The organism is Allocoprococcus comes, assembly GCF_013300725.1.
GTDB lineage: Bacteria > Bacillota > Clostridia > Lachnospirales > Lachnospiraceae > Allocoprococcus > Allocoprococcus comes_A.
On sequence record NZ_JAAIMM010000027.1, the window covers coordinates 1 to 49,103 of the forward strand.

At 42.8% G+C, this 49,103-nt stretch carries 41 protein-coding genes and 2 riboswitches; of the genes, 30 read left to right on the top strand and 11 right to left on the bottom strand.

The window, feature by feature from the left end:
• The first annotated feature begins 158 nt into the window (after positions 1–158).
• The 11 genes from G4407_RS13090 (at position 159) to G4407_RS13140 (ending at position 12,434) form a co-directional block, all read left to right on the top strand.
• Complete coding sequence (locus G4407_RS13090) at positions 159–1,133, top strand: calcium/sodium antiporter (RefSeq protein ID WP_173689219.1); 975 nt, start codon at positions 159–161, stop codon at positions 1,131–1,133.
• 287 nt (positions 1,134–1,420) lie between these two features.
• Positions 1,421–2,611: a MalY/PatB family protein gene (locus G4407_RS13095; protein ID WP_173689220.1), complete on the top strand. Its 1,191-nt coding sequence runs from the start codon at positions 1,421–1,423 to the stop codon at positions 2,609–2,611.
• A 29-nt stretch (positions 2,612–2,640) separates the two neighbouring features.
• The gene (locus G4407_RS13100) at positions 2,641–3,948 is read left to right on the top strand and encodes a Na+/H+ antiporter NhaC family protein (protein WP_173689221.1); all 1,308 of its coding nucleotides are present in this window, start codon (positions 2,641–2,643) and stop codon (positions 3,946–3,948) included.
• A gap of 19 nt (positions 3,949–3,967) precedes the next feature.
• Positions 3,968–5,302 (top strand): MATE family efflux transporter, encoded by a 1,335-nt coding sequence (locus tag G4407_RS13105; RefSeq protein WP_173689222.1) that lies wholly within the window; start codon positions 3,968–3,970, stop codon positions 5,300–5,302.
• Positions 5,303–5,380: 78 nt separating this feature from the next.
• Positions 5,381–5,575: riboswitch (cobalamin riboswitch) on the top strand.
• Between the two features lie 207 nt (positions 5,576–5,782).
• Positions 5,783–6,982, top strand: coding sequence for a sirohydrochlorin cobaltochelatase (locus G4407_RS13110; protein WP_173689223.1), 1,200 nt, complete (start codon positions 5,783–5,785; stop codon positions 6,980–6,982).
• 21 nt (positions 6,983–7,003) lie between these two features.
• Positions 7,004–7,534, top strand: a complete 531-nt coding sequence (locus tag G4407_RS13115) for a hypothetical protein (RefSeq protein WP_173689224.1) — start codon at positions 7,004–7,006, stop codon at positions 7,532–7,534.
• A 245-nt stretch (positions 7,535–7,779) separates the two neighbouring features.
• Positions 7,780–8,049: an FmdB family zinc ribbon protein gene (locus G4407_RS13120; protein WP_173689225.1), complete on the top strand. Its 270-nt coding sequence runs from the start codon at positions 7,780–7,782 to the stop codon at positions 8,047–8,049.
• A gap of 60 nt (positions 8,050–8,109) precedes the next feature.
• A complete protein-coding gene (locus G4407_RS13125; protein WP_173689226.1) occupies positions 8,110–9,018 on the top strand; it encodes a LysR family transcriptional regulator in 909 nt (302 codons plus the stop codon).
• Positions 9,019–9,277: 259 nt separating this feature from the next.
• A complete protein-coding gene (locus G4407_RS13130; RefSeq protein WP_173689227.1) occupies positions 9,278–9,802 on the top strand; it encodes a C-GCAxxG-C-C family protein in 525 nt (174 codons plus the stop codon).
• Positions 9,803–9,849: 47 nt separating this feature from the next.
• Complete coding sequence (locus tag G4407_RS13135) at positions 9,850–10,770, top strand: TDT family transporter (protein WP_173689228.1); 921 nt, start codon at positions 9,850–9,852, stop codon at positions 10,768–10,770.
• 413 nt (positions 10,771–11,183) lie between these two features.
• Entirely contained in the window at positions 11,184–12,434 is a 1,251-nt protein-coding gene (locus G4407_RS13140; protein ID WP_173689229.1) for a saccharopine dehydrogenase family protein, read from the top strand.
• Between the two features lie 107 nt (positions 12,435–12,541).
• On the opposite strand, the gene G4407_RS13145 is transcribed toward G4407_RS13140, so the two are convergent.
• Entirely contained in the window at positions 12,542–13,417 is an 876-nt protein-coding gene (locus tag G4407_RS13145; protein ID WP_008368761.1) for a LysR family transcriptional regulator, read from the bottom strand.
• Between the two features lie 286 nt (positions 13,418–13,703).
• On the opposite strand from G4407_RS13145, the gene ilvD reads away from it, so the two are divergent.
• The 4 genes from ilvD to G4407_RS13165 all read left to right on the top strand — a co-directional run bounded on the left by ilvD (position 13,704) and on the right by G4407_RS13165 (position 19,266).
• Positions 13,704–15,386 carry a dihydroxy-acid dehydratase gene (ilvD, locus tag G4407_RS13150; RefSeq protein ID WP_173689230.1) on the top strand — a complete coding sequence of 561 codons (1,683 nt, stop codon included), beginning with the start codon at positions 13,704–13,706 and terminating at the stop codon, positions 15,384–15,386.
• Between the two features lie 31 nt (positions 15,387–15,417).
• Positions 15,418–16,404 (top strand): ornithine cyclodeaminase family protein, encoded by a 987-nt coding sequence (locus G4407_RS13155; protein WP_173689231.1) that lies wholly within the window; start codon positions 15,418–15,420, stop codon positions 16,402–16,404.
• Between the two features lie 119 nt (positions 16,405–16,523).
• Positions 16,524–17,936 (top strand): alanine/glycine:cation symporter family protein, encoded by a 1,413-nt coding sequence (locus G4407_RS13160; RefSeq protein WP_173689232.1) that lies wholly within the window; start codon positions 16,524–16,526, stop codon positions 17,934–17,936.
• A complete protein-coding gene (locus tag G4407_RS13165) occupies positions 17,923–19,266 on the top strand; it encodes an MATE family efflux transporter (RefSeq protein ID WP_173689233.1) in 1,344 nt (447 codons plus the stop codon). Before G4407_RS13160 ends, G4407_RS13165 begins: the two co-directional genes overlap by 14 nt.
• A 100-nt stretch (positions 19,267–19,366) precedes the next feature.
• On the opposite strand, the gene G4407_RS13170 is transcribed toward G4407_RS13165, so the two are convergent.
• Positions 19,367–20,287 (bottom strand): aldo/keto reductase, encoded by a 921-nt coding sequence (locus G4407_RS13170; RefSeq protein ID WP_173689234.1) that lies wholly within the window; start codon positions 20,285–20,287, stop codon positions 19,367–19,369.
• A 710-nt stretch (positions 20,288–20,997) separates the two neighbouring features.
• On the opposite strand from G4407_RS13170, the gene G4407_RS13175 reads away from it, so the two are divergent.
• The gene (locus tag G4407_RS13175; protein ID WP_173689235.1) at positions 20,998–21,138 is read left to right on the top strand and encodes a hypothetical protein; all 141 of its coding nucleotides are present in this window, start codon (positions 20,998–21,000) and stop codon (positions 21,136–21,138) included.
• Positions 21,139–21,223: 85 nt separating this feature from the next.
• On the opposite strand, the gene thrH is transcribed toward G4407_RS13175, so the two are convergent.
• The gene (thrH, locus tag G4407_RS13180) at positions 21,224–21,826 is read right to left on the bottom strand and encodes a bifunctional phosphoserine phosphatase/homoserine phosphotransferase ThrH (RefSeq protein WP_173689236.1); all 603 of its coding nucleotides are present in this window, start codon (positions 21,824–21,826) and stop codon (positions 21,224–21,226) included.
• 490 nt (positions 21,827–22,316) lie between these two features.
• Between thrH and G4407_RS13185 the strand changes: the two genes are divergently transcribed.
• Positions 22,317–23,486 (top strand): iron-containing alcohol dehydrogenase, encoded by a 1,170-nt coding sequence (locus G4407_RS13185; protein ID WP_173689237.1) that lies wholly within the window; start codon positions 22,317–22,319, stop codon positions 23,484–23,486.
• A 133-nt stretch (positions 23,487–23,619) separates the two neighbouring features.
• Here the strand turns inward: G4407_RS13185 and G4407_RS13190 are convergent, their stop codons facing one another.
• Positions 23,620–24,477, bottom strand: coding sequence for an Rpn family recombination-promoting nuclease/putative transposase (locus G4407_RS13190; RefSeq protein ID WP_173689238.1), 858 nt, complete (start codon positions 24,475–24,477; stop codon positions 23,620–23,622).
• 473 nt (positions 24,478–24,950) lie between these two features.
• Entirely contained in the window at positions 24,951–27,824 is a 2,874-nt protein-coding gene (locus G4407_RS13195; protein ID WP_243259247.1) for an HD domain-containing phosphohydrolase, read from the bottom strand.
• Positions 27,825–28,024: 200 nt separating this feature from the next.
• Here G4407_RS13195 and G4407_RS13200 point away from each other — a divergent pair, with 200 nt between their 5' ends.
• From G4407_RS13200 to G4407_RS13230, 7 genes are all read left to right on the top strand, one after another.
• Complete coding sequence (locus tag G4407_RS13200; RefSeq protein WP_173689239.1) at positions 28,025–28,195, top strand: hypothetical protein; 171 nt, start codon at positions 28,025–28,027, stop codon at positions 28,193–28,195.
• Between the two features lie 52 nt (positions 28,196–28,247).
• Complete coding sequence (locus G4407_RS13205) at positions 28,248–28,742, top strand: NUDIX hydrolase (RefSeq protein ID WP_173689240.1); 495 nt, start codon at positions 28,248–28,250, stop codon at positions 28,740–28,742.
• 122 nt (positions 28,743–28,864) lie between these two features.
• The gene (locus tag G4407_RS13210) at positions 28,865–29,317 is read left to right on the top strand and encodes a hypothetical protein (RefSeq protein WP_173689241.1); all 453 of its coding nucleotides are present in this window, start codon (positions 28,865–28,867) and stop codon (positions 29,315–29,317) included.
• 275 nt (positions 29,318–29,592) lie between these two features.
• The gene (locus G4407_RS13215; RefSeq protein WP_173689242.1) at positions 29,593–31,116 is read left to right on the top strand and encodes a SpaA isopeptide-forming pilin-related protein; all 1,524 of its coding nucleotides are present in this window, start codon (positions 29,593–29,595) and stop codon (positions 31,114–31,116) included.
• A complete protein-coding gene (locus tag G4407_RS13220; RefSeq protein ID WP_173689243.1) occupies positions 31,113–31,943 on the top strand; it encodes a class C sortase in 831 nt (276 codons plus the stop codon). Before G4407_RS13215 ends, G4407_RS13220 begins: the two co-directional genes overlap by 4 nt.
• 20 nt (positions 31,944–31,963) lie before the next feature.
• Positions 31,964–32,470 (top strand): hypothetical protein, encoded by a 507-nt coding sequence (locus G4407_RS13225; protein WP_173689244.1) that lies wholly within the window; start codon positions 31,964–31,966, stop codon positions 32,468–32,470.
• 121 nt (positions 32,471–32,591) lie between these two features.
• The gene (locus G4407_RS13230; protein ID WP_173689245.1) at positions 32,592–33,095 is read left to right on the top strand and encodes an NUDIX hydrolase; all 504 of its coding nucleotides are present in this window, start codon (positions 32,592–32,594) and stop codon (positions 33,093–33,095) included.
• Positions 33,096–33,208: 113 nt separating this feature from the next.
• On the opposite strand, the gene G4407_RS13235 is transcribed toward G4407_RS13230, so the two are convergent.
• Positions 33,209–35,743, bottom strand: coding sequence for an ATP-binding protein (locus tag G4407_RS13235; protein ID WP_173689246.1), 2,535 nt, complete (start codon positions 35,741–35,743; stop codon positions 33,209–33,211).
• A gap of 184 nt (positions 35,744–35,927) precedes the next feature.
• On the opposite strand from G4407_RS13235, the gene G4407_RS13240 reads away from it, so the two are divergent.
• From G4407_RS13240 to G4407_RS13260, 5 genes are all read left to right on the top strand, one after another.
• Positions 35,928–37,412 carry a C69 family dipeptidase gene (locus tag G4407_RS13240; protein WP_173689247.1) on the top strand — a complete coding sequence of 495 codons (1,485 nt, stop codon included), beginning with the start codon at positions 35,928–35,930 and terminating at the stop codon, positions 37,410–37,412.
• Between the two features lie 402 nt (positions 37,413–37,814).
• On the top strand, positions 37,815–39,224 hold the full coding sequence (mgtE, locus tag G4407_RS13245; RefSeq protein WP_173689248.1) for a magnesium transporter: 1,410 nt from the start codon (positions 37,815–37,817) through the stop codon (positions 39,222–39,224).
• Positions 39,225–39,475: 251 nt separating this feature from the next.
• Positions 39,476–40,549: an ABC transporter substrate-binding protein gene (locus G4407_RS13250; RefSeq protein WP_420315003.1), complete on the top strand. Its 1,074-nt coding sequence runs from the start codon at positions 39,476–39,478 to the stop codon at positions 40,547–40,549.
• Complete coding sequence (locus G4407_RS13255) at positions 40,539–42,236, top strand: ABC transporter permease (protein WP_173689250.1); 1,698 nt, start codon at positions 40,539–40,541, stop codon at positions 42,234–42,236. The genes G4407_RS13250 and G4407_RS13255 overlap by 11 nt, the downstream gene beginning before the upstream one ends.
• A complete protein-coding gene (locus tag G4407_RS13260) occupies positions 42,208–43,137 on the top strand; it encodes an ABC transporter ATP-binding protein (protein WP_173689251.1) in 930 nt (309 codons plus the stop codon). The genes G4407_RS13255 and G4407_RS13260 overlap by 29 nt, the downstream gene beginning before the upstream one ends.
• A gap of 80 nt (positions 43,138–43,217) precedes the next feature.
• On the opposite strand, the gene G4407_RS13265 is transcribed toward G4407_RS13260, so the two are convergent.
• From G4407_RS13265 to thiS, 5 genes are read right to left on the bottom strand one after another with little or no spacing between them, the layout of a single operon-like run.
• Positions 43,218–43,781: a thiamine phosphate synthase gene (locus G4407_RS13265; protein ID WP_173689252.1), complete on the bottom strand. Its 564-nt coding sequence runs from the start codon at positions 43,779–43,781 to the stop codon at positions 43,218–43,220.
• Entirely contained in the window at positions 43,774–44,988 is a 1,215-nt protein-coding gene (gene thiH / locus G4407_RS13270) for a 2-iminoacetate synthase ThiH (RefSeq protein WP_173689253.1), read from the bottom strand. Before thiH ends, G4407_RS13265 begins: the two co-directional genes overlap by 8 nt.
• Positions 44,989–45,000: 12 nt before the next feature.
• Positions 45,001–45,777: a thiazole synthase gene (locus G4407_RS13275; protein WP_173689254.1), complete on the bottom strand. Its 777-nt coding sequence runs from the start codon at positions 45,775–45,777 to the stop codon at positions 45,001–45,003.
• Between the two features lie 26 nt (positions 45,778–45,803).
• Complete coding sequence (gene thiF, locus G4407_RS13280) at positions 45,804–46,445, bottom strand: sulfur carrier protein ThiS adenylyltransferase ThiF (RefSeq protein WP_173689255.1); 642 nt, start codon at positions 46,443–46,445, stop codon at positions 45,804–45,806.
• 6 nt (positions 46,446–46,451) lie between these two features.
• Positions 46,452–46,649: a sulfur carrier protein ThiS gene (gene thiS / locus G4407_RS13285; protein ID WP_008368609.1), complete on the bottom strand. Its 198-nt coding sequence runs from the start codon at positions 46,647–46,649 to the stop codon at positions 46,452–46,454.
• A gap of 258 nt (positions 46,650–46,907) precedes the next feature.
• Positions 46,908–47,012, bottom strand: a riboswitch (TPP riboswitch).
• A 300-nt stretch (positions 47,013–47,312) separates the two neighbouring features.
• On the opposite strand from thiS, the gene G4407_RS13290 reads away from it, so the two are divergent.
• Positions 47,313–49,007, top strand: a complete 1,695-nt coding sequence (locus tag G4407_RS13290; protein WP_173689256.1) for a carbon starvation CstA family protein — start codon at positions 47,313–47,315, stop codon at positions 49,005–49,007.
• The last annotated feature ends 96 nt before the right edge of the window (positions 49,008–49,103 follow it).

Consider the following 49,103-nt stretch of genomic DNA (forward strand, 5'->3'; position numbering starts at 1 on the left):
GGATAATTCCTTACTGGCTGTAAGGGATATTAACCATAAATATATTGTAGTAGGAGGTAATAAAATAAATAGGAGGAGTTTGTTGACAGTCTGTCCTTCTTGTTCTATAGTGAAAGTTGCTATTTAAAACATGTTATTTAAAAGAGAGGACTTTTACTATGGAACTAATAAAATCAGTCATTATCCTTGTCATAGGATTTGTACTTTTGTTAAAAGGAGCGGACTACTTCGTAGAGGGCAGCTCTTCCGTTGCCAGGCAGCTTCGGATTCCATCGATGATCATCGGTATGACGATCGTTGCGATGGGAACCAGTCTTCCGGAATGTGCGGTCAGTGTAACGGCATCACTGACTGGCAATAATACTCTTGCGGTAAGTAATGTTGTCGGATCAAACATCTTTAACCTGATGGTTGTCTGTGGCGCCTGTGCTTTATTTGCACCGCTTACGATTGAAAAAGATACACTGAAAAAAGAATTTCCACTGTCTATTTTTTGTGCGGCACTGTTGATGGTACTTGGGTACATCGGAATGATTCTTGGACATGTAGATGGCTTTATCTTTTTGATTCTTTTTGTATGTTATCTTCTGTGGATGATCAATTCTGCAAAGAAGGCGAGAGCAGCACATAAAGAAGACAAACTGATGCAAGAAGAGGGAGAATTTGTTGACGAAGAGATCAAAATTCTTCCGATGTGGAAATGTGTAATCTTTATTGTTGGAGGAATGATCGCAATCAAATTTGGCGGCGATTTTGTTGTAGACAGTGCTTCAGCGATAGCGCTGGCATTTGGCTTCAGCCAGACACTGATCGGACTTACGATCGTTGCGATGGGAACAAGCCTTCCGGAGCTGATGACATCCATCGTTGCGGCAAGGAAGAACGAAGTGGATATGGCACTTGGAAATGTAATTGGTTCCAATATTTTCAATATTCTTCTGGTACTTGGTGTCGCAGGTGCAATCAGTCCGGTTGTGTTCCTTATGGACAACATCATTGATACGGTTGTATTGATCATGATGAGTCTGGTCGTTCTGGTATTTGCATGGACATCTAAGGTGATTAATCGCAAAGAAGGAATTGCAATGCTTTGCATGTATGCCGTGTATATGGTATATATCTGCATCCGATGACAGAGAATCGGCTGTTTGTTATGGGAGTCGGTTTTTTCACGCATTACGTGTTGGAGATGAGGTAAAAGAATATTTATAATGGAAAAATAACTGTGGATACTTTGTTCGCAGTTATTTTTATTATATAATAGAAGAAGCTGACTATTGTAATAAAGTGGAGAAACACTACTGCTCAAAGCGCGTTCTGTGAGCAGTGATGAACAGCATACTTTATAAGTAGGAAAATATTGACATACCATAGAAAATGCGGTATAAGAGACGGAGAAGGAATACAAAGGAGTACACAGATGGGAAAATACAATTTTGATGAAGTGATCGACAGACATGGAACGGACTGCCTGAAATATGATTTCGGAATGAAGAGAAAGGGAAGGGATGACCTGCTTCCGCTCTGGGTGGCAGACATGGATTTCCGTCTTCCGGATGAAATTCTGGATGAATTCCACAAGAGAATTGACCATGGGATTTTTGGTTATACAGATCCGCTTGATGAATATTTTGCGGCGATGAACCATTGGTTCTCAACACGCTATGGCTACACGATCGAACCGGAATGGGTAACGCTTGGCGCGGGAATCGTCTATGCGCTGGGAACCAGTGTAAGAGCATTTACCGAAGAGGGAGATGCCATGATGGTGATGCAGCCGGTATACTATCCGTTCAGTGAAGTTATCAAGAATGACGGAAGAAGACTGGTGAACTGCCAGCTGCGTTATGAGAACAATCATTATTCAATCGACTTTGAGAAGATGGAGAGAACGATCCTGGAAGAGGGCGTAAAAGCACTGATCTTCTGTAATCCGCACAATCCGGTCGGAAGAGTCTGGACAAGAGAAGAACTGGAAAGAGTTGCAGAGATTTGCCTGAAATACAACGTGACCTGGATGGTGGACGAGATGCACTGTGATTTCATTTTCCCGGGACATACCTTCACAAGCTGTATGAATCTGGATGAAAAATACCGTCAGATTCTTGCGCTCTACAGCTCACCGGGAAAGACATTCAACGTGGCAGGACTTCAGCCGGCAAATATCATCATTCCAAACGAAGAGCTGCGAAAAAAATACCAGTGGGCGAATACCCAGGCAGCTTACAGTCAGGGAAGCCTGATGGGACAGCTTGCTGTCAAGGTATGTTATACAAAAGGTGCCGAATGGGTAGATGAACTGGTACAGTATATTTACGAAAATGTACAGTATATGAGCAAGTTCGTGAAAGAGAATTTCCCGAAGGCGAAGATGGTAGAGCCGGAAGGAACCTATCTGGTATGGGTTGATTTCTCCGGGTACGGATTCAGCAATGAAGAGCTGGAACATCTGATGCTGGAGGAAGCGAAATTGTGGCTGGATTCCGGAATTATCTTCGGACCGGAGACTGCACAGTTTGAAAGATTTAATGTAGCGTGTCCGCGTGCAACGGTAGAGCAGGCACTGACACAGCTGAAAGACGCACTGGATAAGCATCTGGCAGCAAAATAATATAAAAAAAGGATTGAGAGGAAAAAAAGATGGACAGACAAAAGAAAAATATGGGGGCAGTGGCATTTCTCCCATTGATCGTATTTCTGGTATGTTATGTAGGGTGTGGGATTACATTTACACTGCTTGGAGCAGACGAACCGTTCGGAAAGTTTCCGCGTCACGTCGCACTTCTTGCAGGTTGTGCGGTAGCACTTCTCCTTAACCGTGGCATGGGTGTACAGGATAAGCTGAATATTATGACAACGAACATGGGAAATTCAGGAGTTATGATGATCGTTCTGATCTACCTGATGGCTGGTGGATTCCAGGGAGCAGCAGCGGCAATGGGCGGAAAAGATTCGGTTGTGAATCTCTGTCTGCATTTTATTCCGGTGAAGCTTTTAGTTCCGGGTGTATTTTTGATGTGCTGTTTTATTTCTACATCGATCGGAACATCCATGGGAACGATTGCAGCGATGGCTCCGATTGCGATCAATGTGGCACAGGGAGCGCATTTAAATGTTGCGGTAGTCGGTGCGGCAGTGATCGGAGGATCTTATTTTGGAGATAACCTTTCCATGATTTCAGATACAACCATTTCGGCAGCAGAAGGATGTGGTTCTGAGATGAAAGACAAATTTAAAATGAACTTTTTCATTGCTCTTCCGGCGGCAATTGTGGCAATAATCCTGTACTCGATTTTTGGCGGAGTCGGAAGCGGAGCAATCGAAGCAGGAAGCTATAGTATCATCGAAGTCCTTCCTTATTTCATTGTTCTGATTGCGGCACTTATGGGAGTTAATGTTGCGGTAGTCCTTTTTGTAGGAATACTTGCATCCGGTATCATTGGACTTTGTGTTGGAAGCTGTGGACTTTTTGAATGGATCCAGGCAATTGGAAGTGGTATGAGCGATATGTTCAGCATCAGTATCGTTGCGATTTTAGTATCTGGTATTATCGGTCTTGTACGTGAATATGGCGGTGTTGAATGGCTGGTGGGCGCGATTAGCGGCAAGATCAAGAGCAGACGTGGTGCGGAATATGGAATCGGACTGATGTCAGGTATCCTTTCCGCAGCTATGGTAAATAATACGATCGCGATCATTGTTACCTGTCCGATCGCAAAAGAAATCGGGGAAAAATATAAGATCGCACCGAAGAGACTTGCCAGTCTGGTGGATATCTTTGCCTGCGCATTTATTGCACTGATGCCACATGATGGTGGTATGCTGATGATTACGGCACTTGCTGATGTATCACCACTTAATGTACTGAAATATTCGTTCTATATGTTTGGACTGATCATTGCGACCTGCGTTACGATACAGTTCGGATTGATGGACAAGAAGAATTAGACAGGATGAAATTTAGAATATGAAAGATCTTACAAAGGGAAAACCGTCCACACTGATACTGGCTTTTGCGCTGCCGATCTTTTTCGCAAATCTTCTGCAGCTTACATACAGTCTTGTGGATACCAGAATTGTCGGAACTTTCCTGGGAGAGGACGCGCTGGCAGCTGTCGGCGCGACCACAACCCTGAGCAATCTGATCATAGGATTTCTGCAGGGACTTTCTGGTGGGTTCGCCATTATTATCGCACAGAAATTCGGTGCAAAGGATTATAAAAGTGTTAAGAAATCATTCGCAATGTCGCTGACCATGGGTACAGGAATTGCGTTATTTTTTACAGTATTCGGGCTGCTTTTTTTACAGCCGATTTTGAACATACTGAATGTTCCGGTAAATCTGATGGGAACAGCAAAAAGCTATATTTTCGTAATCATCGCAGGACTTGTGGCGACCTTTCTCTATGATGCCTGTGCAGCTGCGCTCCGCTCACTGGGTGACACGGTAACACCGCTGGTGATCCTGGCAATTTCAGTTGCACTGAATATTATCGGAGATTTGTTTTTTGTTGTAGTACTGAAAAGCGGCGTACAGGGAGCTGCAATCGCAACGGTACTTGCACAGGCGATTGCATTTGTTGTCTGCTGGATCTACATGGTAAAGAGATATGAATTATTAAGACTTGGCCGGGAGGATTTTAGAGATCCAAATCCAACAATGGTGAAAAATATGCTTGGTGCGGGAATGTCTATGGGATTTATGAGTTCTCTGATCAATATTGGATCTCTGACACTTCAGACTGCGATCAATAAGCTGGGAACCGATTATATTGTGGCACAGACAGCAGCAAGAAAACTGACCGAAATGTTCATGATCATGTTTACCGTATTTGGAAATACCATGGCGACCTACTGTGGACAGAATCTGGGTGCCGGAAAGATTGACCGGATCAAAAAAGGGATCTGGCTTGCGATTTTTTATACCTGTATCTGGTGTACCCTTGTGATCGTGGCAAGTTACACGATCGGAGACAAGCTGGTCTATCTGGTAACAGGGACACATAATGAGAATGTGATCTTAAATGCGACCAGATATCTGAAATTTGATACGTTATTTTATTATGTAACAGCCGTGATCTGTGTGGTGAGAAATGCCATGCAGGGATTGGATGACCATATTACACCGATCGTATCCAGTACACTGGAGATGCTTGGGAAAATTGTGATCGCATTTACACTGGTCCCGCATCTTGGATATACGGGTGTTATCATTGCAGAGCCGATCGTGTGGTTTATTATGGTAATCCCGTTGATCGTGCAGATTTTCCGGATGCCGGTGCTGAAGAAGGCAAACGGATAGATTTTTTTTGATAGCGGAGCAGAGTGAGTTTTCTTGACACTACTTACAAGCCTGTGCTAGAATATGCTTGTTTCAAAAATATATACAGATGCGTAAGGTGTCAATCAGATGGAATCTATCGGGATTGGTGAAAAGGGAAACAGGTGTAAGTCCTGTGCGAACTCGTCACCGTAATTTGCAAGCTTTGGCTGTTGTACCACTGGGAAACCGGGAAGGAAAGCCACAAGCGTCTGAGCAATTAGTCGGGAGACCTGCCTTTCGCAGTACAGGAACGGAAAGTTCATGCCACGAGTAACTGGCAGTACGAAAGACAGAGACTTCGGACTGATTCTGCACAGAGCAGAAGGTCGGTTTCTTTTTTGTACGCCCTCGGTAAATTTACATACGAGGGATTTTTTTTGCTTGAAAAAAATATGCTGTAAAGTGCGATGAATATAATTCTGTTTCCTGAAAGTATGACAAAAATCAGGGAGGATCAAGATGAAGAAACGATTATTAGTGGCATTACTGGCAACGGCACTTACTGTATCCATGATGGCTGGATGCGGAAACAAAAAGACCGAAGATACTTCTTCTGCAAAAACAGAGGAAACTTCAAAGGACAGCGATCAGGAGGCGGCAGACAAAGTGGCAAAGCTGATCGATGACATTTATGTACAGGAAAGAACAGATAAGACAGATGAACAGTGCAAAGCTGCAAAAGAAGCATGGGATAAGCTTACCGATGCACAGAAAGAGCTGGTAGAAGGCGAGAACGCTGACCCGGATTATTTCGGAAGAGATACAGGTGATGCATCGAAAGATGATCCGCTGAACGAAGATAATATTGGAGAAAATGAAATTCTGGTTGTAAGCTTTGGTACATCCTTCAATGACAGCCGTGCAAAGGATATCGGCGGTATCGAAAAAGCACTTCAGGCAGCATATCCGGACTGGTCTGTAAGAAGAGCATTTACAGCACAGATCATCATCAATCATGTACAGGCCCGTGATGATGAAAAGATCGATAACATGGATCAGGCACTGGAAAGAGCAATCGACAACGGGGTTAAGAACCTGGTCGTACAGCCGACACATCTGATGCATGGCGCAGAGTATGATGAGCTGACAGAAGCAGTTGAGAGTTACAAAGATAAATTTGAATCTGTAAAAATTGCAGAACCGCTTCTTGGTGAAGTAGGAACAGATGAGACAGCAGTTAATGAAGATAAAGCAGAAGTTGCAGAAGCAATCACTTCAGAAGCTGTTAAGACAGCTGGATTTGACAGCCTCGATGCAGCTAAGGAAGATGGAACAGCTTTTGTATTCATGGGACATGGAACTTCTCATACAGCAAAGATCAGTTACTCTCAGATGCAGACCCAGATGAATGATCTTGGTTATGACAATGTATTTATCGGAACTGTAGAAGGTGAACCGGAAGATACATCTTGTGAAGCAGTCATCGGAAAGCTTAAAGCTGCAGGATACAAGAAAGTAATCCTTCGTCCTCTGATGGTTGTAGCAGGAGACCATGCAAACAACGATATGGCAGGCGATGATGACGATTCCTGGAAGAGCCAGTTTGAAGCATCGGGAGCATTTAACAGCATTGATACACAGATCGCAGGTCTTGGTGGAATCGATGCAATCCAGCAGATCTATGTAGCACATACACAGGCTGCAATTGATGCAGAATAATATAAAAGAGGGAATTAGAATATGAAGAAAAAACTGTTAGTATTGGTACTTTCTGCTGTAATGGCAGTGGGAATGATGAGTGGATGCGGTGCGAAGTCAGACACATCGGATGGGGAAGCAAAGGTGGAACAGGAAGCTTCTTCAAAGGAAGACAAAAAGGAAGAGACACCAAAGTGTGAACTGGAAGATGGAACTTACACAGCAGAGTTCAAGACTGACAGTGGAATGTTTCATGTAAATGAAGCGAATGACGGAAAAGGAACACTTACGGTAAAAGACGGTAAAATGACGATTCATGTCAGTCTTCATTCCAAACATATCGTAAATCTGTTTGTTGGAAAAGCAAAGGATGCGAAAAAAGACGGAGCAGAGCTGCTGGAACCTACCACAGATACGGTGACATACAGTAATGGTGATACCGAAGAGGTCTATGGATTTGATATTCCGGTTCCGGAGTTGGACAAAGAGTTTGATGTTGCTCTTATCGGAACCAAAGGTGTCTGGTATGATCACAAAGTAAGTGTGACAGATCCGGTGAAAGTTGAAGAATAAATGGATGAGTGAAAGGACTGTTTTCCTGAAATGGAAAATAGTTCTTTCTTTTTATTTTTATAAGGTATTTTTCACGGAAATCAGGAATGTGCCAGAGAACATTATGAGTTTGTATATGAATCAGGACAAATCTATACTTTTATATGTCAAATAGTGTATACTAAGCGGTGAAGGGGAATGCGAAAGAGGCAAAACATTTTGTATATCGTAAAGGAAATAAGACACAGAAAGGAAGTTAAAATACAATGTACTATGTACCAGACGGCACGAAAGAGTGCGGATTTTATGAATGTAAGAAATGTGGCAATCGTTTTTTGTCTTTACAGACAATGAAAAGAATCCCTTGTCCGGAATGTGAGGCAGAGATCGACTATGAAATCGGACCGGACGAATCCATGGAAGATGTTTTTGATACGGCAGAATTACTGGAAAAGATCGTTGGTGAAGAAGAGGTTGAGAAGATGGACGGACTTCTCAGTCTTGCGATTACCGATGGAGATTGCAACTGGATTTAATTTTTTAGGTAAAATTGTTGAATGGTGGTCAGGATGAATAGTAAAAGAGGAAGAAAATAGATGGATATTCATGATTTGAAAATATTTCTGACGATCGCGCAGGAAGGCAGTGTTTCCAAAGCATCCAAACTTCTTTATATGACACCGCAGGGAACAAGTAAGGTACTGAAAAACCTTGAAACAGAAATGGGATGCCAGCTGTTTATCCGGGATAAGTCAGGGATGAAGCTTACAGAGAGCGGAGAAAGATTTCGCGAGTATGCGCTGAAGGATGTAGACGATTACTATCAGGTAAAGAAAGATATCCTGCATATCGAGCAGAGGCAGAAGAAGGTTGTTGATCTTCTGTCAGCATATGGAATCTTGCGTCTGCTTACGCCGGACTGTCTTGTGGCATTTAGGGAAAAGTATTCGGATATCGAATTCCATTACCGGGAATATCCGGATCTTCCAGTCGAACAGCTTTTTGCCGGTAATGAAGGAAATGTGGCATTTTCCATCGGAGATTTTGATGAGCATTTATATCAGGTTGTGCCGCTGGAAACATTTCCAATCAAGCTTCTGGTTAATGAAAAGCATCCTCTTGCACAGCGAGAAAGTGTCACAATTGAAGATCTGCAGGGAGAGCCGATGTTTATTGAGAGCAGTCAGTTCCATATCTATCACTTGATCACGGAAAGATGTGAGGAGGCAGGATTTGAACCGGATATTATTTTCCAGACCAGCGGTTTCAGTCTGTGCCACAAGATGGTAAAGGCAAATAAAGGGATTTCTGTGACAGTAGATTTTATTTATGATGACATGCGGGAAGACGGAATGAAGCTGATCCCGTTTTCTGATGGAAGATATGAATGGAAAGCCTGCATGATCACAAGACAAGATGAAGAAGAGAATGAAGGCGTGCAGTGTTTCCGGAAACACGTACAGGAATGGCTGCAAAAGATCCGCTCAGGAGAGATTACACGATAAGAAAAAAGTTGCTAAGAAGTAACGAAAAGTTGCAGGCGAGTCACAAACTATACAGAATGCATGAAAAAGCAGAGTATAGTTTGTGATTTTTTTGTCGACATTTTCGCTTAAATAGAAAGTAACTATAATAATGGAATATTTATAGAAAAAATGAATTTGAATAAAATACACAAAAGAATATAATAATAATACATGGATGCTGGCAGAATATACAAATAATCGCGCCGGCACAAATATAATTTTACAGGAGGTTTTGAAAATGAATATTGGGGTAACAGAAATCAGTCCAAGAGAGGTGCAGAGAAAGGCAGAGAAATGTTTTAAAGATGGATATTACTGCTGTGAAGCTCTGGTCAGCACAATTCGTGATGAATTCAAACTGGATGTGCCGAAAGAAGTTGTAGCTATGGCATCCGGAATGGCAGTAGGAGCAGGAAAATCCGGATGTGCCTGCGGTGCATTTAACGGAGGAATTCTTGCACTTGGAATGTTCTTTGGACGTACCGAGCAGGATGGACCGACTAACCCGAAGAGTATCAAATGTATGGAGCTTACACACGAACTTCATGACTGGTTCAAGAAGGCAAATGGTAAAAATGCGATCTGCTGCAGAGTTCTTACAAAGGAATTCAATATGGGACAGGGCGAACACAAAGAACAGTGCATTTATTTCACAGGACTTTGTGCATGGAAGGTAGCACAGATCGTCTGTCGTGAGCTCGGCATCAAGAATCTGGATGAAATTGATGAACCGTGCGAAAGAAGAAAAATTGCAGATATCTAAATGAAGTGGTAACGACAGCCGCTTGATGAGAGAAAGGGAAAGAAACAATGAAAGACGTAATTAAGAAAGTACCGATTCCGCTTTGTGGAGTCATGCTTGGCGCGGCAGCACTTGGAAATTTACTTCAGAGCTATTCAGAAGGAATCCGTTATGTATGCGGTATATTCGCAGCATTTCTTCTGATACTGGTGCTTTTGAAGCTGATCATGTTCCCGGGAGCAGTGAAAGAAGATATGGGAAATCCGATCATGGCAAGCGTATCCGGAACATTTCCGATGGCACTTATGATTCTCAGTACTTATGTAAAACCGTTTATCGGAAAGGCAGCTTATTACATATGGCTTCTGGCAATCATTCTTCACATCATTCTGATCATATACTTTACGGTGAAGTTTGTTCTGAAACTTCAGATGCCGAAAGTATTTGCAAGCTATTATATTGTATATGTAGGAATCGCTGTAGCGGCTGTTACAGCACCGGCTTATGAGCAGCTTGGAATCGGAACCGCAGCATTCTGGTTTGGATTTGTAACACTGATCGTACTTCTTGTACTTGTAACCTATCGTTATGTGAAGTTTAAAGAAGTGCCGGATCCGGCAAAACCGCTGATCTGTATCTACGCAGCACCGACCAGCCTGTGTATTGCAGGTTATGTACAGTCCGTAACACCGAAATCATACGGATTTTTGATGGCAATGTTTGTAGTGGCAACTGTTATTTACATTTTCGCACTGGTAAAAGCAGTTGGCTATCTGAAGATGCCATTCTTCCCAAGCTATGCAGCATTCACATTCCCATTTGTTATCAGCGCAATCGCAAGTAAACAGACGATGGCATGCGCAGCAAATATGGGACATCCAATGCCGTTCCTTCAGTATGTAGTTCTGATCGAGACGATCATTGCGGTAGCACTTGTTGTTTACACATATATCCGTTTCATGGGAGCTATTTTCGGAGGAAAGAAATAAAAGATTTGACCGGATGGACAAAAAAGGGTAAACTTAAGTTTATCAAGAATATGTCGGATGAGGGACGTCCTAGACACCGCAAGGGGCCGAAGAAGCAAAGCGTAAGGTAAACATCTTCCTTTCGTGGAAACTGACAGGCAAAAAGGAAGGCGACCTGACGAATCTTTGGAGAGTGTGCAAAGAAAGCACCACCTACGAGGCTAGAACCAACTGGTAAAAGGACAGAGAAAACAGATGAACGATTTTTTCGTGCATCTGTTTTTTTCTGTCCTTTTTATATGGGCACTTATATGAGATGAGACTGTTAGCAGGCGGTATGTGGTGGTATACAAAAGTATTATCTGAGGAAGAAAGGAAAGGGCATTTTTTGAAAAAAATTTGACAGAAGAAAAGGAAAAGCAGGAGGAAAAAAGATGAGAATGATGCTTGTAGGAGCCGGTGCTGTCGGTGAAAGTATTTTAAAAGTAATGCAGTGGAGAGATCCGAAGGGAGAATGGCTGGAATATGTCCTGGTCTGTGATTATGATCTAAAAAGGGCAGAAGAAGTTGTTACTATGATGAAGGGGGATACCCGTTTTGAAGCCTCTAAGATCGATGCGACAAATACAGAGGAAATGGCAGAAATGATCCGGGAGCATAAAATTGATTTTGTGATGGATGCGGCGCCGCCCTTTGCAAGTAATATGATTTTTGACGCTGCGTTTAAAACAGGTGCAGACTACGGAAGTATGGGAACCTGGTCTGTTCCGATGGAACATCCTGCGTATGGTCTCGGAATCGAGAACAGCTATACAGAACCAATGACAAAATATAATTTTGACCGCCATGAAGCCTGGAAGAAGCAGGGAAATATGGCTGTGATCTGTATGGGGATCGATCCGGGTGTTGTAAATGTATTTGCAAAATACGCAGCGACAGAACTTTTGGATGAGATTACAGAGGTTCATGTAAAAGACGGCGGAAATCTGTCTGTTCCGGGCGCAGATCCGGATGATATCATGTTTGGATTCAACGTGTGGACTGTGCTGGATGAGGTAATGAACCCGAATGTTGAGTATGATGAGGAAAAGGGCGGATTTATCGTAGAAAAAGCGTTTGCCGGACAGGAAGTATATGAGATGCCGGAAGGAGTTGGCGCAAATACGCTGGTCAAAGTTGAGCATGAGGAAGTCGTGACGATGGCACGCTACTTAAGCCAGTATGGATTGAAAAAGGCAACCTTCAAGATCAGTCTTGATGAGAATCTGATCACGGCACTTAAGGTGCTGGATAAGCTGGGACTTCGCAGTATCAAGCCGATGCAGGTAGGGGATGTGAAAGTAGTTCCACGAGATGTGGTTGCAGCGTGTGCGCCGCAGCCAAAAGATATCGGAGATGAGATGACTGGAAAAATGCTGGTCGGAGTACAGTGTATCGGAAAGAAAGATGGAAAGGAAAAAGAATATTTCCTGTATCAGCCATTTGATAATCAGGAGTCTATCGAAAGATGGGGAACCCAGGCTGTTACCGCCCAGACAGGATTTGGAGCAGCACTTGCACTGGAGCTGATCGGAAGAGGAATCTGGAAAGAAGCTGGGGTCTATGCACCGGAATATTTTGATCCGAAACCATACCTTGAATTAATGAAAGAAAGTGGTTATAAATACGGAATTATAGAGAAATAATCTGGATGCGCTCAGAGATGGTCTGAGAAAATAAACAAAATAAAGTTACGCGCAAAACGGCACAAAGTCATAGCAGAACTTTGTGCCGTTTTGCGTGTGACAGGAAATCAGATCAGCTTACATTCTTTGGCCCATTTAGTAACAAAGGTAAGAAACTTATCAAGTGCAGGAGAGAGTTCAGGTGTATCCAGATAGGCCACGGACAGATTCCTGCGGAAGTGTTCGGTAAAGGAACGGACACAGACATTGAATGGAATATTATGGAGCAGAAGTTTGGGAAGTACAGTGATGCCAAAGCCCTGTTCCACCATTTTAATCGCAGTATAGTCCTCATTGATCCGGAATCTTACGTTAGGGGTGATATGGTTTAAGCGGAATAATTTTCCGGTTTCATAATCAAAATCATCGGCGGAGAGAACAAAATCCTGTCCGTCAATATCGGCAAAAGATACCGTCAGCTGATCGGCAAGAGGATGGTCCAGGGAAGTAACCAGAACCAGTTCATCGGTGCCGACAGGCAGATTTGGAAAATCCTTTGCAACATATTGCGAAACAAAAATACAGTCCAGTTCTTTTTTTCGAAGTTTTTCCGTCAGGTTCTGAAATCCGTCAACATAGAGCCGAAAGGTGATATTCGGGTATTCGGCGGAAAAATTTTTCAGTACTCCGGGGAGCCAGTTATAGGCAATGCTTTGCACCGTTCCGATGCGGATAAAGCCACTGTCCAGATTGTTGATATTTGAGACAATCTGATCGATCCGTGTATTGGCGGAGCGGATATGCATAAGTTCTTCAAAGATGGGTTCTGTCCCGGGAAGTGCTTCCATTCCGTTTTTTGAACGCTTGAACAGCTTGAGACCAATCTCTTTTTCATAATTGCGAATGGTCTGGCTGACAGCTGACTGTGTGTAGTTGTGTTTTTGAGCAGCTTTTGAGATGCTCTGATTCTCATAGACATCAAGAATCACATCGTATTTAGACATGATGTAACCTCCCGTGGTGTTGATAAACAATGCTCTTTTACTATCTTACTTAATATAAGGAAGATAATCAATATCCGCGGGATTTTATTATAAATTTTTTTAAAATCAAACATAAGAAAAAGTGAAAATATAAGCGCAAATCAAAGAGTTAATATTGTATTAAGAAAAAGTGAAATCTGATATCAGTTTTACAGACTTTTCAATGACCGGAAACTGGAATAGCATAGAGGAGGGGAATGAAATTCAAAGGCTTTTAACATGTATCATGAATTAAAGGAGAAGAATAATGGGATACGATTACTGGAACGGAACAGAAGCGGCACACCGCCGTGTTATGATGAAGGCGGCAGGATATTCGGATGAGGATATCCGCCAGAAACCGCATATCGGAATACCGAATTCTTACATGGCAGGTTCTCCCGGAACTGCGCATCTTCGCCAGGTGACAGAGGCTGTAAAAGAGGGAATCTGGGCAGCAGGAGGAATCCCGGTAGAATTCGGAATCCCGGCTACTTGCGGAAATGTGGCAAATGGTGCGGATGAGATGAAGTATGAGCAGGTAGGAAGAGATATCGTGGCAATGTCCATCGAATTTGTATCCAGAATACATAATTTCGATGCGATCTGCTGTGTGGCATCCTGTGATCTGATTATTGCCGGATGTTATCTGGCAGCATGCAGACTGGATATTCCGGCCCTGGTAGTGACCGGGGGATCAATGCAGGCCGGAAATTACTGCGGTAAGACAGTTGTAGAGGCAGATCTGGATGCAGCAAGATTCTCAGATGCTTCTGAGGCAGAATTATTTGAAATGGAAGAAAGTGTCTGCCCTTCATTTGGTGCCTGCCCTTCCATGGGAACAGCGAACACGATGCAGATGTTAGGTGAGGTATTGAACCTTGTTATGCCGGGAACATCTACGATTCCTGCATCAGATAATGCAAGACTTCGTGCTGCAAGAACAGCAGGAAAATACATGGTACAGCTTGCCAGGTCCGGAAAGACACCAAAAGATCTGATCACCAAAGATGTTCTGGAAAATGCGATCATGTTTGATATGGCAGTTGCAGGATCTACCAATGCGGTACTTCATATCCTGGCATACGCATATGAACTTGGTATTAAGCTTACACTGGCAGAGTTTGAAAAGTATGCGAAGGAAATTTACTGCATCAATGCAGTGATTCCAAGCGGACCGTATACAGTTGTAGATTTTCATTATGCCGGCGGTGTAAAGCAGGTCATGAAGCAGCTTGCCGGTAAAATCCACACTGACGCGCCGACGATTTACGGGGATACAACTTGGGGTGAACTCCTCGATTCTGTGAAAAGCGCGCCAAATAAAGTCATTCATTCGCTGGAAGATCCTGTAGCAAAAGAACCGGGACTTAAAATCATGCGGGGAAATATTTCACCGGCAGGAGCGATTGTACGTCCGACAGCAGTATATGAAGAAGTAAAATACATCAAAGGTGCGGCAAAAGTGTATGAATGCGATCAGGATGCGTATAAAGCCATTATGGCAGGCGAGATTGTCGCGGGGGACATTCTTGTTATCCGCTATGAAGGCTGTAAAGGAGCACCGGGTATGAAAGAGCTGATGCTTAGTATCGATGCTCTGATCGGACTTGGACTTGATAAAAAGGTCGGGCTTATCACAGACGCACGTTTCTCCGGATTCAACTACGGAGCAATCGTCGGACATGTTTCTCCGGAAGCCTATGACGGCGGTGTGATCGCTTTGATCGAAAATGGTGATGAAATTGAGATGGACATTGCAGGGGGAACCGTCAATCTTCTCGTATCCGATGAGATTTTAGCAGAAAGAAGAAAATCCTGGGTACGTCCGCCACTTAAGCAGCAGAAGGGTGTTTTAAATATTTACGCACAGAACTGCAGACCGGCAGAAGAAGGCGGTGCAATGCAGCCATGGGCACTGGATGCAGATTACGGATATCATCACGAATAAAAGTATTGATAAGGATAAGGAGAGAACGGGTATGTTATTGCTTTCAAAAGAGGATATTAAAAGTGTAATTACAATGAAAGACATGATCGAAGCGGACAAGCAGGCATTTAAAATGGTTGTCGATGGTACGGTAGATACACCGCTTCGTACAGTCATCAACGGAAAGTATGACGGTGCATTTCTGTTTATGCCGGCCTATGCTCCGGAATTAGATGCAGCAGCCATGAAGGTGATCAACATTTTTCCACACAATATCGATAACAATCTGATGACATCACCGGCGCAGACTATGCTGATCGACGGAAAGACAGGATATGTGATTGCGATGCTGGATGGAACTTATGTGACACAGCTTCGTACGGGGGCGTCTTCCGGTGCAGCATTTGATCTGCTTGGGAAAAAGGAATGTAAAAAAGGTGCAATGATCGGTACAGGGGGACAGGCAGCAGCTCAGCTTGAGGCAATGCTCGCAGCAAGAAAGCTGGAAGAAGTAAAGATCTTTGACCTGAATGAAGAAAGATGCAAAGCATTTGCCGAAGAAATGCAGAAGGAACTGGCAAAATATGGCGCGAAAATCATACCGGCTAAGGATTCAGATGACTGTATCGAAGATGCAGATCTTATTATTACTGTTACTCCTTCCGCAAAACCGGTATTTGACGGAACAAAGGTAAAGGCCGGTGCAACTATCAGCTGCGTAGGTACTTATGAACCTCATAAGCATGAGCTGGATCCGGCGGTTTTACCGAGAGCATCTAAGATCATCTGTGATTCAAAAGAGGCAGCACTTTCAGAGACGGGGGACCTTCTGATTCCGATCGCAGACGGAATCATTACAGAAGAGGATGTGCTTGGAAGCCTTGGAGATGTGATCAATGGAAAGATCAAAGGACGTGAAAATGACGAAGAAATTATCGTATATGAAACCGTAGGAGTTGCTGCACAGGATCTGGTAGCAGCGAAGGTGATTTATGATAAAGCGGTAGAAGCCGGAAAAGGACTTCGTTGGGGAGAATAATCCAAGAAGAGGATGTAAGTACAAAAAACACGGAATTTTCCGTGTTTTTTGTATTCTAAAGAATAGCTTTGTGATAAAATAGACGAGAACATTAATTTAAAGAAAAGGAAACGAGAGAAATGATAACTACATGGATTCAGGCAGTATACCAATTTTTATGGGGAGATCTTTTGAGGATACCACTTCCGGGAGACTCCTCTTTTGGTGTATCACTGCTTATTATTTTGCTGATCCCCACAGGAATTTATTTCACGATCAGAACAAGATTTTTGCCGGTTCGTCTTTTTGGCGATATGGTTCGCGCACTTACCGGGAAAAAGAAGGAGGATGACAGTTTGTCAACCTTTCAGACATTGATCGTCTCAACTGCAACAAGAGTCGGAATGGGGAATCTGGTTGGAGTAGTTGCTGCCGTTTCCGCAGGTGGTGCCGGTGCGGTTTTTTGGATGTGGATCACAGCGATTATCGGTTCTTCAACCGCATTTATCGAGGCAACGCTTGCACAGCTTTATAAAGAGAAAGATCCGCTTTACGGAGGCTACCGCGGAGGTCCGGCATACTATATGCATCATTATGCAGAGAGACGGACAGGAAAGACAAAGAAACATGTCTGTATTGCGGTGCTCTTTGCAATCTCAGGGCTCATCTGCTGGGCCGGGATCAGTCAGGTGATCAGTAATTCGGTTGCATCTTCTTTTGAAAATGCATTTGGGATTCCGCCAATTTTTACGACGGTGATTCTGGTAGCCGTTGCGGCAGTGATCGTACTGCGAAAAAATGCCACAGTAAAGGTGCTGGATATTCTGGTCCCAATCATGGCAGTCTGCTATTTTGTGATTACGATAGTCATTATCTTGTTGAATATCCGAAGCCTGCCGGGGGTATTTGAGCGGATTATCCAGGAAGCGTTTGGGATCCGTCAGGCAGCCGCCGGTGGGTTCGGCGCAGTTCTTATGAATGGTGTAAAAAGAGGGTTATTTTCAAATGAGGCAGGTTCCGGATCTGCTCCGTGCGCAGCTGCAGCTGCAGAATGTGATACGCCTGTAAAAGCAGGACTTATACAGGCACTTGGTGTATTTATAGATACAATTGTGATCTGCAGCTGTACGGCGATGATCATGCTTCTTGTGCCGGAAAAGATGATAGCAGGACTGGAAGGAATGGAGCTTTTGCAGACAGCAATGAATTATCATCTCGGTAAATTTGGCGTGATCTTTATTGCGGTTACGTTGTTCCTTTTCAGCTTTTCAACGTTTCTTGGAATCCTGTTTTATGCAAGAGGAAATGTGGCATATCTTTTAGGGGATAAGTGGTGCTGGCAGACAGCATATAAAATCCTCGCACTTGTGATGCTCTTTATCGGAGGAATTGCGGCTTACCATATTGTATGGGATCTTGGTGATGTGGGAATCGGACTTATGACGATTTTTAATATTGTGACTTTGTATCCTATGGGTGGAGAGGCATTGGAAGAATTGAGGAAGTACGAAAAAAATAAACAGCAGGAGGAACTGGAGGATGTCAAAAGATGAATATTTAATTACAGATGCGCCGCTTAAAGCGTTGACTGTTTTTGCAATGCCTATGATTTTAGGCAGCTTTTTTCAACAAGTATATAATATGGCTGATTCTATTATTGTGGGTCAGTTTGTTGGTTCGTCTGCGCTGGCGGCAGTCGGTGCCTGTGCTGCACTTACGAATGTCTTCATTTGTATAGCATTGGGTGCCGGTGTCGGTGCAGGAGTGCTCGTGAGCCGTTATTTTGGAGCCAGAGATTATAGTAAAATGAAAACAATTGTGTCAACATCACTGATCAGCTTCCTGATTCTAAGCGTACTTCTGGGTGTATTTGGCTTTTGTTTTTCCCATTCGATGATGAGTTTATTGCAGACACCTGCTGATATACTGGAGGAAGCAGTACTGTACCTTCGTGTTTATTTTGTGGGATTTCCGTTTTTGTTTATGTATAACATCCTTTCAACGATGTTTACCTCGATCGGTGAGTCAAAGATTCCGTTGGGACTGTTGATATTTTCTTCTATTTTGAATATTATTATGGATCTCTGGATGGTGGCCGGACTTGGTTTGGGGGTATTTGGTGCAGCCCTTGCAACCCTCATTGCACAGGGGATTTCAGCAGTGTTTTCACTTTTCATTTTCTTTAGCCGGATGCGCCGATATAAAAGTCGCTTTGACTGGTTTGATGGGAAGGAATTGCATTCCATGCTTCGGATCGCTGTACCATCTGTTCTTCAGCAGTCTACAGTGTCGATTGGCATGATGATCGTACAGGCAGTTGTAAATCCGTTCGGTACACAGGCACTTGCCGGTTATTCGGCAACGATGCGGGTAGAGAACGTTTTTTCACTGATCTTTGTATCCATTGGAAATGCAGTTTCACCGTATGTTTCCCAGAATCTTGGCGCAAAGAAATTGGAACGTATCAAAAAAGGATATCATGCGGCACTGGTGTTGGATTTATGTTTTGCAATTCTTGCTTTTATAGTCATTGAAACGCTTCATACGCAGATTTCCTCGTTATTCCTGGGGAAAGACGGAACCGCTCTGGCATATCAGGTGTCCGGGGATTATATGAGATGGCTTGGTTTCTTTTTCATCTTTATGGGTATCAAAATGGCAACAGATGGAGTCCTCCGTGGACTGGGAGTCATGCGCCCGTTTCTCGTCGCCAATATGGTAAACCTTGCGATCCGCCTGGCAGTTGCTTTGATTTTTGCACCTCGTTTTGGTATCGCATTTGTCTGGCTTGCCGTACCGGCTGGCTGGTTTGCCAATTTTGTGATTTCCTATGTGGCACTTAGAAAATCGTGGCCAACTGATAAAGCAGCTTCAGTTTGTTAACTGTCTGTTTATTCCGGAAATAGAATTACCCGCACCAACGGTGCGGGTAATAGCATAAGTTAGCAAGAATATAAAATCAGAAATATAATGCCGAAAATCCTTATGGAAGCGGATGACCTGCAGCCAGGTACAGCTCATACCATTCTTCGCGAGTCAGTGTTATCTCGCATGCTGCAATAATTTCTTTCAGGCGACTTTCGCTTGCGGTTCCGGTAATGATTTGCATATTTGCCGGGTGGCGTAAAATCCACGCAGCCGCAATGGTAGTGTCGCTGACATTATATTTTTCAGCCAGTACATGAAGCTTTTGATTCAGTTCCGGGTATTGGTCACTTCCGAGAAAGCATCCTTTCCATGCCGGCATCTGAAATGGTGACCAGGCCTGGAGGGTGATATCGTGGAGGCGGCAGTAGTCGAGCAGACTTCCGTCGTGGTCAATTGAACCAGGGGTTTCCATATTGACTTCCATGCCATTTGCAACAAGATTGGAAACCGGAATGCTGAATTGAACCTGGTTGACAACGAGCGGTTGGCGGACATACTTCTGTAGCAGTGCAATCTGCATCGGTTTGTGGTTTGAAACACCAAAATGGCGAACCTTTCCGCTCTCAAACAGAGTATCAAATGCGGCAGCAACCTCTTCCGGTTCTACGAGTGCATCCGGACGGTGGAGCAGCAGAAGATCGAGATAATCTGTCTGAAGCCGTTTTAAAATACCATCGACAGATTTCAAAATGTGCTCTTTTGAGAGGTCATAATAACCTTGACGGATGCCGCATTTTGACTGCAGGAAAATATCTTCCCGTTTCAGGGATGGATCGCCGGCAAAGGCTTCGCCGAACACGGTCTCGCTCATACCGCCGCCGTAGATATCCGCATGATCGAAGAAATATGCGCCCTGTTCCAACGCAGAGTGAATGAAATGGTTCATTTCCTCTTTCGATTTCTCAGAAAGTCGCATGCATCCGACTGCAATGGAAGGAATTTTTTGCAAATGATTGCCTAAAATAGTTTCTCTCATGATAAAAATCTCCTTTGTAATCCGCTCATTTTTCTTTGAAAAATGGCTACTTACTCATGTTTTTGGCGGGTCAAGAGGTCAAAAATCCTCTTGTAAGCAAGCTTGCATCGGCTTTCTGACCTTTTGCCCATGGTATCATTATCATATCATAGAAGCGCACTCGAGAGTCAATGAAAAAGTGATAAAAGACGAAAATCCTACAAACTGTAAAATTAAGCAGTTTGTAGGACTTTTTTATTGCATATGTAATTACAACCTAAAAATCAATGTAAATACAACCTTATAATGTTAAAATAAATATGCATATTCAACAAATTTGTTGAAAAATAATGGTGCTTGAATAAAGGAGGGACAGCCGGAATGAATTTAAAAGAAGTTTACGAGATTTTTTATCCGGGCAAATGTAAAGAAAATCCATCTGTGTGGAATGTTCCCCCAAAATACCGTTCGAAAAAAGATTTTTTTGAAGAACTTCTTCCGATGGAAATACGATGGATCAATTGTAAAATCTGGAATGATAAAGCGCGAAGAAGCAGATTTTTTCGGATTGTAAAGGAGAAACCCGATATATTGCATCATTGCGCACATTTTTATTCGAACAACCATGGACTATTTCGAGGATAGAAGGAAAAGCAAATGAGCTTTTGAGTGGTCAGATTTGCGAAAAGGTTATGAATGAAAGTTTTTTACGCTTTTCTGATGTAATGGATATGGCAAAGAGATCACAATATACATTAACTGGTCTTGTCATCAATGCGTTTACTGATTCCGTTATTTTGGACTGGAATCAGCTCGGCACGATAAATCCTGGTGGCGATGACGGAGAAGAAGAAACCATGTATACGAGATAGTTGTAAAAAAACCTTACCAATTTTCAGACGTAAAAACTGAAAAACGGTAAGGTTTCTCTACGCATGTCGCCATGGCAATTATCTTTTATTTTATCGCGTCTTTAATTGCGCCAAGCAGCTCTTCATAGGTTTCATAGGCCGGAATCTGCGGGTAATCCGCTTTGATCTTGTCGGTTGAACGGAATAAGAATCCTGCCTTACTTGCCTGGATCATACCCAGATCGTTGTAAGAATCGCCACTTGCGATCGTTTCAAATCCGATGGACTGCAGTGCCTTTACGGTTGTTAGTTTGGAATTTTCCACACGCATCTTGAAGTCTGTGATTTCGCCATTTTCTGCAATTTCCAGACTGTTGCAGAAAAGCGTCGGATGACCAAGCTTTTCCATGAGCGGCATTGCAAATTCGGTGAAGGTATCACTGAGAAGGATTACCTGGGTGAAGGAACGTAGCTCATCCAGGAAGTCTTTTGCGCCCGGAAGCGGATCAATCTTGGAAATTGTTTCTTGAATTTCTTTGATTCCGAGACCATGAGCTTTTAAAGTATCCAGTCTCCAACGCATCAGTTTGTTATAATCAGGTTCATCTCTTGTGGTTCTTTTCAGTTCCGGAATTCCGCTTGCTTCTGCAAATGCAACCCAGATTTCCGGTACAAGTACTCCTTCGACATCCAGACATGTAATATACATATGTTAACCCTCCTGTACTTTCTGTTTTTTGCTTTCTATAATACCATATATCTGTTTATTTTGCATGTTTTTTTGCAATTGATTAAAAACTGCTGGCGAGAAAACGTTACTGTTCACTCCCGTGTCAATCACTACGCTGATTGGCACGGAGGATGCACGTTTTATCTTGAACGGCATCTCGCCCATCGCCAAAGGCGATTTAAAATGGCGAGATGCGTTGCTGGTCACAGGTACTGTGAACAGTAACGAGAAACCTGTATAAACTACATGATAGCATGGAAAACCATGTAAAGAAGTACTTCGGGAAAATTGTGGGTTCCATTTTGGAATGTGCATAAATGTGCATAAACCGGAAAGATATTGACGATAAATTTTTTCAGGGACTATAATATAAGTATCTGTGGTAAAAGAGGGATGTTTCGGAATGGATCATTGAAAAAGAAAATCTGCCGAAACATATTTTGCTTAAATTACATAAAGGAGAAAAAAGATGAATAACTTTATTTTTGAAAATAAAACGAAAGTATATTTCGGGAAAGGATGTGTCGGCGAGTATCTGCCGGAAATCGCTGCGGCGCATGGGGATAAGGTTCTGCTTGCCTATGGCGGTGGCTCGATCAGGAAAAATGGAGTTTATGAGGAAGTCACAGCGGCACTTGAAAAAGCAGGGAAAACAATCATAGAATTTCCGGGGATTATGGAAAATCCGACTTATAAGAAGGTGCTGGAAGGCACAAAGCTGGTAAAGGAAAAACAGGTGGACTGGATCCTTGCAGTCGGCGGTGGCTCGGTTATGGACTGCAGCAAGGCAATTTCCATGGCAGCGGTCAGCGAGAAAGATGTGTGGGATGAGTACTGGGCGAAGAAGGGTGTTGTGGATTTTGAACCGATGCCACTTGGCGTGATCGTAACAGCGTCCGGAACAGGCAGCGAGTGCAACGGGGGAGCAGTCATTACCAATGAAGAGGTCATGATCAAGACAGACCGGGATTACCCGAAATGCAATCCGGAATTTGCATTAATGGATCCGACTTATACTTATACAGTTCCGACAAAACAGATGGTGGCAGGAAGCTTTGATATCCTGTCTCACGTTATGGAGACTTATTTCAGTGAGCCGGACGAGGATAACGTATCGGATGATATTTCGGAAGCTCTGATGCGCGGCGTGATAACAAGCCTTCGTGCGGCATTGGTAAATCCGGAGAATTATACAGCAAGAAGTAATCTGATGTGGCTGTCTACCATGGCAGAGAACCGGATCATCAAGCTTGGCAAAAAATGTGATTTTGAATGCCATCAGATGGAGCATCAGATCAGTGCTTATACCAACTGCAGTCATGGATGTGGACTTGCTGTGCTGCATCCGGTTTATTATCGGCATATCTGTCAGGCAGGCGCAAAGAAATTTGCCCGCTTTGCGGAAAATGTATGGAAGATTCCGAGAAATGGTCGTACCGATGAAGAGATGGCTGAAGCTGGCGTAGAGGCATTGGCTGATTTTATCAGAGAGATCGGACTTCCGACAACACTTCGGGAAGTAGGTGTGGAGAAAAAAGAGGATCTGAAAGAGATTGCGGATTCTTGTTATCTGGTGGATGGAAGTTATAAGAAGATGACACATGAGGAGATTCTGGAAATATTTCTGGAGTGCTTCTAGCTAATTGGAATGGAACGGAAAGAGATTAAAGAGATCCCTGTGCCGTAAATGGTGCAGGGATCTCTTGCTGTCGTGATCTGGTATGCAGGAAAAGATATCAGTGATAGTTTTTCTCTTTCTGACCGGCATTTAGCTATTGTAATTCGTTAATAATTGCTTCAATGGTTGCGACATCTTCTTCCAGCATATCTGCGATTTGTTCTTTGGAATATTTTTTTTCTAATTTCTTTTTGACCTGACTTTTTAAAAGGTCATTTTTTCCTTGAGTTTTTCCGGTCTCGATTCCAGCTTCCGCACCTTCAGCAAAGGCTTTTTGACGTTCTATTTCTCTTTCTTCCCATGCGCGCATGAATTTCGCCTCCATTTTCTTGTTCGACCTGATCTGACAGACTTTCTGATGGAGCAATTTAATCTTCTGGCTTGTGCACGAACCCGCGACCTCATTCGTTGATTTTTCCATGTAATGAAGTAACTCTATCAGTTCCGGTGATACCATTTCAGGATGCGTGCCATGGCAGTTTAGAAAAATACGTGTTGCTTCATCTTGCAGATCAAGATCTGGACATTCTTCGCATTTCATTCGGAAAGTATACTTGTAAAATCCTTTTCCGAATGGATCGAAGGGCATGATCAGAATGATAAAAGCACGATTTAGTTTATTGAAATCGACACTTCCAGGTGGCAGCAGATTACTGTCCAGTACCGCCTGATAGAAGCGGCTGCGTTTGGGAAGATTCTTTGTATCTTCCTTCTGCGCTTCTGTATCGTACACAGTATCATCGTCATCCCATGCATAGACATCTAATCGGACCTGCCGGTTATCCGGAAAAGTCCGCATTTCTTTTTCAGAATGTGGTGGCAATCTAAGTGGGATATCCTGCCCCAGAATAATATCCAGTACCGTTTTCATATTCTCCGAATCTTCCATTGCTTCATCGAATAAAAATCTGTCCAACAGGTTAAGTTTTGAGAATTCTTTTCTTTTGTTCATTTGTTTCTCCTTTCATTAGGTAAAAATGTTCCGAAAGGAGAAAGTCTATATGAGTATATTAACATATGACGGAAATATGTAAAAGAGGCGATCTCAATCCGGATATTTTCAGTTGTCGTTCATTGTCGGAAAAAGTTGCCGGAAACTGGCTCCGAAAATGAGATTGGGTTGAATAGATAAGGTTGCAAACAAGAAGAAGTTTGTTTGCGTATGGATATCGTAGCATAAGTCTGTTGAAACAGCAATCTCGAAAACAGTCGAAAAATTTCGTTAGGATTTCTATAGACAATCATTACAGGCCCAGTGATCGTGGTGGCACTGCTGACCGGAAAGGTCAGAGGAAGAAAAGAATAAACAAGTAATACAGAAAAATGAGGAAAACACCGAAGTGAAAACCGGTTGTTTTCCTCATTTTTTAATAAGTTTGGAAAATTGCATTTCACAGCAGATAAAAGTCTCAGGTAGTAAAATTCCTATACTGGATGGATATTTTGGTTAAGGTGATCTGAAGTGTTTTGAGGATTTGTTTCCTCTGAGTGTTCATTCACCGGAAGATATTCATACTTCGGAATGAAATTGTGTTTATCGTACAGTTTATAATACTGAATAAAAATACGGTCCATAACTTTTGGAATCTGACTTTCATCTGGTTCAAATAAAATGATCAGATACTGCATGGCACTATACCGTGTACACACGTCAATCTTACGGATCTTGTGACGGATCGCTTCCTCCATGTATTCCAGTGCCTGTTCAATATTTTCAATATACATCATAGAATCCGGAGTGGTTTCCATTGTGACCATGACCAGGAAACAATGGTATTTATGTCGTTCTCCAAGCTGGTTGATGTACTCATAAATCTTAGAAAATTCACGGTAATTAAGATTAAGTGCTCCGGAATAGTTTCCGCTGTTACGAAGTACTTTTGCCACAAGGGAAAGATCTTTTGCCACGCTGGAAACCGGGAATACGGTATTGCCCATCTGCTGATAGAAAAAGAAGTTGTGTTTTCCGTTTTGCTTGACATAATAGAGTGCTTTATCTGCTTTGGAAGAACACTCGTCAAAGGAATCTCCCTTGGTACACATGCAAAGTCCGGCAGAAATGGATGCAACACGGATCTCAAGATCTTTTTTCTTCTCGGAATCAAAGCGGGAAAACAGAGTTTCCATAAGCTCGGTTATTTCATTTTTACCGGCATCCGGTACAAAAAGAAGGAATTCATCGCCACCAAGCCTGCAGCCAACCAAATTTCCGATATGCTCGGAGAGGAGAGCTCCAAGTGCTTTCAGTGCACGGTCTCCGGCTTTATGACCGTAGATATCATTTATCTTTTTCAGATTATCCATATCCATAAAGATCAGACAGCCATTGTGCTCCTGCATCAGCTGTGCAATCATTTTCTGACCGGTATTTCGCATAGGGAGTCCGGTAAGAAGATCAAAATTTTCTGCTTCTTCCTGGCTCTTCATCGTATTCATAACATTGGAAATGAAGTTGCTGATTTCAAATTCCATGCCAGGAAGAACTGGCTCGTCATCAATTTCCAGATAAGTATCTGTGATCGTCAGACGATTCTCATCTAACAGTCTAAGAAAAATATCTGCGATTTCAGGATCGAACTGAGTTCCTCTGTTTTTGCGTATTTCTTCATAAATTGTTTCTTTTGGAAGAGAATTACGGTAAATACGGCGGGAATTCATTGCATCATAGCTGTCGGCAACAGCAACGATCCGCGCATGGATCGGAATCTCTTCCCCTTTTAGACCGTCCGGATAACCATGGCCATCATAACGCTCATGATGAGAACGGGCGACTTCGGTTACATGATTGATGATCGAAACATTTTTCAAAATCTCAGCGCCGATAACCGTATGTTCCTTAATAACAGCGTACTCTTCGTTTGTCAGTCTGGATGGCTTGTTTAAAATAATATCAGGGATGCCGACTTTTCCGATATCATGCAGATGAGCTGCATGTCGGAGATTGACGATTTCAGAGCGATTCCAACCCATTTCCTGCGCAATCAGTGCAGAGTATTCTGCAACACGATGGGAATGCCCTCTGGTGTATTCGTCCTTTGCCTCGATGGTTGTAGAGAGAGTCTGCATCATCTGTAAGGAAATCTTTTCCATCTGCCGTTTACGTTTCAAAAGCTCCTCTTTTTGACGATGCATTTCAATGGTATGCACATTCTTTATTGTACGGATAATGCTAATGAAAAGAAGGATCAACATGCCGACACCAATAAAAAGACCGGAAATCAAAACTACAAAATATGTAGAAATGGATTCGATGGCGATGGCAAGCATTGCAATGATCAGGCCAATCAGTACCAATTTGTCTTTCCGGTATTCTTTCTTTCGCATATCCAGACAGAAAGTCAGGAAAACCAGAAGGAAGGTGACTGCAAGAATCACGTGGGCGCCCGGCAGAGTTTCGATAAAATCAGCAGTGCCAGTCAGATGAAGAACCAGACAGATCAAAAAGTTACCAAATGCTGCACAGCCAAGGTAAAAGTAAGGCTTTTTATAACGACCCTGCTGAATGAGATCTGCATAAAAAAGTACCGGGATCGGAACGAGCATGATCATTACAAAGCATAAAGTCCCCAGTGCAGATGGATTCGGAACTATAAGCTGTCTGAGCTTGGATTCGCCGAGCATCCATACAGCACCCATGATCATGCACCATCCAAGATATTCCATATCAAATTTTCTGTCATAGACAATTCCGAGTGCGATACTGAAAAGGATGGTAATGATACCGGCGAACAAGATGAAGAAAGCAATAATAGTCTCAAGCCCGTAAGATTCAAAAATATATTCCCAGATATCACTCTTGTCTCCGGAATAGATCTCATTGACTACACCGGAATAGTTAGAGGTATTGGTAGTCAGCTCAATACGGAGTTCTTTTCCTGCATCTGCTGCTGAAGTAGGACAGAAAACATAACAGCTGGCAGAATTTTTCCCAGCCAGCCGCTGGTCTTTGGTTGAGTATTCGGTGCGAAGCACTCCGTCAATATAGAAACGGATATCCTGCAGAGAGGAACGTATAGCCAGTGAACTTTGCGTATAATTTTCAGGAAGTGTTGTGGTAATGACCATAGTCTCTTTTGCAGGAACATTGTAATGTCCGGGGACGGCAATCTGTTCTTTGCTTCCATCGGAGTGAATCCAGGTAAAAGTACCACGATATGTGATGTCGCTGGATTGGATTCTGGCATTGTGATTGTTAATTCCTGTGAATTGTATTACCAGAAACCAGATAAGTATCAGGAACATCAGAAGATAGTAAAATCCGATCTGGATTTTGCTTATTTTATAGTTTTCTTTTGTCAAAACAGAGACTCCTTATCTACAATTTTGGTCTATTTGAAGATATTATACGATGTGAGTGTCAAAAGTAAATTTTGCCACTTACTGATGTAACCGGATTGCTCTATTGCTACGCAATTTCCGCAATCCTTAAACATCATTATACTATTTGCTGACAATATTTGCAATTAAAGAGAAAGAGGAATGGTGGAAAAAGACAGGTCATGTTACTGTTCACAGTATCTGTGACCAGCAATGCATCTCGCCATTTTAAATCGCCTTTGGCGATGGGCGAGATGCCATTCAAGATAAAATGTGCATCCTCCGTGCCAATCAGGGTAGTGATTGACACGGGAGTGAACAGTAACCAGGTCATGGCAGTTGAGAAATACTAGAAGATAGATTATAATTTTCATAAAATATTTTGTGTATGAAAGGGAACGTAAAATGGTAGAATTAAGCACACTTTGTTATATTGAACAGGATGGAAAATATCTGATGCTTCACCGGACTGTCAAAGAAAATGATATCAATAAAGACAAGTGGATCGGAGTAGGTGGTCATTTTGAAAAAGGGGAAAGCCCGGAGGAATGTCTTCTTCGTGAGGTATGGGAAGAGACAGGATACACGCTGACATCCTGGAGATATCGTGGGATTGTAACCTTTGTATATGGCGAAGATGTAGTAGAATATATGTCACTTTATACGGCAGACGGTTTTACAGGAACACCGATTGCGTGTGATGAAGGGGAACTGGAATGGGTAGAAAAGTCTAAAATCGGAGAACTGGAATTATGGGAAGGGGATCGGATCTTTTTTGAACTCCTTGAAAATGAGCAGCCGTTTTTCTCATTAAAGCTTGTATATAACACAGATGATGTTCTGGAATATGCAGCGTTAGATGGAAAAAAGATGAAAGATTTCAGAAGAAGAGAGTGTTAAAGTGAAATATCGAATAGTGTGGAAAAGTTACGAAAGTAATGTTTTAGCATGGAATGTTGAGTCTGCTCATTTGGATAGTGTATGATGATAAAGATTCTCATTAAATGAAGGGGGAAAAGAGAATGTACAGTGAGTTGACAAAGATGGAAGGGAAAAGGATTGTAATCCGCACATTCGGTTATTTTGATATTTTTGTGGATGGGGAAACGATTCCTTTTTCATGTAAGAAAGCCAAAGAACTGTTGGCACTTCTGGTTGACAGAAGAGGAGGATTTGTGACGACGGGGGATGCGATCAGTTATTTATGGGAGGATGAATGTACAGAAAAAAGAATAAAAGATAAATTCCGCAAAGTGGTAAAAGAGCTTCGGGGAACGTTAAATGCATACGGAATCGAAAGGGTCCTGCATCGGGTAAATCAGGAGAGCCGTATCCGTACAGAGCATGTGGAGTGTGATCTGTATGACTACCTGGAGGATGAGGAACAACATAAAAAGCTGTTCAAAGGAGCGTATATGACGAATTACAGCTGGGCGGAAAACACTTTGGGAACGTTGCTGAATCAAAAAGAATAATGGGGAATATAGTAAAAATCGGGAGACTGTTATCAGACAGCCTCCCGATTTTTTTGAAGAGATTCTATTGGACTACACATTCTTTGTACAGTTTTTTGATTATGAATGTCTGCTGTAAAAGGAATAAAAATTGAATAGCCCAAAAGATTTTCTAAAAGAAACGAAAAAAGGATGAAAAAGAAACGTTTTTTGGACGGAAAAGAAACGAAAACCGGTTGTATAGATGTGTAGAATGGGGAAAGGATCCGAAAATAAAAAGAAAGAGAGGAAAAAGAATGAGACAAAAAAGAATGAGACAATTGAGAAGGCTGTTATCCGTTTTGGTAATGGCGGTAACGATGGTGGGGATGTCGGCGACGGTATTTGCACAGGAAAGTGTATCGGGGGCAGGAGGTAATGGCAGTATTACGATTGAGAATGCATCAAAAGGGATTCATTATACAATTTATAAAATATTTGATGCAAAAGTAAGTGCTGACGGGAATTCAGTAGCATATACAAAAAAAGATATTTCTGAAAATCCTTATTTTAAAAAGGATTCAGCGGGAAATATAACTACGACTGAGAATGCATATGAAGCTGGATCTAAAGAGCAACTTTCAGAAGGGGCAATTGCCTGGATAAAAGAAAATGGAAAGGAAGTATGTAGTAAAATATCTGATGGAAGTATACTAAAAATCACCGGTCTTCCATACGGCTACTATTACGTTACCAGCACTTTAAAAGATGGCGGTATGATCATGGTAACGAGTGTTGCAAAAGACGCGCAGATCGTGGACAAAAACAGTAAGGAGCCGCAGTGGACTCCGGGGAATGACGGGAATGCCGGAGGGAAAAGTATTGTACTTGACGATGGTAAACAGGTAAAGGAAAACAATGTCAGTATCGGTGAAACGGTTCATTTCCGTTTACAGATCAACACCTCGAATTATGTTGCAGACAAGCAGATCAAGGAATACATCATTGAAGATACTCTTCCGGACGGATTTGATGCAGCGCAGATCACATCTGTGATGATTGAAGAAGAACCGCTGGAACAGTTTGAAAATACAACTTTCCCGGTTACGATTCCTTGGGCAGCGGATGAAGGAGAGAGTGGATGGAAAAATCTTTATGATACCGGGGCAAGAATTACCATTGATTATACGGCTGTGTTAAATGATAAAGCAGTGATCGACGGTGAAGGAAATAAGAACAGTGCCAGATTTTCATGGAATTATACGACAGAGGAACCGGGAAAAAGCTCGATAGAGGATTCTACAACAACAGATACCTATGCGGTTGTGATCCAGAAGGTCAATGAAAAAGGAGAGGCGCTTACCGGAGTGGAATTTGAGGTGCCGTTCCCGGTTCAGGCAGAAGAAGAAAGCGGTGTGTATACTGTAAAAGGCGGACAGACCGGAATCGGAAAGGTGAAAGCCGGAAGTGATGGAACTGTGGTGATCAAAGGTCTGAAGATGGGTGATTACAGGGTTACAGAAACAAAAGCACCAGAAGGATATAACAAGCTGACAGAGTCATTTCTGGTAAGTGCCGAAAAGATCAGGGCAACAAGGACGGACGCCAGCACATATCTTGATGAAAACGGAAATGTTACAGAAAGCGAGACTGGGACAAAGGTAACTTATATAAATGAAAATTTTGCAGCAAAGGTAAAAGTTGTTGTAAATAAATCAGGAAAACTTCTTCCGGGGACAGGTGGAACAGGTGAAATGATCTTTACGGTCAGTGGAGTACTGATTGCAATTGTTGCAGGAGTTGTCCTGTTGAATGCAAAAAGACGAAAACGAATTGTATGATAGTGAATGAGTCGGAACGAAGGGGAAGAATTTTCTTTTTTATATGGACAGGAATCCTTTTTGTGGGAATCGCAGTCATGCTCTATCCAAAAGTCGGAAAGCTCTGGAATGCCGGTCGGCAAAGCAGGGTAGTGGATGGATATGAAAGATCAGTGGAGAAGTTGGATGCCGGGCAGGAAGAGGAAATGATCGCACAGACAAGAGCGTATAATGTGATGCTTCTGGAACAGAATAACCCAGTGCCGAATGACAAAAATGCTGATAGTTATGGAGCACTTTTGAATATGACATCTGACGGTGTGATGGGATATCTGGAAATTCCGGCAATCCGGTTGAAACTTCCGATTTACCATGGAACGGGTGATTTCGCAATCTGCAATGGCGCAGGACATGTGGAAGGAAGCAGTTTCCCGATAGGCGGAAAGGGAACACATGCGGTGCTTTCTTCCCACAGAGGACTGCCGGGGGCGAAACTTTTCTCAGATCTGGATAAGCTGAAGGTGGGAGACTATTTTAAAATAACAGTGCTCCGGCGGACGCTTTTCTATCGAATCGATCGGATCGATATTGTAGAACCGGAAGAAACAGAACTGCTTGCGCTGGATAAGGAGAAGGATTACTGCACATTACTGACATGTACGCCTTACGGTATCAATACAAAACGGCTTCTGGTGCGGGGCGTACGCTGTGAGGTGACGGAGAAAGCGGAGCCGATCCGGACAGGAGAGAAATCTTATCGGGGATGGTATGCTGTGATCGGACTGAATCTGTTTGTGGCAGGTGTGATCGTGCATAGAAAAAGGAAGAGAAAAAGAAGAGGTTTATAGACAAATGAGGGGGATAAAACATGCAGGCAGTATTTGCTGAAAAAACAGACAGCCGGTCACTGGAAGATAACCGGCATATCGGAGAGCTTTTCTTCATCCGAATGTATTGGGAGACAGGGAAAACGCCCTCCGGAAATATTCTGTACTGGAAGGATGCCAAAAGAGAGGATGCACAGATCAATTTCACAGGATTTGACGGGCTTTTGCTGTATCTGGATGAAACCTGTGAACAAAATGGCGTGCTGCTGAGAAAAGCGCAGGTCAGACGATGTCAGAAAAGAAGACGTTATCTGGAGACTGGGAACGTGCCGGACATGGAACAGATGAAAAAATCGGGGCACGCAGCAATCTTCTGGTTAAAGGTGATGGGAAGAGAGTTTGCCTCGTTTCAGGGAATCGTCCACATCTGGGGAAGGGATTATCCGTATCGGAGTGGATTTGAACTGATTATTCTGCTGAAAGATATTGTAGGATTTACAGAGAGGCGGGGGACAAGAAGAAACTGGATGGCGGCGAGAATCTGTTGATGAATATTGCAAATAATATTTTGCAAAATGATTTTTTCGTTTGCAAAGGATTGTGAAGTCTTAAAAGACATATTATAATGGCATAAGAAACTACAGACAAGACGGACAGGAGATGCAGACGATGGAATTATGGGATATTTATGATGCAGATAAGAAACCAACAGGAAGAACGATGAAGCGCAATGACTGGTGTCTGAAGGACGGGGAGTACCATCTTACCGTTCTTGGAGTTGTAGCAAGAACAGACGGAAAATTTCTGATCACTAAAAGGGTAATGACGAAAGCCTGGGCACCTGGCTGGTGGGAGGTATCCGGCGGTGCAGCTCAGGCAGGAGAGGCATCTTATGACGCGGTGTTAAGAGAAGTCAGAGAAGAGACAGGACTGGACGCAAGTCAGGCTGATGGAGGCTATCTTTTCACTTACAAGAGAGAAAATCCGGGGGAAGGAGATAATTATTTTGTAGATGTGTATCGTTTCGTGATGGATATTGATGAAAAAGATCTCCATCTTCAGGAGGCAGAGACGGATGGCTATATGTTTGCAACATTAGATGAAATTAAGGCATTTGCGGCAGACGGAAAATTTCTGCATTATGACAGTATAAAAGAAGCATTTAAGATGTAAGTAAAATAAAAATCGGATTATCAGGAAAATGACAGATTGCCTGATAATCCGATTTTTTATAACAGAAATTCTGAAAGAATATGCAATGCATAGAGAGTGTCTGTGCCTTTCTGCTACTTGCAATACGATGCAATCACCTCCAACACCTTATCCATTTCCAGTGGCTTTGCGAGATGCTCATTGATTCCGGCATTCTTCGACTTCTGGATATCTTCCGCAAATGCATTGGCGCTGAGGGCAATGATTGGAACCGTTGTGGCATCAGGGCGGGAAAGTCCGCGGATCGCCTTTGTGGCATCCAGACCATTCATAACCGGCATCATAATATCCATAAGAATGATGTCGTATTCATATGGTTTTGATTTTTCAAAAAGCCGGACGGCTTCCAGTCCGTTGATAGCTGTGGATACATTAAGTCCTGCGGCTTCCAGAGAGAAAACAGCAATCTCAAGGTTTAGTTCATTATCCTCTACAACAAGGATATGAAGATCCGAGAAATCTGCCGGAGTATCAGTGGCAGTTTCCTCAGAGGCAGAAGGTTGGTGCTCGTCAATGGTAAATGGCAGGATCAGTGTAAAAGTTGAGCCGACATTTTTTTCACTTTTCAGCTGGATCGTACCGCCCATTTCCTGTACCAGTCTGTGAACGATCGTCATACCGAGCCCGGTTCCTTTGTAAATCGTCCTGGCACCGGTATCTTCCTGTGCAAAAGGTTCAAAAATATGCTTCTGAAATTCCGGACTCATACCTATACCGGTATCAGAAATTATAAATTTGTAAATAATATTCTGGTGGACCTGCCTGATGATCTCTGCGTGTACAGAGATCGAACCACCGGGCTTATTATATTTAATTGCATTGCTTAAAAGATTCATGAAAATCTGACGGATATGTAATGGACTTCCGATCAGATAAGGATATTTTAAACTGCCCGGTTTTATTTTTTTCAGAGTGATATCAAGCCGGGAAGCCTGTGCTTCCAGCATACTCCAGCAATTGTCAAGGATCTCACGGATGTCGAATGGTATCTGTTCAAGGAAGAACCGGTCTGTTTCCATCTGTTGCATATCCAGGACATCGTTGACAAGAGCTTTTAAGTGAAAAGCAGCAGTACGCATTTTCTCATGACACTCCAGCAGTGCTTTGGGATTTGTTTCATTTTTCTGTGCAATATCGAGCATTCCAAGAATTCCGTTAAGAGGGGTGCGGATATCATGTGACATCCGACTGAGGAAGTCGGTCTTGGCTGCATTTGCCTGATTTGCGGATTCGACCGCCTTAACCAGCTCCTGCTGGTAAGCCAGTTCTTTCTGCTTGTAATCATCAATGATCTGGGTTACATAAAGAATTTCTGTAACATTGTCATCATTGTCGCGGTTCTGGACGATAAAGGTGGCACGGCGCCAGATCCCCTGTGGAGATGGATACTCCCGGCTTATAAAAAGCTTTCCGTGCAGCCGGTCTTTTACCGTTGTCAGATCAAAGAAATACTGCATGATCTCGTGATGTGACGGTGCAACCAGTTTCTCAAGGATATCATTTAACTGCGCGGTGGCGGAGGTGACAGCTCCGGTCGGTGTATAGTTCTGGTTGGCACCGGCAAGCTTTTCGATCCGGTCTTGAATCAGATCGATATGGTAAATTGCATGATAAATCTGACTGGTTGCAGCGGTCAGGTTCTGATATTTACGTTCATTTTCGATATTACGGGTGACATCCTGATGGTATCCACGGATGCATATGCCATTTCCCTTATAATCCGGATAGAGGATACCGCCACATCGTATCCAGATCTGTCCAAGTAACGGATGATTCCATGGGTATGTGATTTCTGAATAACTTTTGTGAATGACCTTCTGTATATAATCAAGCACCGGGGTTACGTATTTGGGAGGAAGCCGGTGATACCAGAACTGATAAACTTCTTCAGGAGACATCTCTTGTGACACACCAAGAAGAGTACACATTGTAGGATTTGGGTGCAGCAGAGGAGCTTTATCGCCATCTAACTCAAGTGCCCAGATACCGATCTGTGCGCCACGAAGAATTTCGTCCATCTCCAGCTGATAATCCAGACGGGATTTGGAGGCAACAACCTCCAGGCGCATCTGCTCATTCTTATGATTTTCGATCATAGTTCCGACATATTTGCCAAGAAGGGACAGCAGGCGGTGGATCAGGCTGGATTTCTCCATATCCGGATTATCTACGCCAACGAAACCAATCAGCTTTTCGTGTACAGAAATAGGAAAGGCGATCAGGGTAGAAACGTTCTGAACTTTTAACAGTTCATATTCCAGAGGCATAGATTCACGGTAAGCCTCCAGATCTTCGACCAGAATATTTTCACCATGAAGAAAAACCTCGATCCATTTTGGCATGCTTTCAAAAGGAATATCACGCAGATTCCGGATCTGCGGGGTGACTCCTGAGGCGCACCATTCATAAGTATTGGTAGAAGTATGATTTTCACTGGTTTCAAATACATAAGCACGGTCGGCATCTGTAAATTCTCCGATCGATTTGAGCATAAAATTGATACCGTCAGCCAGATCCTCTGCTTCATGAAGCAGGGAAATCTGATCTGTCATAAAACGTTCGGCTTCCAGCTCAGCATATAAAGTTGCATGATCCTTGTCATTATTCATAAGGAAATTCCTCTCAAGTAAAGTGTAAAGTTTATAAAATTACTTTACCTTGTTTTTGCGAATTCGTCCACGAAAAATTTAAAATACAAACAAATTGTCTGGTGGTTGAAAAAAAGAAGGAATGATTCTATAATTTCAATTAGACGAAAAAGATTTTGTCAGGAGATAACAGGAGGAAAATGAAATGGCTTGTACAACAATACTGGTTGGAAAAAAGGCATCGTATGACGGCTCTACGATGATCGCAAGGAATGATGATTCACCGTCAGGCGCGTATATGCCGAAAAAATTTGTGGTGATCCATCCGGAGGATCAGCCGAAGGTATATGAATCGGTGATTTCGCATGTGAAAATAGAATTACCAGAGAATCCGATGCGTTATACCGCCATGCCGAACGCAGTCAAGGGGGAAGGAATCTGGGCGGCAAGCGGGGTAAATGAAGCGCAGGTAGGAATGACGGCAACCGAAACGATCACATCCAATCCACGTGTGCTTGGAGCGGATCCGCTGGTTACATATCAGCCGAAGTCAGACGACCAGGAAGAAATTGCAGGTGGAATCGGGGAAGAGGATATTGTATATATCGTGCTTCCTTATATCCACAGCGCAAGAGAAGGCGTGCAGAGACTTGGAAGTATTCTCGAGAAATATGGTACTTATGAGATGAATGGAATTGCATTCGCGGATGTAAATGAGATCTGGTGGCTGGAAACAATCGGCGGACATCACTGGATTGCCAGAAAAGTGCCTGATGAGGTTTATGTGGTGATGCCGAACCAGCTTGGAATGGATGAATTTGATCTGGAAGATGCACTTGGTGAGCAGAAAAATTATATGTGTTCTCCGGATATGAAGGAATTCATTGAGAAATATCATCTGAACCCATCCATGGATGGAACCTTAAATCCAAGAGATACTTTTGGAAGCCATGATGATTCGGATCATGTATACAATACACCGAGAGCCTGGTTTATGGAACGTTACCTGAATCCAAATTCATACAACTGGGACGGGCCGGATGCAGATTATACACCAGTATCCGATGATATTCCGTGGTGTATGGTTCCGGAAAAGAAGGTTACAGTAGAAGATGTAAAATATGTTCTGTCTTCACATTATCAGGGAACACCTTATGATCCGTATGGAGCTTACGGGGACAAATCAATGAATGGTGCATATCGTTCCATTGGTATCAATCGAAATGATTTTATGTCTTTGATCCAGATGAGACCGGAGCAGCCGGAAGATTCACGCACAATTGAATGGGTGGCATTTGCATCCAATGCATTTAATGTAATGGCTCCATTCTATGCAGATATTGATGAGACACCGGAATATTTTGCAAATACGACAGGGGAAGTTTCAACAGAGAACTTCTACTGGTCAAGCAGAATGATCGCTGCGATGGCAGATGCTTCTTATAAAAAGTCTATTTTCCATATTGAGCGTTACCAGGAACATGTGATGGCAAAGGCACATCAGATCATAAACCGGTATGATGACGATCTTACGAAGGAAAGTGATATAGCAAAGCGTATGCAGATCAAACGGGAAGCGAACCGGGAGATTGCGAAGATGGTGAAGAAGGAAACTTCGGATACATTGTCCAAGGTTTTGTACGAACTGAGCAATCAGATGAAGAATTCTTATGCGAGATCGGATGCATAAATAAAATACGAGTGGGAAATGAAGAGGGCAAAAAAATCATAAAATGATGTAAATGTTAAAAACAAGAAAAAAGTTGATAAAAAAATAATTTTATAAACAGAAAGGTTTGAATTTTGTAGACTAAGGTATTATAATAGCGTAGGAAGTTGAAAACTTCTTAATCAAATTCAAACAAAAGGCAGGTGAACAGAATGGACAGTTGTGATAGTCATGGGCGAAGTATATACGCAGGATGGGAAAATGGCAGCAGTTCATTCTGTTTGTTCGTATAGCATTTCTTATCCTGTTTTCCCGTATTGACATTCATAATTGAATATTGTATGAAAGACAAAAATGTGGAGAATTTTAGACTTTGATTCTGCATGTTTTTGTGCTGGAAAAAGGATAAGGAGGGCGAAAGTTATGGAAAATACACAGGATTATCAGGACTACCAGGACTACAGAGCTGAGATCCTGGGCATTGTAAGAAGCAATGCCTCTCCGGGAATTATGAGAAACAAACTGGAAGACTACCATGAGAATGACCTTGCAGATGTATTCCCGGATCTCTCCGTTGCAGAGCGGCGGAAATTGTGCCGGATTCTGAATCTGGACATGCTTGCGGATATCTTCGAGTATATCGATGAAAAGCAGGCAGCTGAATATCTGGATGAGATGGATGTACGGAAAGCAGCAGCAATTCTTTCCAGAATGGAAACAGATGCGGTTGTAGATGTACTGCGGATGATTCCAAAAGAAAAGAGAGCTCTTTTGCTGGAGCTGATGGATGATGAAGCCAGAAAGGATATGGCAGTTATTGCTGCATTCGATGATGAAGAGATCGGTTCCAGAATGACCACGAATTACATTGAGATCAGAGAGAATCTTACTGTAAAGCAGGCGATGACCGAACTTGTCAGTCAGGCAGCAAAAAATGACAATATTTCTACAATTTTTATGGTGACAGCGGATCACACCTTCTACGGTGCGATGGATCTGAAGGATCTGATCACGGCAAGACAGGATACACGTCTTGATGATCTGATCGTGACATCATATCCATATGTATACGGTCACGAGCTGATCGATGACTGTATCGAAAAATTGAAAGATTATTCGGAAAATTCTATTCCGATCCTGGATAACGATAATAAACTTCTCGGTGTTATCACATCCCAGAGCATTGTAGATTTGGTCGATGATGAGATGGGTGAAGATTATGCGATGTTCGCTGGTCTGACTGCAGAAGAAGATTTGAAAGAGCCACTCAAAGAGAGCATGAAAAAACGTCTCCCTTGGCTGCTTGTTTTGCTGGCACTGGGAACAGTTGTATCTTCTGTTGTAGGTGTATTTGAGCAGGTAGTAAGCCAGCTGACAATCATTATGTGTTTCCAGTCACTGATCCTGGACATGGCAGGTAACGTCGGTACCCAGTCACTGGCGGTAACGATCCGTGTTCTGATGGATGAATCTCTGACAGGAAAGCAGAAAGTAGAACTGGTATTCAAAGAGATGCGGATCGCATTTTCAAATGGTGCGATTCTTGGAATTTTGTCATTCCTCGTATTAGGACTTTATATTGCACTCTTCAAAGGAAAGACCTGGGCGTTCGCGTATGCGGTATCAGGCTGCATCGGTCTGTCTCTGATGGTGGCAATGGTAATTTCCGGTGCGGTGGGTACACTGATTCCGCTGTTCTTCAAGAAGATCAATATCGACCCGGCGGTAGCGTCCGGACCACTTATTACGACCATCAACGACCTTGTTGCGGTTGTAGCTTACTATGGACTGTGTGGTATTCTGCTGATCGGAGTGCTTCATCTGGCAGGATAATTATAAAAGAGAGTAAAAAGAAGTGCGTGTAGGATATAAATGCTTTTACTGAATAAACCGGTAAAGACAGTGCAGTATCCTACATGCATTTCTTTTTATAGAAAATAAAAATAAAAATATAGATGAAAACTATGGGATAGATTACCTATAGAGAAAAACAATTTGAAAATTAAAATATCTGGTGCTAGAATGTAAAAAGCATGTCGGAATAATATCAGAGATATGTTAAAGGGAGGAACACTATGAAAAAAATGAAAAAATTTGCAGCTCTTCTCCTTGCAGTATCAATGGCAGCAGGTATGGTAGCCTGTGGAAGCTCAGATAAAAAGGAAGAGACTACAAAAAAAGAAGAAACCAAGAAAGACGACAAAGAGACAAAGAAACTGGAAGGAACTCTGAAGGTTGTTACAACAGGGGATGCTTATCAGCCGTTATTTGATAAGTTTACAGAAGAAGTAGGACCGAAGGTCGAATTCATTTCCATGTCTTCAGGAGAAGTTTTATCAAAGCTTAAAGCAGAAGGTGGAACACCTGCAGCTGACCTGTGGTTCGGGGGCGGAATCGATGCATTTATGGATGCAAAAGACAATAACCTTCTTGAAAAAGTAGATTTTGATGCAGCAGATGAACTTGCACCAGAATTCAAAGACAGTGATAACTACTGGTTCTCAAAAGGTGTTACTGTTGTAGGATTTATTGTTAACAATGATATTTTAAAAGAAAAAGGACTCGAAGCTCCAAAGTCATGGGATGACCTTACAAAAGAAGAATATCAGGGAGAAGTCCTGATGTCTAACCCGGCTATCTCAGGAACAAACTACGCAGTAGTAAACGCTCTTCTTCAGACAAAGGGAGACGAAGAAGGATGGAAGTATTTTGAAGCTCTTAACAAGAACGTAGATTACTATTCAAAACGTGGTTCAGATCCAAGTACGAAGACAGCAGCCGGGGAAGTTGGTATTGGTATCACATATATCAATGGTACACTGGATGAACTGAAAGAACAGGCAGATGTTGATGTAATCTATCCTTCAGACGGAATGCCATACGTTCCGGAAGGCGTTGCAGCATTTGCAAATGCAGACAATACAGAAGCTGCAAAAGCATTTATCGAATGGTTCTTCTCTGATGATGAGAACATGAAGATGATGGCTGAAATTGACAAGAATAATACGTGTCTTCTGGTAAAACCAAGTTTGAAAGGACTTGAACTGAACTTTGACAAGGATCAGCTTATGAAAGAAGATCTTTCTCTGTTCGGATCAAAGAGAACAGAGATCCTTGACAAGTGGAGCACTCTGATGGGAGATAAAGGTGAAGAATAGAAAACCTAGAGAAAAACGGGCATCATTTTATGATGCCCATTTTTATAATATATTGGATTATTTCATATTGGCAGTACTGGTAGCAGGTGTATTGATTTTTATTCTGTATCCACTTCTTTGTATGATCAGACAGAGTTTTGTGGGAGAAGAAGGATTTTCAACAGAAGTTTACAAAAGTATTTTCAGTGACAATCTGCTGCTTGTAAAAAACAGTGTTTTTGTAGGTGTATTATCTGCATTCTTTTCAACGATTCTGGGACTGCTCGTATCCATTTGCGTATGGACAGCAGGGAAGAAACCGGGCAAATTTCTGGAAGCCATTTTACTTATCAGTATGGTTTCGCCGCCGTTTATTGCTTCGCTCGCTTATATCCAGCTTTTTGGAAGGAACGGTCTGATCACAAAAGGAGTTTTCGGTCTTTCGCTGAACCCGTATGGATGGCTTGGTGTTGTTGTAATGCAGACGTTATTCTTTTCTTCGTTAAATGCACTGATGATTATCGGAATGCTTCGGAAGATGGATATGTCGCTTGTACGGGCCTCCTTTGACCTTGGAGCCTCCTCTGGTTATACATTATGGAGAATTGTTGTGCCATTATTGAAACCGGTACTGCTCAGCTGCTTTTTGCTTTCGTTTATCCGGTCAATCGCTGATTTCGGAACGCCTGTTGTGATAGGTGGGCGTTTTGAAACAGTTTCGACCGAAATTTATATGCAGGTAATCGGATATTCCAGACTGGATAAGAGTGCGGCGCTTAATGTACTGCTTCTGATCCCGACGATTCTTGTTTTTATCCTGTATCGGTATCTGATGCAGAAAAATGAAAAAGTCATCAGTGGAAACAGTAATAAGACAGTAGAAGCGGGAGATACATTCCGGGTTCGTGGCCTGTCTGCAATGGTCGTATGGCTGGGGGCGGGCATCTTTTTTGTGATGATGACTCTTGAATATGGATCTATCTTCCTGAACAGCTTCAGCAGAAACCTGCGCGGAAAAATTACATTTACAACGATGTATCTGGATGCCCTGCTGGAGCGAAATATGGATACATTTATCCGGAGTGTGGAATATGCACTTATCGTAGCAATAGTCGGAAGTATGATCGGTATTTTACTTTCGTATTATATCGAGAGACGAAAAATAAAATTTGGCGGGGTGCTGGATTTTATTATCACACTTCCGTATATGCTTCCGGGAAGTTGTTTTGGAATCGGATATATTCTGGCTTTTAATCATGAGCCGCTAAAACTTACCGGAACAGCGGTCATCGTCATTCTGAATATGATCTATAAACAGATGTCAATTACAACGAAGGCTTCGGCGTCCTCTCTTTTGCAGATCAGTACAGAGCTTGATGCTGCAGCGCGGGATCTTGGAGCGAATAAATTTCTGGTAATGAAAGATGTCATTCTTCCGAATGTAAAGCAGGCATTTGCAACGGGATTTATCAATAATTTTACAAGTGCGATGGTTACGGCAGGAGCAGTTATTTTCCTGGTGACACCGGGACAGAAGATTGCAGTATTTACATTATTTGATTGCATTAACACAGGTCGGTATGGAGAAGCATCTATGATTGCGACATTTATTATTGTGATCACAATTTCAGTAAATGTGCTGTTTTCGATAATTGTTGCATGGAAAGGGCGAAAGAAACGTGTATTTAGAACTGAAAAACATAAGTAAAAGTTTTGGTGAAAAAGAAGTAGTAAAAGATTTATCACTTTCCCTTCCAAAGGGAGAACTGTTGTGTCTGTTAGGGGCATCCGGTTGTGGGAAAACGACAACACTCAAAATGATAAGTGGATTTTTAAAAACAGATAAAGGACAGATTTTGGTTGATGGTCAGGATATCACTACACTGGCCCCGGAAAAACGCCCGGTATCGACTGTTTTTCAGTCCTATGCATTATTTCCACATATGAGTGTCCTGGAAAATGTGATATACGGACTGAAGTTCCGCGGTATCCGGAAAAAAGAAGCCAGAGAAATGGGTATGGAATATCTGAAAATAGTAGATATGGAAGAATATGCCGGGGCATCAATTGGGGAAATTTCCGGAGGACAGCAGCAGAGAGTTGCACTGGTCAGATCGCTGATCACAAAGCCGAAGGTACTTCTTCTGGATGAACCACTTAGTAATCTGGATGCGAAACTCCGGGTAAAAATGAGGGAAGAAATCCGGGAGATCCAGAAGAAATATGAGATCACAATGGTTTTTGTAACGCATGACCAGGAAGAGGCAATGGTTCTTGGAGATCAGATCGCTATTATGGATCAGGGAAAGCTGGTTCAGATTGGAAAGCCGGAAGAGGTATATCTGCATCCGCAGAATGATTTCGCAAGAGATTTTCTTGGAATATCGAACCGGTTTACCGATATCCGGGGAAATACGATATGCTGCAGACCGGAGGAACTGGAATTTGTAGCAGAAGGTTCTGTGAAAGGAATTGTAAGACAGGAAGAATTTCTGGGATTTTACAGGCAGTATTACATTGAAACGATGAACCATGAACATATTATTGTACGGACAGACAGAGATATAAAAGTAGAAGCTGGAAAAGAAGTGCAGCTTCGGGTGAAATAAAGAAAGACACTGTGCAAGGTGACAATATCAGTTTGATGTGCTACCCTGCATAGTGCCTTTTTATTTTGAGGAATGACCGGTCAGACGTGCATCATCCCTGACATCACACAACCTCCTGCAGCACCGGCATTTTTCAGTTCGTGCAGTTGTGCTTCATCAATTTTGATTCCGCCAATGCCATAAACCGGAATCTGCACAGCTTGGCATACATTCTGCAGAAATGGAAGTCCCCGTGGCGGGAGCCCTTTCTTGCAGTCGGTAACATAAATATGTCCTGCTGTGAGATAGGAAGCTCCCAGCTTTTCCGCTTCGACTGCTTCAGAAACAGAATGGATGGAAGTCCCAATAGTATGAAAGCTGGAAACCACTTTCGGATTTTCAAGCAAAAGTGGAAGCGGTAAATGCAGCCTGTCACAGCCGAGCTTTCTCGCAACAGCTGGATAAAAATGCGGAATAAACGGAACTTCGAACTGTTCACAGATTTCTTTCACCTGCCGGGCAAGAGAAAAATATTCCTCTTCCGGCAGATCTTTTTCACGCAGGATCAGAGCTTTCGGATGTAGCTTGCAGACACGGGTAATCTGTTCTGTAAAAGGACGGGAACAGAGATGGCGGTTTGTTACGGCAATAAGATCTCTATACATAGATATAATCACTCATAACCGGCTGCATATTGTTGGAAAGAAGTGCCTGATAAACCTCATCTACGGAACGTCCGTCAGAAATCTCGAACTGGTCATCTCCCTTATCCTCAATATCATCCACATGGCTTCCGATTCCGGTGCTGACTCCGGCAGAAATCTTGGTTGCAGCAATCTGTGTCAGATTGTCTCTTACACGAGCACATTCTCTGGTAGATACCGTAATGCTTGCAAATGGCATGAACAGACGGTAAGCACAGACTACCTGGAGAAGCTGTGGCTCATGGACATCCATCGGATTGATCCGGTCGTTGTTGATGATCGGGCGAAGTCTAGGACAGGAGAATGCGATTTCAGCATGCGGGTATTTTCTCTGGAGAAGATAAGCATGGTATCCGGTTGCAAAAGCATCTTTTCTGAAATCGTCCAGACCAAGTAGGGCGCCAAAGCCGACACCACGCATTCCGCCCATCAGTGCACGTTCCTGTGCATTAACACGATAAGGGAAGATCCGCTTATGACCGGCAAGATGCAGAGTTTCGTATTTATCGGAATTATAGGTTTCCTGGAAAACGGTTACATAGTCTGCACCACATTCATGAAGATATGCATACTCATCTGAGTTAACCGGATAAATTTCCAGACCGATGACTTTGAAATATTTTCTTGCGATCTTGCAGGCATTTCCAATATATTCGACAGTAGATTTATTACGGCTTTCACCGGTCAGGATCAGGATTTCCTGAAGTCCTGTCCTGGCAATTGCAGCCATCTCTTTTTCAATCTCTTCGTCATTTAACTGGGCACGGTTGATCTTGTTGTGGCAGTTGAAACCACAGTAAATGCAGTAGTTTTCACAGTAGTTGGCAATGTAGATCGGTGTGAACATATAAACGCTGTTGCCAAAATGCTTACGCGTCTCTTCCTGGGCAGCCTGTGCAATCTCCTCCAGAAGCGGAAGAGCAGCAGGAGAAAGAAGAGCAGCAAAATCTTCCGGTGTACGGATGTCGTGTGCAAGAGCACGCTTTACATCTGCTTCCGTATATTTGTCATAATCATAAGCATTCATGGCACTCACTACCTGATCCATTACGTCAGAACCAATATCCTCCATACCCGGAAGATAGGTCATATGATCGATCCGGTTCTTTTTCTGGTCCTCCAGAATTTCCTCACTTAAAATACTTTCGTTGATATGTGAATTTTCCATTGCATGCGCCTCCTAATCCTCTAAGAATCCTGTCAGAGGTGAGGATGCACTTGCGCCTCTTTCAATGGTGCGTCCCAGTCCGGAAAGATAAGCGCTGCGTCCGGCTTCAATGGCTTTCTTGAAAGCTTCTGCCATGGCAGGAACATCTCCTGCAGTTGCGATAGCAGTATTTGCCATAACAGCGGAAGCTCCCATTTCCATGGCTTCACAAGCCTGGGAAGGACGACCGATTCCGGCATCAACGATAATCGGCAGATCGATTTCATCAATCAGGATCTGGATGAAATCCTTTGTGCTGAGCCCTTTATTGGAACCGATTGGGGAGCCGAGCGGCATAATGCAGGCAGCTCCGGCATCAGCAAGTGCTCTTGCAGCATTCAGATCCGGGTACATATACGGCATGACAACAAAGCCTTCTTTTGCAAGGATTTCTGTTGCTTTGATGGTTTCGTAGTTGTCCGGAAGCAGGTATTTGGAATCATGAACGACTTCGATCTTTACAAAGTCGCCACATCCGACTTCGCGGGAAAGTCTGGCGATACGGACTGCTTCCTCAGCATTACGTGCACCGGATGTATTTGGGAGCAGGGTTACATTGTCCGGAATATAGTCCAGGATATTTGCAAGACCGCCTTCATTTGCGCGACGCAGGGCAAGTGTGATGATCTGAGCTTCTGCTTTTTCGATACAGGCTTTTACAAGATCCAGAGAAAATTTACCGGATCCGAGGATAAAACGGGAAGTGAATTCATGACCTCCCAGGATAAACTTATCTTCATTTGTACTCATAATAAAGTTCCTTCTTTCTTATGTTTTTAAATTTCTTCTTCACCGAGGATCAGCCGTGTGATCATGTTGGCTTCATGTGCGGCACAGATGGCAACACGCGGTGCCATCAGTCCATGACCGTAAGTTGGTGCTGTCACGCCATCTCCACACAGATAAAAGTTCTTCATGATCCGTTTTGTGATAATGGTATTGCTGCTTCCGTAGCCGGCCATTCCGGTTGCTGATACCAGCTTTTTCTCCGGAAAATGTTCCAGAATTCCATTGACCAGCATTGCTTTGGCTTCCGGATTATCAAAAGCTTCACAGACAATTGTGGCATCTGCAAATAATTCCTGCAGATTATCATCCGTAACTTTTACACAGTCTGTGCGGATATCCAGGTATGGATTGATCCTAAGAAGCAGGGATTTCAGGGCATCGGTCTTGTACATTCCGATATGTTCCATGAAATATTGCTGGCGGTTCAGATTGGTAATGTCAACTACGTCAAAATCGATCAGGTGAAGATGGCCGACACCGATCCGTGCAAGCGCATAAGCAACATTAGAGCCAAGGCCGCCGAGCCCTGCGATCGCTACATTTCCTGCCGAGAGAAGCTTCTGCGTCTCCGGGGAATGTCGCTCGTCAAGGGCGGTGTAGATTTCTTCTTTTGTAAGTGTATGATGCATGATTTTTTAGCCTCCTCCTACGAAACTTACAACTTCCAGACGGTCCCCGTCTTTGAGCATGGTGTCAGAATAGCTGTATTTTGGTAAAATATCACCATTCATTTCAACGGCGATCCGTTTGATCTGATAATTGTTCTGTTCCAGATAATCCGCAACACTGAGCGGCCCGGTCAGAGTAACTTCTTTACCATTAACTGTAATCATGGAAAAACCTCCTTTCAAAACGGAAAAGTTCTTAAAAATGAAAAAAAGAGTCCACAAAGAATTACACCCATGGTGGTGTACCCCTTCATGAACTCTCGCCCAATCTCAACTTTACCTTATTCATTTTCGTGTAAACCCTGGTTGAATGTGGAATTTCATATTATTTTAGGAAATCCTGTTTCTCAAATACCATCAGAGTATGCTGATGGTATTTGACGCCGCATATCAAAAAAAGAGAGATACCAATGTATCTCCCGTTATCATCAAAATATACGTTCCTACGTTGGCATTATCCAAATCAGGTATATGGGTCGAAGTTCTGAACTTCCTCTCAGCCTGTCAAACAAGCTCCCCGTTTCATTTACGAAGTTCAGTATAGTTCGGTTGAGGAAAAATGTCAATATCAATATAAAAATATATCCGGGCATATTACAGGAGTGCTTTCGTAGAACGGTCATATGTTTTTGCGACGCGGAGTATGGAAAAATGCACAAAAAAACAGAGTATACTCTAAAAAATCATGTGAACGTGCCGAAAATGCGTGAAATCCATTGACAAATGGACTTTAAAGAGTTAAAACACCACTATAATAATTTAATAAAATTTTTATTTATCTTATTAAAACTTAATTATTTTAACTGGAAGAGAAAGAGAGGGATTAGTATGAATACATTAGTTATCGTATTGATCGCAGCAGTACTTCTTAGCTGTGCATATGTATTCTACGGCCGCTGGCTCGCTAATAAGTGGGGAATCAATCCAAAAGCAGAGACTCCGGCAAAGAAATTTGAAGATGGAAAGGATTATGTTCCGACAGACGGATGGACCGTATTCAGTCATCAGTTTTCGTCAATTGCAGGTGCAGGTCCTGTTACCGGTGCAATTCAGGCAGCGGTATTTGGATGGGTTCCGGTATTCCTGTGGATTATCGTTGGAGGTATCTTCTTCGGTGCTGTTACAGACTTCGGTGCACTGTATGCCAGTGTAAAGAACGAAGGAAAGTCTATGGGACTTCTGATCGAAAAATATATCGGTAAATTCGGACGAAAAGTATTCCTGCTTTTCTGCTGGCTGTTTACACTTCTTGTAATCGCAGCATTTGCAGATATGGTTGCAGGTACATTTAACGCTTACACAGAAGTAGACGGTGTCGTAAAACTTGCAGATGCAGCAAAGACAAACGGAGCTGCAGGAACCATTTCCCTGCTGTTTATCGTATTTGCCATGATCTTCGGTCTGGTACAGAAAAAGTTCCGGTTCCACGGATGGAAAGAAACAGTTGTCGGTCTTATCTTTACTGTAGCTGCTCTTGGTCTTGGTATGTTAGCACCGATCACAGCAACAAAAGATACATGGACATACATCACATTTGTATATATCTTCTTTACAGCAGTACTTCCGATGTGGATCTTAAAACAGCCGCGTGATACCATGACAACTTATATGTTCATCGGTATGATCGCCGGAGCTGCACTGGGACTTCTGGTTGCACATCCAACCATGAACCTTCCGGTATTTACAGGTTTCCACAACGATACACTGGGAGATATGTTCCCGATCCTGTTCGTTACCGTAGCATGTGGTGCTGTATCTGGTTTCCACAGCCTTGTTTCATCAGGTACATCATCTAAGACTGTATCCAATGAAAAGGATATGCTGAAGGTCGGATACGGAGCAATGGTTCTGGAAAGTCTTCTTGCAATCATCGCACTTTGCGTAGCAGGTGCAGCTGCAGCGGCAGACGGAACACCGGCAGCCGGAACACCATTCCAGGTATTCTCAAGCGGTGTCGCAGGATTTTTCGAGATGTTCGGAATCCCGGTTTATATTGCACAGTGCTTCATGACCATGTGTGTATCTGCACTTGCACTTACCAGTCTGGATGCCGTTTCTCGTATCGGACGTATGAGTTTCCAGGAACTCTTCAGCGTAGATGATATGGAACATGCAGAAGGATGGAGAAAACTCCTTTGCAATACATATTTCTCAACAATCGTGACTCTGTTATGTGCTTACGTTCTGACACGTATCGGATATGCAAATATCTGGCCACTGTTCGGATCAGCCAACCAGTTACTTTCCGCACTGGTACTTGTAACACTTTGTGTATTCATGAAGGTAACAGGAAGAAACAACAAGATGCTGTTTGCACCGCTGATTATCATGCTTTGTGTAACAGGAACCGCACTGGTAGAGAGAACCATCGGACTTGTAAAAGCATATGCAGCAGGTTCCGCTACTTTCCTTGTAGAAGGACTTCAGCTGATCATCGCAATCCTGCTGATGGCACTCGGACTTGTTATTGTGATCAATTCTCTGAAGGCTTACTTTGGAGCTAAGAAAGAGTCTGAAGCTTAGGATTTATAAAATATGACGAAAAGGGATGGCTTGTCGAAATGTGATATGCTACCCTCATATAGGACAATGAAATATAAAAGTCCTATATGGGGGTAT

Bases quoted from the DNA above. Each gene is read 5' to 3' on its own strand.
- G4407_RS13215 (WP_173689242.1), top strand. From the start codon at position 29,593: ATGAGACAAAAAAGAATGAGACAATTGAGAAGGCTGTTATCCGTTTTG.
- G4407_RS13095 (WP_173689220.1), top strand. From the start codon at position 1,421: ATGGGAAAATACAATTTTGATGAAGTGATCGACAGACATGGAACGGAC.
- G4407_RS13265 (WP_173689252.1), bottom strand. From the start codon at position 43,781: ATGTATAGAGATCTTATTGCCGTAACAAACCGCCATCTCTGTTCCCGT.
- G4407_RS13155 (WP_173689231.1), top strand. From the start codon at position 15,418: ATGTTATTGCTTTCAAAAGAGGATATTAAAAGTGTAATTACAATGAAA.
- G4407_RS13170 (WP_173689234.1), bottom strand. From the start codon at position 20,287: ATGAGAGAAACTATTTTAGGCAATCATTTGCAAAAAATTCCTTCCATT.
- G4407_RS13230 (WP_173689245.1), top strand. From the start codon at position 32,592: ATGGAATTATGGGATATTTATGATGCAGATAAGAAACCAACAGGAAGA.
- G4407_RS13160 (WP_173689232.1), top strand. From the start codon at position 16,524: ATGATAACTACATGGATTCAGGCAGTATACCAATTTTTATGGGGAGAT.
- G4407_RS13290 (WP_173689256.1), top strand. From the start codon at position 47,313: ATGAATACATTAGTTATCGTATTGATCGCAGCAGTACTTCTTAGCTGT.
- G4407_RS13115 (WP_173689224.1), top strand. From the start codon at position 7,004: ATGAAGAAAAAACTGTTAGTATTGGTACTTTCTGCTGTAATGGCAGTG.
- G4407_RS13145 (WP_008368761.1), bottom strand. From the start codon at position 13,417: ATGTCTAAATACGATGTGATTCTTGATGTCTATGAGAATCAGAGCATC.
- G4407_RS13120 (WP_173689225.1), top strand. From the start codon at position 7,780: ATGTACTATGTACCAGACGGCACGAAAGAGTGCGGATTTTATGAATGT.
- G4407_RS13130 (WP_173689227.1), top strand. From the start codon at position 9,278: ATGAATATTGGGGTAACAGAAATCAGTCCAAGAGAGGTGCAGAGAAAG.
- G4407_RS13185 (WP_173689237.1), top strand. From the start codon at position 22,317: ATGAATAACTTTATTTTTGAAAATAAAACGAAAGTATATTTCGGGAAA.
- G4407_RS13105 (WP_173689222.1), top strand. From the start codon at position 3,968: ATGAAAGATCTTACAAAGGGAAAACCGTCCACACTGATACTGGCTTTT.
- thiH (WP_173689253.1), bottom strand. From the start codon at position 44,988: ATGGAAAATTCACATATCAACGAAAGTATTTTAAGTGAGGAAATTCTG.
- mgtE (WP_173689248.1), top strand. From the start codon at position 37,815: ATGGAAAATACACAGGATTATCAGGACTACCAGGACTACAGAGCTGAG.
- G4407_RS13235 (WP_173689246.1), bottom strand. From the start codon at position 35,743: ATGAATAATGACAAGGATCATGCAACTTTATATGCTGAGCTGGAAGCC.
- G4407_RS13190 (WP_173689238.1), bottom strand. From the start codon at position 24,477: ATGAACAAAAGAAAAGAATTCTCAAAACTTAACCTGTTGGACAGATTT.
- thiS (WP_008368609.1), bottom strand. From the start codon at position 46,649: ATGATTACAGTTAATGGTAAAGAAGTTACTCTGACCGGGCCGCTCAGT.
- G4407_RS13210 (WP_173689241.1), top strand. From the start codon at position 28,865: ATGTACAGTGAGTTGACAAAGATGGAAGGGAAAAGGATTGTAATCCGC.
- G4407_RS13225 (WP_173689244.1), top strand. From the start codon at position 31,964: ATGCAGGCAGTATTTGCTGAAAAAACAGACAGCCGGTCACTGGAAGAT.
- G4407_RS13090 (WP_173689219.1), top strand. From the start codon at position 159: ATGGAACTAATAAAATCAGTCATTATCCTTGTCATAGGATTTGTACTT.
- G4407_RS13175 (WP_173689235.1), top strand. From the start codon at position 20,998: ATGGCAAAGAGATCACAATATACATTAACTGGTCTTGTCATCAATGCG.
- G4407_RS13125 (WP_173689226.1), top strand. From the start codon at position 8,110: ATGGATATTCATGATTTGAAAATATTTCTGACGATCGCGCAGGAAGGC.
- thiF (WP_173689255.1), bottom strand. From the start codon at position 46,445: ATGCATCATACACTTACAAAAGAAGAAATCTACACCGCCCTTGACGAG.
- ilvD (WP_173689230.1), top strand. From the start codon at position 13,704: ATGGGATACGATTACTGGAACGGAACAGAAGCGGCACACCGCCGTGTT.
- thrH (WP_173689236.1), bottom strand. From the start codon at position 21,826: ATGTATATTACATGTCTGGATGTCGAAGGAGTACTTGTACCGGAAATC.
- G4407_RS13140 (WP_173689229.1), top strand. From the start codon at position 11,184: ATGAGAATGATGCTTGTAGGAGCCGGTGCTGTCGGTGAAAGTATTTTA.
- G4407_RS13220 (WP_173689243.1), top strand. From the start codon at position 31,113: ATGATAGTGAATGAGTCGGAACGAAGGGGAAGAATTTTCTTTTTTATA.
- G4407_RS13110 (WP_173689223.1), top strand. From the start codon at position 5,783: ATGAAGAAACGATTATTAGTGGCATTACTGGCAACGGCACTTACTGTA.
- G4407_RS13165 (WP_173689233.1), top strand. From the start codon at position 17,923: ATGTCAAAAGATGAATATTTAATTACAGATGCGCCGCTTAAAGCGTTG.
- G4407_RS13200 (WP_173689239.1), top strand. From the start codon at position 28,025: ATGTTACTGTTCACAGTATCTGTGACCAGCAATGCATCTCGCCATTTT.
- G4407_RS13240 (WP_173689247.1), top strand. From the start codon at position 35,928: ATGGCTTGTACAACAATACTGGTTGGAAAAAAGGCATCGTATGACGGC.
- G4407_RS13205 (WP_173689240.1), top strand. From the start codon at position 28,248: ATGGTAGAATTAAGCACACTTTGTTATATTGAACAGGATGGAAAATAT.
- G4407_RS13250 (WP_420315003.1), top strand. From the start codon at position 39,476: ATGAAAAAATTTGCAGCTCTTCTCCTTGCAGTATCAATGGCAGCAGGT.
- G4407_RS13100 (WP_173689221.1), top strand. From the start codon at position 2,641: ATGGACAGACAAAAGAAAAATATGGGGGCAGTGGCATTTCTCCCATTG.
- G4407_RS13275 (WP_173689254.1), bottom strand. From the start codon at position 45,777: ATGAGTACAAATGAAGATAAGTTTATCCTGGGAGGTCATGAATTCACT.
- G4407_RS13135 (WP_173689228.1), top strand. From the start codon at position 9,850: ATGAAAGACGTAATTAAGAAAGTACCGATTCCGCTTTGTGGAGTCATG.